The 50,810-nt window shown below is 63.6% G+C and carries 44 protein-coding genes, 1 pseudogene and 1 riboswitch (1 of these 46 running past the window's edge); of the genes and pseudogenes, 23 read left to right on the top strand and 22 right to left on the bottom strand.

Going from position 1 to position 50,810, the window contains the following annotated elements; all coding sequences use genetic code 11:
* A pseudogene (locus AC1D1B_RS27510) lies at positions 1-679 on the top strand (hypothetical protein); the annotation flags it as partial.
* Positions 680-707: 28 nt separating this feature from the next.
* On the opposite strand, the gene AC1D1B_RS27505 reads toward AC1D1B_RS27510, so the two are convergent.
* The 4 genes from AC1D1B_RS27505 to AC1D1B_RS27490 all read right to left on the bottom strand — a co-directional run bounded on the left by AC1D1B_RS27505 (position 708) and on the right by AC1D1B_RS27490 (position 3,810).
* Positions 708-1,007 (bottom strand): CcdB family protein, encoded by a 300-nt coding sequence (locus tag AC1D1B_RS27505; RefSeq protein WP_477336116.1) that lies wholly within the window; start codon positions 1,005-1,007, stop codon positions 708-710.
* A complete protein-coding gene (locus AC1D1B_RS27500) occupies positions 1,007-1,249 on the bottom strand; it encodes a type II toxin-antitoxin system CcdA family antitoxin (protein ID WP_181057822.1) in 243 nt (80 codons plus the stop codon). Before AC1D1B_RS27500 ends, AC1D1B_RS27505 begins: the two co-directional genes overlap by 1 nt.
* A 79-nt stretch (positions 1,250-1,328) precedes the next feature.
* A complete protein-coding gene (locus tag AC1D1B_RS27495; RefSeq protein ID WP_477336114.1) occupies positions 1,329-3,149 on the bottom strand; it encodes an ABC-F family ATP-binding cassette domain-containing protein in 1,821 nt (606 codons plus the stop codon).
* A gap of 1 nt (position 3,150) precedes the next feature.
* A complete protein-coding gene (locus AC1D1B_RS27490; RefSeq protein WP_477336112.1) occupies positions 3,151-3,810 on the bottom strand; it encodes a thiamine diphosphokinase in 660 nt (219 codons plus the stop codon).
* A gap of 208 nt (positions 3,811-4,018) precedes the next feature.
* Positions 4,019-4,133: riboswitch (TPP riboswitch) on the top strand.
* Between the two features lie 48 nt (positions 4,134-4,181).
* Between AC1D1B_RS27490 and thiB the strand changes: the two genes are divergently transcribed.
* From thiB to AC1D1B_RS27470, 4 genes are all read left to right on the top strand, one after another.
* Positions 4,182-5,183 (top strand): thiamine ABC transporter substrate binding subunit, encoded by a 1,002-nt coding sequence (gene thiB, locus AC1D1B_RS27485; RefSeq protein WP_477336110.1) that lies wholly within the window; start codon positions 4,182-4,184, stop codon positions 5,181-5,183.
* 244 nt (positions 5,184-5,427) lie between these two features.
* Positions 5,428-7,026, top strand: a complete 1,599-nt coding sequence (thiP, locus tag AC1D1B_RS27480) for a thiamine/thiamine pyrophosphate ABC transporter permease (protein ID WP_477336108.1) — start codon at positions 5,428-5,430, stop codon at positions 7,024-7,026.
* Between the two features lie 8 nt (positions 7,027-7,034).
* The gene (gene thiQ / locus AC1D1B_RS27475; RefSeq protein WP_477336140.1) at positions 7,035-7,787 is read left to right on the top strand and encodes a thiamine ABC transporter ATP-binding protein; all 753 of its coding nucleotides are present in this window, start codon (positions 7,035-7,037) and stop codon (positions 7,785-7,787) included.
* 334 nt (positions 7,788-8,121) lie between these two features.
* A complete protein-coding gene (locus AC1D1B_RS27470; RefSeq protein ID WP_477336138.1) occupies positions 8,122-9,528 on the top strand; it encodes a M48 family metalloprotease in 1,407 nt (468 codons plus the stop codon).
* Between the two features lie 47 nt (positions 9,529-9,575).
* On the opposite strand, the gene AC1D1B_RS27465 is transcribed toward AC1D1B_RS27470, so the two are convergent.
* On the bottom strand, positions 9,576-11,939 hold the full coding sequence (locus tag AC1D1B_RS27465; protein WP_477336106.1) for a caspase family protein: 2,364 nt from the start codon (positions 11,937-11,939) through the stop codon (positions 9,576-9,578).
* Positions 11,940-12,103: 164 nt separating this feature from the next.
* Positions 12,104-12,967, bottom strand: coding sequence for an RNA polymerase factor sigma-32 (locus AC1D1B_RS27460; RefSeq protein WP_477336105.1), 864 nt, complete (start codon positions 12,965-12,967; stop codon positions 12,104-12,106).
* Positions 12,968-13,368: 401 nt separating this feature from the next.
* Between AC1D1B_RS27460 and AC1D1B_RS27455 the strand changes: the two genes are divergently transcribed.
* The 3 genes from AC1D1B_RS27455 to AC1D1B_RS27445 all read left to right on the top strand — a co-directional run bounded on the left by AC1D1B_RS27455 (position 13,369) and on the right by AC1D1B_RS27445 (position 15,724).
* Complete coding sequence (locus tag AC1D1B_RS27455; protein ID WP_477336103.1) at positions 13,369-14,142, top strand: amino acid ABC transporter substrate-binding protein; 774 nt, start codon at positions 13,369-13,371, stop codon at positions 14,140-14,142.
* A 143-nt stretch (positions 14,143-14,285) separates the two neighbouring features.
* Positions 14,286-14,966 carry an amino acid ABC transporter permease gene (locus AC1D1B_RS27450; RefSeq protein ID WP_023693608.1) on the top strand — a complete coding sequence of 227 codons (681 nt, stop codon included), beginning with the start codon at positions 14,286-14,288 and terminating at the stop codon, positions 14,964-14,966.
* The gene (locus AC1D1B_RS27445; protein WP_477336101.1) at positions 14,963-15,724 is read left to right on the top strand and encodes an amino acid ABC transporter ATP-binding protein; all 762 of its coding nucleotides are present in this window, start codon (positions 14,963-14,965) and stop codon (positions 15,722-15,724) included. Before AC1D1B_RS27450 ends, AC1D1B_RS27445 begins: the two co-directional genes overlap by 4 nt.
* A gap of 85 nt (positions 15,725-15,809) precedes the next feature.
* Here AC1D1B_RS27445 and AC1D1B_RS27440 read toward each other — a convergent pair whose 3' ends face one another.
* The 6 genes from AC1D1B_RS27440 to AC1D1B_RS27415 all read right to left on the bottom strand — a co-directional run bounded on the left by AC1D1B_RS27440 (position 15,810) and on the right by AC1D1B_RS27415 (position 23,825).
* A complete protein-coding gene (locus tag AC1D1B_RS27440; protein ID WP_023673664.1) occupies positions 15,810-16,391 on the bottom strand; it encodes a CarD family transcriptional regulator in 582 nt (193 codons plus the stop codon).
* Between the two features lie 426 nt (positions 16,392-16,817).
* The gene (fdxA, locus tag AC1D1B_RS27435) at positions 16,818-17,156 is read right to left on the bottom strand and encodes a ferredoxin FdxA (RefSeq protein ID WP_027031582.1); all 339 of its coding nucleotides are present in this window, start codon (positions 17,154-17,156) and stop codon (positions 16,818-16,820) included.
* A gap of 149 nt (positions 17,157-17,305) precedes the next feature.
* Positions 17,306-17,692: an RNA-binding S4 domain-containing protein gene (locus AC1D1B_RS27430; protein WP_477336099.1), complete on the bottom strand. Its 387-nt coding sequence runs from the start codon at positions 17,690-17,692 to the stop codon at positions 17,306-17,308.
* Positions 17,693-17,702: 10 nt separating this feature from the next.
* Positions 17,703-21,116, bottom strand: coding sequence for a helicase-related protein (locus tag AC1D1B_RS27425; protein WP_477336097.1), 3,414 nt, complete (start codon positions 21,114-21,116; stop codon positions 17,703-17,705).
* A gap of 710 nt (positions 21,117-21,826) precedes the next feature.
* Positions 21,827-22,552: an acetoacetyl-CoA reductase gene (gene phbB / locus AC1D1B_RS27420; protein WP_477336095.1), complete on the bottom strand. Its 726-nt coding sequence runs from the start codon at positions 22,550-22,552 to the stop codon at positions 21,827-21,829.
* Positions 22,553-22,640: 88 nt separating this feature from the next.
* Entirely contained in the window at positions 22,641-23,825 is a 1,185-nt protein-coding gene (locus AC1D1B_RS27415; protein WP_477336094.1) for an acetyl-CoA C-acetyltransferase, read from the bottom strand.
* Between the two features lie 303 nt (positions 23,826-24,128).
* Between AC1D1B_RS27415 and phaR the strand changes: the two genes are divergently transcribed.
* Complete coding sequence (phaR, locus tag AC1D1B_RS27410; protein WP_477336092.1) at positions 24,129-24,740, top strand: polyhydroxyalkanoate synthesis repressor PhaR; 612 nt, start codon at positions 24,129-24,131, stop codon at positions 24,738-24,740.
* A gap of 48 nt (positions 24,741-24,788) precedes the next feature.
* Here the strand turns inward: phaR and AC1D1B_RS27405 are convergent, their stop codons facing one another.
* On the bottom strand, positions 24,789-25,250 hold the full coding sequence (locus AC1D1B_RS27405) for an N-acetyltransferase family protein (protein ID WP_477336090.1): 462 nt from the start codon (positions 25,248-25,250) through the stop codon (positions 24,789-24,791).
* A gap of 77 nt (positions 25,251-25,327) precedes the next feature.
* Positions 25,328-25,747 carry a rhodanese-like domain-containing protein gene (locus AC1D1B_RS27400; protein WP_477336088.1) on the bottom strand — a complete coding sequence of 140 codons (420 nt, stop codon included), beginning with the start codon at positions 25,745-25,747 and terminating at the stop codon, positions 25,328-25,330.
* 66 nt (positions 25,748-25,813) lie between these two features.
* Here AC1D1B_RS27400 and ftrA point away from each other — a divergent pair, with 66 nt between their 5' ends.
* Entirely contained in the window at positions 25,814-26,824 is a 1,011-nt protein-coding gene (gene ftrA / locus AC1D1B_RS27395; RefSeq protein ID WP_477336136.1) for a transcriptional regulator FtrA, read from the top strand.
* Between the two features lie 29 nt (positions 26,825-26,853).
* Here ftrA and AC1D1B_RS27390 read toward each other — a convergent pair whose 3' ends face one another.
* Positions 26,854-27,993, bottom strand: coding sequence for a citrate/2-methylcitrate synthase (locus AC1D1B_RS27390; RefSeq protein ID WP_477336087.1), 1,140 nt, complete (start codon positions 27,991-27,993; stop codon positions 26,854-26,856).
* A gap of 92 nt (positions 27,994-28,085) precedes the next feature.
* Here AC1D1B_RS27390 and AC1D1B_RS27385 point away from each other — a divergent pair, with 92 nt between their 5' ends.
* Positions 28,086-29,174 (top strand): citrate synthase/methylcitrate synthase, encoded by a 1,089-nt coding sequence (locus AC1D1B_RS27385; protein ID WP_477336085.1) that lies wholly within the window; start codon positions 28,086-28,088, stop codon positions 29,172-29,174.
* 212 nt (positions 29,175-29,386) lie between these two features.
* Positions 29,387-30,517 carry a patatin-like phospholipase family protein gene (locus AC1D1B_RS27380; protein WP_477336083.1) on the top strand — a complete coding sequence of 377 codons (1,131 nt, stop codon included), beginning with the start codon at positions 29,387-29,389 and terminating at the stop codon, positions 30,515-30,517.
* Here AC1D1B_RS27380 and AC1D1B_RS27375 read toward each other — a convergent pair.
* Positions 30,508-31,104: a TetR/AcrR family transcriptional regulator gene (locus tag AC1D1B_RS27375; protein WP_477336081.1), complete on the bottom strand. Its 597-nt coding sequence runs from the start codon at positions 31,102-31,104 to the stop codon at positions 30,508-30,510. The genes AC1D1B_RS27380 and AC1D1B_RS27375 overlap by 10 nt on opposite strands.
* 118 nt (positions 31,105-31,222) lie before the next feature.
* Between AC1D1B_RS27375 and AC1D1B_RS27370 the strand changes: the two genes are divergently transcribed.
* The 7 genes from AC1D1B_RS27370 (at position 31,223) to AC1D1B_RS27340 (ending at position 39,996) form a co-directional block, all read left to right on the top strand.
* Positions 31,223-31,684 carry a (2Fe-2S)-binding protein gene (locus AC1D1B_RS27370; RefSeq protein ID WP_477336079.1) on the top strand — a complete coding sequence of 154 codons (462 nt, stop codon included), beginning with the start codon at positions 31,223-31,225 and terminating at the stop codon, positions 31,682-31,684.
* 2 nt (positions 31,685-31,686) lie between these two features.
* The gene (locus AC1D1B_RS27365) at positions 31,687-33,960 is read left to right on the top strand and encodes a xanthine dehydrogenase family protein molybdopterin-binding subunit (RefSeq protein ID WP_477336077.1); all 2,274 of its coding nucleotides are present in this window, start codon (positions 31,687-31,689) and stop codon (positions 33,958-33,960) included.
* 322 nt (positions 33,961-34,282) lie between these two features.
* Complete coding sequence (locus tag AC1D1B_RS27360; protein WP_477336075.1) at positions 34,283-34,564, top strand: hypothetical protein; 282 nt, start codon at positions 34,283-34,285, stop codon at positions 34,562-34,564.
* Between the two features lie 174 nt (positions 34,565-34,738).
* A complete protein-coding gene (locus tag AC1D1B_RS27355; protein ID WP_477336134.1) occupies positions 34,739-35,938 on the top strand; it encodes an efflux RND transporter periplasmic adaptor subunit in 1,200 nt (399 codons plus the stop codon).
* A gap of 72 nt (positions 35,939-36,010) precedes the next feature.
* Positions 36,011-39,181 carry an efflux RND transporter permease subunit gene (locus tag AC1D1B_RS27350; protein ID WP_477336073.1) on the top strand — a complete coding sequence of 1,057 codons (3,171 nt, stop codon included), beginning with the start codon at positions 36,011-36,013 and terminating at the stop codon, positions 39,179-39,181.
* A gap of 113 nt (positions 39,182-39,294) precedes the next feature.
* Positions 39,295-39,438: a DUF3309 family protein gene (locus AC1D1B_RS27345; protein WP_477336132.1), complete on the top strand. Its 144-nt coding sequence runs from the start codon at positions 39,295-39,297 to the stop codon at positions 39,436-39,438.
* Between the two features lie 129 nt (positions 39,439-39,567).
* A complete protein-coding gene (locus AC1D1B_RS27340; RefSeq protein ID WP_477336071.1) occupies positions 39,568-39,996 on the top strand; it encodes a DOPA 4,5-dioxygenase family protein in 429 nt (142 codons plus the stop codon).
* A 106-nt stretch (positions 39,997-40,102) separates the two neighbouring features.
* Here AC1D1B_RS27340 and AC1D1B_RS27335 read toward each other — a convergent pair whose 3' ends face one another.
* Entirely contained in the window at positions 40,103-41,170 is a 1,068-nt protein-coding gene (locus tag AC1D1B_RS27335) for a cyclic nucleotide-gated potassium channel (protein ID WP_477336130.1), read from the bottom strand.
* 292 nt (positions 41,171-41,462) lie between these two features.
* On the opposite strand from AC1D1B_RS27335, the gene AC1D1B_RS27330 reads away from it, so the two are divergent.
* The 3 genes from AC1D1B_RS27330 to AC1D1B_RS27320 all read left to right on the top strand — a co-directional run bounded on the left by AC1D1B_RS27330 (position 41,463) and on the right by AC1D1B_RS27320 (position 44,945).
* The gene (locus AC1D1B_RS27330) at positions 41,463-42,344 is read left to right on the top strand and encodes a metal-dependent phosphohydrolase (RefSeq protein ID WP_477336069.1); all 882 of its coding nucleotides are present in this window, start codon (positions 41,463-41,465) and stop codon (positions 42,342-42,344) included.
* Positions 42,345-42,454: 110 nt separating this feature from the next.
* On the top strand, positions 42,455-42,763 hold the full coding sequence (locus AC1D1B_RS27325) for an EthD family reductase (RefSeq protein WP_477336067.1): 309 nt from the start codon (positions 42,455-42,457) through the stop codon (positions 42,761-42,763).
* Between the two features lie 409 nt (positions 42,764-43,172).
* Positions 43,173-44,945 carry an adenylate/guanylate cyclase domain-containing protein gene (locus AC1D1B_RS27320; protein WP_477336065.1) on the top strand — a complete coding sequence of 591 codons (1,773 nt, stop codon included), beginning with the start codon at positions 43,173-43,175 and terminating at the stop codon, positions 44,943-44,945.
* A 114-nt stretch (positions 44,946-45,059) separates the two neighbouring features.
* On the opposite strand, the gene AC1D1B_RS27315 is transcribed toward AC1D1B_RS27320, so the two are convergent.
* From AC1D1B_RS27315 to AC1D1B_RS27295, 5 genes are all read right to left on the bottom strand, one after another.
* Positions 45,060-45,305, bottom strand: coding sequence for a MoaD/ThiS family protein (locus AC1D1B_RS27315; RefSeq protein WP_477311131.1), 246 nt, complete (start codon positions 45,303-45,305; stop codon positions 45,060-45,062).
* Complete coding sequence (locus tag AC1D1B_RS27310; protein ID WP_477336063.1) at positions 45,305-47,569, bottom strand: xanthine dehydrogenase family protein molybdopterin-binding subunit; 2,265 nt, start codon at positions 47,567-47,569, stop codon at positions 45,305-45,307. Before AC1D1B_RS27310 ends, AC1D1B_RS27315 begins: the two co-directional genes overlap by 1 nt.
* Before the next feature lie 3 nt (positions 47,570-47,572).
* Positions 47,573-48,049, bottom strand: coding sequence for a (2Fe-2S)-binding protein (locus AC1D1B_RS27305; RefSeq protein ID WP_477336061.1), 477 nt, complete (start codon positions 48,047-48,049; stop codon positions 47,573-47,575).
* Positions 48,049-48,909, bottom strand: a complete 861-nt coding sequence (locus tag AC1D1B_RS27300; RefSeq protein ID WP_477336059.1) for an FAD binding domain-containing protein — start codon at positions 48,907-48,909, stop codon at positions 48,049-48,051. The genes AC1D1B_RS27305 and AC1D1B_RS27300 overlap by 1 nt, the downstream gene beginning before the upstream one ends.
* Before the next feature lie 110 nt (positions 48,910-49,019).
* On the bottom strand, positions 49,020-49,976 hold the full coding sequence (locus AC1D1B_RS27295) for an SDR family oxidoreductase (protein ID WP_477336057.1): 957 nt from the start codon (positions 49,974-49,976) through the stop codon (positions 49,020-49,022).
* A 95-nt stretch (positions 49,977-50,071) separates the two neighbouring features.
* Between AC1D1B_RS27295 and AC1D1B_RS27290 the strand changes: the two genes are divergently transcribed.
* Positions 50,072-50,810: the 5' portion of a LysR family transcriptional regulator gene (locus AC1D1B_RS27290; protein WP_477336055.1), read on the top strand. It continues 170 nt past the right edge of the window; only the first 739 of its 909 coding nucleotides appear in the window; its start codon is at positions 50,072-50,074; its stop codon lies beyond the right edge, outside the window.

Here is a 50,810-nt window from a genome sequence, read left to right as displayed (position 1 = left end):
AGCCGATGGCGCCGCACCGCCGGCCAATGGGGCGGCACCGGCTGATGCCGCGGCCACTCCGCCGGCGCCCGCAACCGGCACGCCGCCCGCGGCACCGACGGCCGCAGCTCCCGAGCCGACCGTTGCAGTCGGCCAGAAGGCAATCTTCTACGAGGAACGCACCTCGACCGCGCAAGGTTCGGCCGAACCCGGCAGCATCGTCTGGTCGCTGGTCCAGGAATCGCCCGGCGGCGACCTGCCGCCGGAACCGGCGATCCGCGCCGAGGCGACAATTCCCGGCAAGGACATCCAGCTGCGCATGACCATCCGCCGCAACACCGACCAGACGCTGCCGGCCAGCCACATCATCGAGATGATCTTCCTGACTCCCGAGGGCTTTGACGGCGGTGGCGTCGACAACATCCTGCGTGTCGCTATGAAGAGCTCGGAACAGGATGCCGGCAGCCCGCTGATCGGCATCCCGGCCAAGATCGCCGACGGCTTCTTCCTGGTCGCGCTCAACGACACCAAGGCAGATGAGGACGCCAACCTCACCTTGCTTCGGGGCCAGGACTGGATCGACGTGCCGGTGGTCTACAAGACCGGACGCCGGGCGCTGCTGACCATGGAAAAGGGCATTCCCGGCGAGAAGGTGTTCGACGAGGCGCTGAAGGCCTGGCAGGCGAAGACAGCGGGCTGAGGCGGGCCGCTGCAGTGGCTACCATCGCTCAGAAGCCTTGAAACAGCATGTCGAGCGCGGCGACGATGTCGTCGTGATGCTTCGTCAGGTTCAGCCGGCTTTCACCCAATTCGCTTGCGGGAACAGTAGCAATCAGGTGTGTGGCCATAACCAGCTTGCGGCCGTTGATCTCGAAGATCGGATGAAGCCTTCGCATCGGCGGCGGCACCGTTGCGACCGGCAGAAGCGGGACGACCACTCGCGTTTTGAAATTGTCGAGTAGGTCGGATTGAACGTCGAGCAAATAGTTGCCTTCGCTGCGGGCAGCAAAGACATCGTAGCGGGCCATCAGAACTGCCGGTACTCTTCCAGCGGGATGCCGGCCTTGTCGATATAGTCGTTCCACGCATCCATAGTGGCGCGGTTCTCAAGCTTCCATAGTCGCGTTTTTTCAGCCGCCACCGCCTCCGCTATACCGGCTTCAGCGGCGCGCGAGACATTCACGTCGAGCCCCTTGGCTTCCCTCATGAGGTTCGAATCGATCGACAGGTTTGCTGGCTGACGGATCGCATTCAAGGCAATCTTACGCATAATAGCCTCCGAGACATGCGCATAATGTATGCGCATTCCGGTACGGAGGCAATAATCGTGCGATGCCGATTGGAGGGGCCTACCCTTCCATCTCCTCGCGCAGCATTTCCAGCTCCAGCCACTCTTCCTCGAGCGCAGCCAGCGTGGCGCGTTCCTTGTCGAGGGCGGCTATAGTCTTCTGGAACGAGGCCGGATCGCGTTCGTAATAAGCCGGATCGGCGATGTTGTTCTCCAGCCGCGAGATCGAGGCCATCACCGCCTCGATCTTCTTGGGCAGCGATTCCAGCGCGAATTTTTGCTTGAACGACAGTTTCTTCGCCGGTCCCTTCGGCGTTGCCGGCTCGCTCTTGCCGGCTGCCGGCGTGTCACCTGCCTCAGTCTTGGCGCGTGCCTTGCGGTCGTCGAGCCTTGTGCCGCCGCGCTGCGCCAGCATGTCGGCATAGCCGCCGGCATATTCGATCCAGCCGCCGCCGCCGCCCGGTGCGATGATGCTGGTCACGGTGCGGTCGAGGAAGTCGCGGTCGTGGCTGACCAGGATGACCGTGCCGGCAAAGCCGGCGACCAGTTCCTGCAACAGTTCCAGCGTCTCCATGTCGAGATCGTTGGTCGGCTCATCAAGCACCAGAAGGTTGGCCGGCCGCGCCAGCACGCGGGCCAAAAGCAGCCGCGCCCGTTCGCCGCCGGACAGCTCGCGCACCGGCGTGCGCGCCTGTTCCGGCTTGAACAGGAAATCCTTCATGTAAGAGACGACATGGCGCTGCTCGCCATTGATGACGAGGTTTTCGCCGCGCCCGTCGGTGAGATATTGCGACAGCGTCTCGGCCGGGTCGACCGACTCGCGCTTCTGGTCGAGCGTGGCGATTTCCAGATTGGTGCCGAGCCGGACCGAGCCGGCATCTGGCTTCAACTCACCGGTCAGCATCTTCAACAGCGTCGTCTTGCCGGCGCCGTTCGGTCCGACCAGGCCGACGCGGTCGCCGCGCTGGATGCGGGTCGAAAAGCCCTTGACCACGGTGAGATCGCCAAAGCTCTTCTCGATGTTCTTGGCCTCGATCACCAGCTTGCCGGATTCGGCGGCGTCGCTGGCCACCATGGTCGCCGAGCCCTCGGCGCCGCGATGGCCGCGAAAACGCTGGCGCATCGTCTGCAATTCGCCAAGCCGGCGCATGTTGCGCTTGCGCCGCGCGGTCACGCCATAGCGCAACCAGTGCTCCTCGCGTACGATCTGGCGGCCGAGCTTGTGCTGCTCGCGCTCTTCCTCTTCCAGCACCAGGTCGCGCCATTCCTCGAAATGGCCAAAGCCCTTGTCGAGGCGGCGGGTCTGGCCACGATCGAGCCAGACGGTGGCGCGCGAGACGCGTTCGAGAAAACGACGATCGTGCGAGATGACGATCAGCGCCGACGAGGTGCGGACAAGCTCCTCTTCCAGCCATTCGATGACCGACAGATCGAGATGGTTGGTCGGCTCATCAAGCAGCAGAATGTCGGGCTCCGGCGCCATCACGCGGGCGAGAGCGGCGCGGCGCGCCTCGCCGCCGGAGAGATCGTTGGGGTTTTCGTTGCCGGTGAGGCCGAGATGCTCCATCAGATAGGTGGCGCGGTAGGGATCGTCGGCCGGCCCAAGCCCCGCCTCGACATAGGCACGGACATTGGCAAAGCCCTCCATGTCGGGCATTTGCGGGAGATAACGCACCGTCGCTGAAGGCTGGCGAAAGACTTCGCCGTCCTGCGGCTCGATCAGCCCGGCGGCGATCTTGAGCAGTGTCGACTTGCCGGAGCCGTTGCGGCCGACCAGCGCTATCTTGTCGCCGGCGGACGCGGTGAGTTCGGCGCCATCGAGCAGCGGTGTGCCGCCAAAGGTCAGTTTTATCCCGTCGAGATTGAGAAGGGGCGGGGCCATGTCAGCTTTCAGGCAAGGGATAGGGATGAGCGAGCAGCAGCGCGCGGCCATGACCGAGCGCGATTTCGAGCCGGCCCCCGGTCTTCTGTGACTTGACCTCGTTGGAGATGGTCAGCGACGAGCCGAAGGCAACCTCGACATGGTCGAGCGGCCATTTGGCGCCGGTCACGGTGAGGCCCGAAAGATCGGAAAAGCCGAGCACCGAAAACAGCGTACCGTCGGCGTAGTCGAAGCCGGCCTTGCCGGGCAAAAGGGGAACGCCCTCCTGCGCGCCGCTGGTCAACAGCACTTTTGTGCCGGCCTCGGCCAGCCGCAGGCTGAGCGCCAGGTGAAGGAAGGCGTGGTCGGCGCGCTTGCCGCCGAAAGCGCCGGCCAGCACCAGGCTGGTGGCGCCCCGCTCCAACGCCGCTGCGATCGCCAGTTCGCCGTCGGTCTTGTCTTTTTCCGGCGGAAATACCTGGCGCGGCACGGCGGCGAGATCGGCGGGCAGGTCCGCCGGCACGGAATCGAAGTCGCCCACCCATAGCTCCGGCATCAGGCCGAGCAGGCGGGCATGGCCGATGCCGGCGTCGGCGGCAATGACGCGCGTGCCCTCGACCTGGCGGTCGAGCCGGGGCGTGCGGATGAGATCGCCGCCAAGCAGGATGGTGAATGTGCTCATATCCGGTGGCCCTTACCAGCCCTGCCGGCGAAACGGAAGGCCGAGCGCCACCGCCGCTAGATCAGGATGACGTTTGGTTGAATCGTCATCCTGATCTGGCTCCTTTTTTTGGAGCATGATCTTTTTCCGAAAACCGGTTCCCACTTTTCGGGATCATGCTCGAGCAAACTTCCGCTTGCGTGGCACCTTGGCCGGGCCTATGTGTCGAAACGCTCTAACGGGGTGCCGGACGCGACTTTCGCGGACCGGCTGAGAGGCAGTCTCGCCAACCCGCTGAACCTGATCCGGTTTGTACCGGCGGAGGGATTAGACGCTTCGGACAGACCGACGCCTCAATTCCTTTCAACACGCATGAGGAGGCGCCGATGTGCATGTTTTTGTCCCGTCTTGTCCCAGCCCTGGGTCTTGCTGTTTCGCTTTTGGCAAGCCCTGCGTCCGCGCAGGACAAACTTACCATCTACACCTACGAGAGCTTCACCGCCGACTGGGGTCCCGGCCCTGCTGTGAAGAAGGAATTCGAAGCCGAATGCGGCTGCAGCGTCGACTTCGTCTCGGTCGCCGATGGTGTCGCGCTGCTCAACCGCGTCAAGCTCGAAGGTGCCTCGACCAAAGCCGATATCGTGCTTGGCCTCGACACCAACCTGACCGCCGAAGCCAAGGCCACCGGGCTGTTTGTCCCGCATGGCGCGGTGGCTGAAAACAGCGTGCCGGGCGGCTGGAGCGACGATACTTTTGTCCCCTATGACTATGGCTACTTCGCCGTCGTTTACGACACCGAGAAGCTGAAGAGCCCGCCCAAGAGCCTGAAGGAATTGGTCGAGGGCGACGCCGCCGACAAGATCGTCATCCAGGATCCGCGGACGTCGACGCCGGGTCTCGGCCTGCTGCTCTGGGTAAAGTCGGTCTATGGTGACAAGGCGCCGGAAGCCTGGGCCAAGTTGAAGCCGAAGGTGCTGACGGTGACGCCGGGCTGGAGCGAGGCCTATGGCTTGTTCACCAAGGGCGAGGCGCCGATGGTGCTGTCCTACACGACCTCGCCGGCCTACCACATGGTCGCCGAAAACACCGAGCGCTACCAGGCGGCGTCTTTCGAGGAGGGCGAATACCTGCAGATCGAGGTCGCCGGCATCACCACGACAGGCGCGAAGAACCCGCTGGCGGCAAAGTTTTTGGCCTTCATGACCGGACCGAAGTTCCAGAATGTCATTCCGGAGACCAACTGGATGTTCCCGGCGGGCAAAACCGACAAGCCGCTCAATCCGGCGTTCGACAAACTGGTCAAGCCGGCCAAGACACTGCTGTTCAGCCCGGAAGAGGTTGCGGCCAATCGCAAGGCCTGGGTGGATGAGTGGCTGACGGTGATGAGCAAGTAGAATTCAGGATGGCGCTTGAACACCCCCCTCTGTCCTGCCGGACATCTCCCCCGCAAGGGGGGAGATCAAGCGCTCGACCGCTTTCGCCAATCCTCCACGCAGCAAGTGCGGGACGCGGAGTGAAGTTGCTAATCTCCCCCCCTGCGGGGGAGATGTCCGGCAGGACAGAGGGGGGTGGGCGGGAACTCGACGCGGATAACGCTTCCGTCCTATTCAAACCATCCCGTGTGTTTGGTTAGGCGGAATGCCAACGCCCAGCGATCCCCGCATCACCGCCGGCATCGTCGCGCTCGCGGCAATCGCGCTGCTCATCGGCGGCGCCTTTGCCGGGCTCATCCGCGAAGGCGCGCACGACCTTTCCGGCGCCGCGTCCGCCTTCGATCTCTATCTTCTGCGCGTCGTCCGCTTCACGCTCTGGCAGGCAGTGCTTTCGACGCTGCTTTCCGTCGTGCCGGCGCTGTTCGTGGCGCGTGCGCTCTCGCGGCACCCGCGCTTCTTGGGCCGCGGCTTTATCCTGCAGCTGTTCACCGTGCCGCTGGCGTTGCCGGCCATTGTCGCGGCGCTGGGCATACTGGCGCTCTATGGCCGGGCGGGCTATTTCGCAGGGATCGCTGGCCAAAGCTGGCCTGATATCTACGGGCTTTCGGGCATCCTCGTCGCCCACGTCTTCTTCAACCTGCCGCTGGCGACGCGGCTGTTCCTCGAAGCGCTGGGGACGGTGCCCGCCGATCAATGGCGGCTGGTAAGCCAGCTCGGCATAGGGGCGAGACCGGCTTTCCGGCTGATCGAATGGCCGGTGCTGCGTGCAGCCCTGCCGGGCGTTGCCGGACTTGTCTTCATGCTTTGCATCACCTCCTTCACCATCGTGCTCATCTTGGGCGGCGGGCCGGCGGCGACGACGCTGGAGGTCGCCATCTACCAGGCGCTGCGCTTCGACTTCGATCCGGCACGGGCTGTCACACTCACGGTGCTGCAGATCGCGCTGACCTTCGCCGTGGTGCTGGCGCTGACGCGGCTGGGCGCCAACGTGACCGGCGACGCCAATCTGCCGGTGGCGCCACGCCGATATCTCTCGGCCGGCCCGATCGAAACGGCGCTCAACACAGCATTGATCGTGCTTGCTCTGCTGTTCGTCGCCGGGCCGATGGCGGCCACCGTCGCCTCCGGCCTTGGCGCCGATCTCAGCCGGCTGGCCGGCGAAAGTGCGGTGCGCCAGGCGACGCTGACCAGCGCCGGTCTTGGCCTGCTGGCGGCGCTGCTTTCGGTGGCGCTGTCGCTGTCGCTGATCATGGCGCGCCGGGCGCTGGCCCTGCGCCACCGTGGCGGTCGCTCGCTGCTCGAACGTGCCACCGACACCGGCGCCGGTTTTGTCCTCGTCGTGCCGCCCATCGTCATCGGCGCCGGCTGGTTCCTCTTGCTGCGCACGGTCAGCGATGTCTTTGCCATCGCGCCGGTCATGGTCGTCACGGTCAATGCGGTGATGGCGATGCCCTTTGCCATCCGCGCCATGCGCCCGGCCTATGATGCAGCGAGCGAACGCCACGAAAAGCTGTGCGCACAGCTCGGCATTTCCGGCTGGAGCCGGCTACGCCTGGTCGATTGGCCGTCGCTACGGCGGCCGCTGGCCACCGGCTTTGCCTTCGCCATGGCGCTGTCGCTCGGCGATCTTGGCGTCATAGCGCTGTTCGGCAGCGATTCGGTGCAGACTTTGCCCTATCTCCTGCTGGCGCGCATGGGCAGCTACCGCACGGTCGACGCCGCCGGACTGGCTTTGCTGCTCGGGGCGGTCTGCCTCGCTCTGGTGGTCGCCGCGGATTGGTTGGGACGAGGAGAAAGATCGTGACTTCCGCCATGGAAAAAGGCGTGGCCGTGCGGCTGGACAAGGTCTCGTTCAGCTATGGCGAGGCGCCGTTCCTGTTCGATGTCGAATTCGCCGCGTCCAAGATCACCGCCATCATGGGGGCAAGCGGTTCGGGAAAGTCGACCTTGCTCAATCTGGTCGCTGGCTTCGAGACGCCGCAATCCGGCCGCGTTCTGATCGGCGGCGCCGATGTCGGCGCTTCCGCGCCGTCGGCGCGACCAGTCTCGATGGTGTTCCAGGAAAACAATCTGTTTGCTCATCTCTCGGTCGAGAAGAATGTCGGCCTCGGCCGCTCGCCCTCGCTTAGCCTGACGCAAACCGACCGCGCCGCGATCGCCGAAGCGTTGAGCCGTGTCGGCCTTGCCGGCAAGGAAAAGCGCCTGCCACGCGAACTCTCCGGCGGCGAAAGGCAGCGCGTGGCGCTCGCCCGCGTTCTGGTGCGCGACCGGCCGGTGCTGCTGCTCGACGAGCCGTTCGCTTCGCTTGGGCCAGCGCTGCGCGACGACATGCTCGACCTGGTGGCCGGCGTCCATGCCGAGCGGGCGATGACGATGCTGTTCGTCACGCATCAGCCGGAAGACGCGCGACGCATCGGCGAGGACATTGTTTTTCTGGACAATGGCAGGGTTGCCGCAACCGGACTTGCCGCGGATTTTTTCGATGGCACTGGCCCTGAAGCGTTTCGGCGCTATATCGGCGCAAGTTCGGGCGGATCACGCGATATTGCCCGGAAGCGGACATAATTTACGACCAAACCGGCTACAGGTGATGTGGCGCTTGCTTGCCATGGTCCAGCTGATGTGGCTAGGTCCGCCCAGTACTGGTCCGGCACGAGCCGTGATTTGCCCCTACAGCGCCGCATCCATCCGGATGTGTAAAACGCTGTAGGTTTTTTGATTTGTGCAGGATTGCCACCGAAAATTCGATTTTTCGCTGGCGCGGACTCCTGGGTCCAGGTCATGCGCCGAGAGCTGAAGGGACGCCGTGCTGTCGACCGGCACTGACACTTTGAGACGCAGACCGCTGGCGCGCTTCCTCGCGCTGGCCGGTCTTGCCGTGGCGCTGGCCAGTTGCCAGATGTTCACGCCGCCCGAGGTGCAGGAATCCGGCTTTCAGCCTTCCGACAAGCCGATCACGGTCGACAATGTCGCCGCCAACAGCAAGCTCGCCGAGCTGGCAAAGGCGCAGCATCCGCGCATCCTCGCCACTTATGGCGGCGAATATTCCGATCCCAAGCTCGAGCGCATGGTGGCCAAGGTCGTCGGCAGCCTGACCGTGGTGTCGGCCAATCCAACCCAGACCTATCGCATCACCATCCTCAATTCGCCCAACGTCAACGCCTTCGCCCTGCCCGGCGGCTATCTCTACGTCACCCGCGGCCTCTTGGCGCTGGCCAATGATTCGGCCGAACTCGCGGCCGTCATCGCGCATGAGATGGGCCACGTCACCGCCAACCATGGCCTGCAGCGCCAGCAGCTCGAGGCCGAGGAAGGCCTGGCGACCAAGGTGGTTTCCGATGTGCTCGGCGACAGTCCGACTGCCAAGGCGGCATTGATCCGTGGCAAGCTGAGGCTGGCGCAGTTTTCGCGCAACCAGGAGCTGGAGGCCGACGCCATCGGCATCAAGTCGATCGGCGAAGCCGGCTACGATCCCTATGCCGCCGGCCGCTTCCTGCAGTCGATGTCGGCCTATACCGATTTCCGCTCGATATCAGGCGCGACCGATGCCAGCCTCGACTTCCTGGCCACGCACCCCAACACGCCGCAGCGTATCGATCTGGCGCAGCGCCATGCCCGCCAGTTCGGCGCGCCGGGCGTCGGCACGCGCGACCGCGATTCCTTCCTGGCTGGCATTGACGGCCTGCTCTACGGCGATACGCCGGAAGAAGGCTATGTGCGCGGCCAGACCTTCCTGCATCCAGGCCTCGGCGTGTCGTTCACCGTGCCGGACGGTTTCATCATCGACAATACGGCCGCGGCGGTGACGGCGACCGGCCCCGGCGACATGGCTGTCCGGTTCGACGGCGTGTCGATCGACAAGGACCGCGCGCTGACAGACTATATCAGAAGCGGCTGGGTGGCCGGTCTCGACGAGACCAGCGTGCGCCAGGAGACGATCAACGGCAACGAGGCGGCGACCGCGCATGCCGGGGCCGACGGCTGGCAGTTCGACATTGCGGTGATCCGCGCCGGTGGCCAAGTCTACCGGCTTTTGACGGCGGCCCCGTCGGCCAGCACGACGCTCGATCCGGTGGCGCGCTCGGTCAGCGGCTCGTTCCGCATCCTGAGCCCTGCCGAAAAGGCGGCGCTGAAGCCGCTGCACATCCGCGTCGTCACCGTTCAGGCCGGCCAGACCATGGGCTCGCTTTCTGCCCAGATGGTCGGCGTCGACCGCAAGCTCGATCTGTTCCGCGTGCTCAACGCGATGTCGCCGGGCGCCTCGGTTTCGGCCGGCGACAAGGTCAAGATCGTCACGGACAAGTAGCGCAGTCCGGTTCGATAGGGTCTGCCCGGCTGCGGTCACTGGTACCCTCAGAAGTTGCTGTTAGTGTCGGTATCGGTGCCACTGTCGCCATCGGTGCCTTCGCTGGTGCTGCTGTCGGTGCCCTCACCACCACCAAAATCTCCAGAACGGGGCTCACCGTTGTTGCCGCTCCAGGCGGCCCGGCCGGTTTGCTTCTGCACGGGTTTGTCCGGAATTGCTGCGGCTGTCCGCTTGCCTGGTTTCGGGGTCTTCGGTCTTGGCGCGGGTATGTGAACTACCTTTATTTTCGTGATGATTTTCGGGGGCTGGACCTTGCACACCGGAACCGCCAAGGCGACCTGCTTCGGGGTGCTGAGAACACCCAGGGAATACATCTGTTGCCGCTCGATCCCGGCTCTGAAGAAGGCGAGCGCGCGGTCCGGATCAGCTGGAACACCATTGCGACCTTCCATGAAGATCGATGCGAGATCGTTCATGGCATCGATATGCCCCATCGCCGCCGATTTGAGCAGCAAGTCTAATCCCTTGGCGGTATCGCGCTGGACGCCACGCCCATTGAACAGGGTGCGTCCCCACGCGGTCATGGCGTAGGGATCACCCTTGTCGGATGCTTCTGAATAGAAGCGGTTGGCCTGGTCAGGATCCGCGGCCGTCCCTATTCCAGACGAGACGATGGAACCGAGCGCAAAGGCCGCGCGGACATATCCCTTGTAGGCGGCCTGCTGGATTGCCTGCCTGGCCTCATCGACCTTGCCCGAGGCCAGCAATGCCCGTCCGAGTTCGTAACGGAAGCGGGCAATCTCTGGATAGGTCTTCACCGAGGCCTGGCAGAGCTCAACCGCGTCGCCGCCAATCTCGTTCACCAGCCGGCCCGGGACAACGCCTTGCAGGTCGAGAGGTTCGCCCGCCGCCCGATCGCAGGGATCGACGCTTGGCGACAGCTTCAGCGTAGCCTGCCTCGATGCGTCGTCGGCACGGATCTGAAAGCCGATCTCGACGGGCGTCGCGGAGCCGAGCTGCGCCTCGTAGCGCAATTTGTCGACATCGTCGGCCATCAGGCTCGATTGAGGCGACAGGATGCGGTCCGGCAGGGAAAGCATCCCCGTTGCCGGATAGCTTGCGAGCTTCAAGCTGATCGACGGGTCCTTAGCTGGGAAATCCAGCTTGAGCGGAACCGGGCCGACGCCGACGGGAATTTCGATGTCGCGGTTTTCGATCGCCTCGGCGGCGTCGGCGATACGAATGCCGCGCTCAACCACCGCCTGCTTCTGCTCGGCCGCGAGCGAGGCCATGAGCTGCTTGCCCTCGGCGCCCGCGCCGTTTCTGATCCGCAACAGCAAAACGCCCTGGGATTCGCCACCCCACTCGTTGTGCGTGGTGTAGGCCAGCGTATCCACCTGTTCCTGCCCACCCGCCAATTCGGGGGCGTCCATGCGCAGACGGGGCAGGTCCGCACCCTCGATCCTTTCGCCCATGGCCAAGGGCTTGCCGTCAAGCGTCAGCCGCCCGAGTGCCGGCAGGCTTTCGATGCTGACGCTGACTGCGCCGCCGTCGACGTCAACTGGCGTCGGTAGATCCAGCGCGACTGGCCCGATGCCGGACGGCACGATTTTCTCCAACACCGGCGGCAGCGCCGGGCGGTTGGCGCGGGGCATCAGAAAGACATCATCGAGAAGCGAGGAATTTTCCCATGGAACCTGCTTGCCATCGGTTGCCTTGACCACATCGCGGCGCACGGCGGACATGACGGCCCTTATCTCCTGGTTCGGCGCCAACGCACGACGGGAGAAGGCGGAGGAAAATGGGCTGAGATTGCCGCTCCCGTCATAGGCAACGGCTCCCGGCTCGGTGGCAAAGGCGATCAGCGCGTTCTCAGAACCCTTCACCTGCGCCAATCCGCTACCGCTGGCGACGATCAGCTGGTCGCGAAGCCAATAGTTCTTCCGCGGAAAAGGATTGTTGCGGCAGGCGTCGAGGATGATCACCTGGATTTTCGATTTCGAGCGCAACTGCTGCAACATGTCATCGAGCTTGATTGCCTGAACTTCCACGTCGGCCGCATCCTTAAGCGTGGCGTCGACCGGGATGAGAAAGTTCTCGCCGCCGATCTGGAAGCCGTGGCCTGAATAATAGACCACTGCGAGATCAGCACCGTCAGCCGCCGCGAGATAGGTGCGGAAACGCTCCTCGAACTGAAGCCTGGTCAAATCCTTGGCGACGAAAACGTCGAAGCCGGCCGTCCGGAACGTGCTTTCAACGTCTCCGGCATCCTTGTCCGGGTTCTTGAGCGCCGGAAGTTCCCGGTATTCGGAATTGCCGATCACAAGAGCAACCCGTCGATCGGCGCTAGCCTCGAAAGTCGTCAGGGTCACAAGGATCAAAGCTGCAAGAAACACGCAGAATCGCGACATGGCAAAATCCTCATCCGCTATGATCTGAAACCCCCAAAGACACCCCTCAGCTAAGGAGGTCTGTTAAAGAATTCACAATCTGGGCATGAGGGAGAAGGAAATCAGACGTGCTGATCTTATTTTTTGGTTGGCAATTAAATTAATACTGCTGACAACAAGATATTTCAGGCTGCCTGCGTCTCGAATTCAGGGTTCTGTTTGACCAGCGCCACCTTCAGCTTTTCCATGGCTCGCGCCTCGATCTGGCGGACGCGCTCCTTGGAAATGCCGAGCGTCTCGCCAAGCGCCTCAAGCGTGGCACCTTCGTCGCTCAGCCGGCGTTCCTCGATGATCCTGAGTTCGCGCGCATTGAGCGCTCTGAGCGCTGCCTTCAGCCACACCAGGCGCCGTTCGACATCGATGGTGTCGCTGGCGACTTCGTCCGGCAGCGGATCGTCCGAGACCAGGAAGTCCATGCGCTCGGTGGTGCCGGTATCGTCGGCGAGTGGCGCGTTGAGCGAGGAGTCGGGCGCCGAAAGCCTGGAATCCATCATCGCCACATCGGCCTCGGAGACGCCGAGCGCTACCGACACTTCGCGATAGAGCGTGGCGTTGGAGATCGGCTCGGCGCCATTGGCCAGCCGGGCGCGCAAGCGCCGCAGGTTGAAGAACAGCGCCTTTTGCGCCGAAGAGGTGCCGCCGCGCACGATCGACCAGTTGCGCAAGATGTAATCCTGCATCGAGGCGCGGATCCACCATGTCGCATAGGTCGAGAAGCGCACCTCGCGCTCCGGCTCGAAGCGCGCCGCCGCTTCGAGCAGCCCGACATGGCCCTCCTGGACCAGATCGCCGAGCGGCAGGCCGTAATGGCGGAATTTCGAAGCCATGGAGATGACCAGCCGCATATGCGCGACTGTGATCTGGTGCAGCGCCTGCTGGTCCTGGTCTTCCTTCCAGCGCAAGGCGAGAACATGTTCCTCGTCGCGCTCGAGGTAGGGGGCCCTCATCGCCGCGCGGACCATGGTCCGTCCTGCCGTGTCTTCGATCATGCCGCGCTCCTGCTCCCGGACATTTTCGGACGGCCTGGCGGCCGCTATCTCCTTGTCTTGAAGCAATTCCGGACGGAAAACCGTTTCACACTTTTCCTGGAATTGCTCCGGTCTGGCGCAGCTAGGGTTCTTGAAATGGAAACGCCGCGCCCTACAACACGGCATGAACGTGCCACACCGGGGATTGGTTCCGCCGCCGATGTTGCTTGTGTTGTGCTGTGCGACAGCCTGTGCCAACTCCGCAAAAGCGGGGCGAATGGCACCGATCAGTGCAGCTTTGAGTATCTGATTTCTGGATCGCCATTTTTTTGAAATCTGGTTCCTTATTTTGCGGCTCTCTATCTGTCAGTTTCCGGCTCTCACAAGCGCCGGACACCGGCCAAGGACGGGATCACAGAAAAATGAAATGGCTCAATTCGCTCATCGTCGCCGGAACGCTGCAGGTTCTGGCTGTCACATCAGGCCATGCCGGCGCCAATCTCGACCAGATCAAGCAGGCCGGCACCATCAAGGTCGGCACGGAAGGCACCTACGCGCCCTTCACCTACCATAATGATGCCGGCGCGCTGGTCGGCTTCGACGTCGAGATCGCCAAGGCGATCGGCGACAAGCTCGGCGTGAAGGTCGAGTTCCTCGAAGGCAAATGGGACGGACTGATCGCCGGTCTCGACGCCAACCGCTACGACGCCGTCATCAACGAGGTCGGCATCACCGACGCGCGCAAGGCGAAGTACGACTTCTCCGACCCTTACATCGCCTCCAAGGCGGTGCTTATCGTGCGCGGCGACAACACCGACATCAAGACCTTCGCCGACCTCAAGGGCAAGAAGTCGGCGCAGTCGCTGACCTCGAATTTCGGTAAGCTCGCCGAGACAAACGGTGCCGAACTCGTCGGCACCGACGGCTTCGACCAGTCGATCCAGCTTTTGCTCACCGGCCGCGCCGACGCCACCATCAATGACAGCCTGTCCTTCCTCGACTTCAAGAAGCACAAGCCGGACGCCAATGTGAAGATCGCCGCGCAGGAAGAAAACGCCGACTATTCCGGTGTCATCGTGCGCAAGGGCGATCCAGAGCTGGTGGCGGCCATCAACAAGGCGCTGGCCGACATCAAGGCCGACGGCACCTACAAGAAGATCGCCGACACCTATTTCGGCCAGGACGTTTCGCAGTAACGAAGGTCTCCCGGCGGTCGCCGGCGGCAATGACACAACAGCGGCGGGCCGTCTTTGACGGTTCGCCGTTTTTCGCATGATATGAGAAGCACATAATCGCGCTGCCGGTCATCGCCGGCAGTCTGTGAGGGGAGGAGCCGTTCGTGCCGCACTGGCTGCATCTGATGCTGGACTCGTTGCCGACGCTGTTATGGGCGGCGCTGATCTTCACCGTGCCGCTGACCCTACTGTCGTTCGCGCTCGGCCTGTTCGTCGGGCTGGTTGTCGCCCTGGTGCGGCTGTTCGGGCCGAAGCCGCTGGTCGCCGTGGTTCGCTTTTATGTCTGGATTTTTCGCGGCACGCCGCTGCTGGTGCAGCTGTTCCTGATCTTCTACGGCTTGCCCTCCGTTGGTATATTGCTCGACGCCTTTCCGGCGGCGCTGATCGGCTTCACCCTCAACATCGGCGCCTACAGTTCGGAAATCATCCGCGCAGTGATCGGCTCGGTGCCGAAGGGACAGTGGGAGGCGGCCTATTCGATAGGCATGACCTGGAGCCAGGCGATGCGGCGCACCATCCTGCCGCAAGCCGGCCGCGTCGCGGTGCCGCCGCTGTCCAACACCTTTATCTCGCTGGTCAAGGATACGTCGCTGGCCGCGGCCATCACCGTGCCGGAGATGTTCCAGGCAGCGCAGCGCATCGTCGCCACCACCTATGAACCGCTGATCCTCTATGTCGAGGCGGCGATCCTTTATCTGGCGATGAGCTCGGTGCTTTCGGCCCTGCAGACGCGGCTGGAGGAGCGGCTCAACCGCTATGGCGGCTTCCTGGAGGCGCGCTCATGATCGGCCTCACCGACATCGAAAAGCGCTTCGGCGACAATCTGGTGCTGAAGGGCGTGACGGTCACCATCGCCGAAGGCAGCGTCACCGCGCTGGTAGGGCCGTCCGGCGGCGGAAAAAGCACGCTGCTGCGCTGTATCAACCTCCTGGAGATTCCGACCTCCGGCACGGTGCGCATCGGCGATGAGACGCTGGAATTCCGACCGGGTATCAAGATCCCCAGCCGGGACATTCAACGGTTGCGGCTGCAGACCGGCATGGTGTTCCAGAATTTCCAGCTGTTCCCGCATCGCACCGCGATCGAGAACGTTATGGAAGGCCTGGTGACGGTGCTGAAATGGCCGACGGCGAAGGCGCGCGAACGGGCGTTGGCGCTGCTCGAAAAGGTCGGGATGGCGCACAAGGCCGATGCCTGGCCGGCGACGCTGTCGGGCGGCCAGCAGCAACGTGTGGCGATTGCGCGCGCGCTGGCGCCGTCGCCCAAGGTGCTGCTGTGCGACGAGCCGACCTCGGCGCTGGATCCCGAACTGGCGCAGGAAGTGGTCGACGTGCTGGGAAAGCTGGCCAGCGAGGGCACGACCATGGTGATGGCGACGCACGACCTGCGCCTCGCCTCAAAGATCGCTCAAGAAGTGGTATTCCTCGATGCCGGCGTGGTCGTCGAGAAGGGGCCGTCCGCCGTGGTGTTCTCCAACCCGGAGCGCGAACGGACGAAGCGCTTTATCGCGACACTGAAGCAGGAGGCCGAGAAGGAAGCTTAGGCAGACGTCACCGGCAGCATCTCAGACCAAAAACAAAAAACCCGGCGCAAGGCCGGGTTTTTCATGAATTCAAATTCGAAAGCGATCAGGCAGCTTCTTCCTGCTCAGCTTCCTCATTGTCAGCCTTGGCGCCGCGCTTAGGACCCTTGTTGAGGTTGACCTCGATCAGGCGCACGGCTTCGGTTTCGGACATGCGGTTGACGGCCGCGATCTCGCGGGCCATGCGGTCGAGTGCCGCCTCATAGAGCTGACGCTCGGAATAGGACTGCTCCGGCTGGTTGTCGGCGCGGTAGAGGTCGCGCACGACTTCCGAAATCGAGATCAGGTCGCCCGAATTGATCTTGGCATCATATTCCTGGGCGCGGCGCGACCACATGGTGCGCTTGACGCGGGCGCGGCCCTGCACGACCTTCAGCGCGCGCTCGACATAATCCTCTTCCGACAGCTTGCGCATGCCGATGGAGGTCGCCTTGGCGACCGGGACCTTCAGCCGCATCTTGTCCTTCTGGAAGTCGATGACGAACAGTTCCAGCTTGTGGCCCGCAACTTCCTGCTCGTCGATCGAGACGATCTGGCCGACGCCGTGCGCCGGATAGACGATGTACTCGCCGGTCTTGAAACCGTGACGTGCCGAGGTGGACTTCTTCTGCGGGGTGATCGTTGCCATTACGCCCTGAACTCCTTGTTGTGGTACCGGCGGCCTGCCGGTCCGAACGCTTGCGACCGGGGCCACCGATCGTTAGCCGCACAACAGATGAACCCATCGGAAAAAGCCGGGACCGGCAAACCGCATACATAGCGACTGCCTGGCCCAGATCGCTCTGGTCCGATTGGGGATTTCACCTTTCAGTGATTTGGGGCGCTTGCGCCATAAATCGACGTTGTGTCACCGGCATGTTTCGATTGATGTAGCACAAAAAGTCGGAAGAATCAAGGTTTTGCTGCAAACGCGAAGGTCGAGCGACATCGCCGCCTGTCAAGGCGGTTGATGCATGATGCGCGTTACGCAGCGTTATGACGGTCAAATCGACCGCACTTTTTTGATTTGCGCATGATCCTTTCCGAAATCGACTCCGATTTCGGCGTCATGCGTTCAGTCGCCTTCACCCGGCTCGGCGGAGAAGTATTTCTCGAACTTGCCGGCCTCGCCGTCGAAGGTCTTGGCGTCTGCCGGAGGCTCCTTCTTGGCGGTGATGTTGGGCCATTTCTCGGCGTATTCGGTGTTGACCTGCAGCCATTTGTCGAGACCCGGCTCGGTGTCGGGCTTGATGGCGTCGGCCGGGCATTCCGGTTCGCAGACGCCGCAGTCGATGCACTCGTCTGGATGAATGACGAGCATGTTTTCGCCTTCATAGAAACAGTCGACCGGACAGACCTCGATGCAGTCCATGTACTTGCATTTGATGCAGTTGTCGGTCACGACATAGGTCATTGGTCGGCTCCGGGACGTCCCGTCCTCGCTAGGCTTTTTTGGTGAGGTAACGCCTTTGCCTGCCGCTTGCAAGGGCGGCTGTTCCCGGCGGGACCGGCGCGTCCGGAATGGAATTCCAGATCGCCGGCATGGCGGAGGGCGCCAACGCTTCAGTCTTCGCCGAACAGCCGGTCGGTTTGCCTGCGCTCTTTCTTGGTCGGTCGGCCGCTGCCGGCGTCGCGCAATGCGGGAATGGCATCGGCAACAGCCTCACCTTTCGGCGCCGGCGGCGGCGACAGATCCTCATAGAGCGTGCGCGCTTCCTCGGCGGGGCCGCGTCGCACACCGGTGCCGAGCACCTTCCAGACGGAGATGCGGCGCTCGAGAGTGATGGTCAAAACGTCGCCGGGTTTGACCAGATCCGATGCCTGCGCTGCTTTGTCGCTGTTAACGCGGACGCGTCCGGCGACCACCAGCTTGGCCGCCAGCGAGCGCGATTTTACCGCGCGCGAGAAGAACAACCACTTGTCGATGCGCTGACGACCCTCAGCAACCATCGCAGCGAGCCTACTTCTTGAGCTGGTCGCGCAGGGCGGCGAGCTTGGCGAAGGGCGAGTCCGGATCGAAGCGCACCGGGCGTTCCTCGCGCGGCTTGGCCTGGAAGGCCGGCTTGCCGCCTTGCGGGCCGCCTTTGCCTTCAGGCCTGCCGCCTTTCCAGTCGGGGCGGCCTTCGCGGGGACGCTCGCCTTGCGGCTTGCCGTCGCGGCGCTGTTCGCCCTCGGCCTGCGGCTTGGGCTTGAACTTCGAGCGGTCGAAGCGCGGCTTGGCAGCACCGTCACGCTGGTCGCGCCGGCCCTGATAGGCCGGCCGCTCGCCCGGTGCCGGCTGTCCGGCGGCGGCATCGGCAGGCGCATCGGTGCGGGCCGCCTGGCCGTTGCGTGGGCGATTGTCCCGGCGGTTTTCGTGACGATGGCGCGGGCGCTGCTCGAAACGTCCTTGCCGCCACAACAAGATCGGCTTTGGTTCTTCAGCCTCTGGCGCGGCTTCGCCGGCAGCAGCTTCCGCCACTGCGGCCGTTTCGGCTGGAGCCTCTTCGCCTGCAACCGAGGTTTCGGCGACCGGTTCTGGCGATTCGGCCTCGACGACCTCGGCTCCCGCCTCCGCTGGTGCGGCCGCAACCTCGGTAACTTCAGGTTCCGGTTCTGACTCAGCTGCGGGTTCCGCAAGCGTTTCAGCCGCGGCTTCTACCACCAGCGGTGTCTCTTCCGTAATTTCGGCAGGCGCCTCCGGCTGGGTGTCCGCAACAGCCTCCGCTGCGACTTCGGCGACGGGCTCCTCAGCCGTAGCCGCGGTGGCGGCAGCCGCATCCGACTCAGCGGCCGACGCTTCAGCGACGGCTTCACTTGCAGCGGCTTCCGCCGCCTGGGCCTGCTCGGCCTTTGCAGCCGCTTCCGCCAGCTTGGCGGCAGCCGCTTCCCGCGCGGCGTTGTCCTGCGCTTCCAGCCGCGCCTTCACCTCTGCGGGCGGCTTCGGCTCGGCGCGGTAGCCGAGACCTTTCAGGATCTCCTCCATGTCGTCGGCGGTGGCGCCGAGGATCGACATCATGGGCGGCGTCACCATGAAGGACTGGCCGTCATAGGCGCCATCGGGGCGTTGTCCGAGACCTGGCTTCCAGTTGGTGGCCGGGCGGATCAGGTCGGCCAGCCGTTCCAGAATGTCGATGCGCACGGCGCGGCGGCCGAGATTGCGGTAGCCGGCGAGCTTGTAAAAAGTCTTGTCGAAAGCCGGATCGATGACCACCGAAGTGCGGCCGGACGCCAGCGCGTGCACCACGTCGCCGAAGCCCGGCTTGTCCTTGCCGTCATTCTTCAGCGCCCACAAAAGCGTGATCAGTCCAGCGGGCGCTGGCTTGATCAGTGCCGGCACGAAGACATGGTAGGCGCCGAAGCGCACGCCGAGCCGGCGTAGCGCAGCGCGGCCCTCCTGGTCGAGCGACTTCATCTCCTCGGCGATGTCGCGGCGGTTGATGAGGCCGAAATGCTCGACGAGCTGGAAGGCGATGCCACGGCCGATGCCGGTGATCTGCTCGGCGTTCTTCAAGTCGACCAGCGGCTTCAGCAGCGACTCGATCTGGAAATTGACGAAGCGTTCGGCGCGCGCGGCGACCTTGTCGCGGGCTGGGCCGGTCAGTTGCTCGTCGGCCAAAAGCACGAGGCGCGGCTTCAGCGCGTCCTCACCCGCAACCAGCGTGCCGATCGGTGCGCCGATCCAGCGCAGCGTGCCGTCTGAGCCGAGCGCCAGGTCGCCATTGGCGCAGGCGCCGAAGCGTTCGGCGCGTGCCTCGAACTCGGCGGCCAGCGCTTTTTGCGCCGCCGTGCGCACGGCCTTGGCGTCTTCGCCGCCGGCGCTCTGGTCGGCGGTGAAGCGGAACCCCTGCAACTCGCCGACATGATGGCCTTCGACAAGGACGGTTCCGGTAGGACTGATTTCGGCTTCAGGCATTGTATTTTCTCTAAGGCGCCGCATGAGGACGGAAGTCCTGCGGTCTACAAACCGTTTCGTCAACCGCTCATGCAGCGCATCCGACAATCTGTCTTCGATTTCACGCGTCTTTTCCTGCCAGTGTGCCTGATCGGCCAGCCAGCCCGGCCGGTTGGACACGAATGTCCAGGTGCGGATCTGGGCAATCCGGTGCGACAGCGTGTCGATGTCACCCTCGGTCGTGTCGGCGCGGCGCACCTGCTCGGCCATGTAATTCTCGTCGACATGGCCGTGTTTGGCGAGGTCCGTATAGATCGAGGCGATCAGGTCGGAGTGCTGGGCCGGTGCGATCTTTCTGTAGTCGGGGAGAGCACAGGCTTCCCACAGTAGCGCCACGCGCTTGGCATTGGTGGCGAGGGCGCGGATGTCCTCGTCGCGGGAGAGATGTTCGAGCGCCTGCGCATCTACCGCCGGCAGCGCCCGCGTCAGGCCTTCGACCGGCGCGTTGGTCTCGATCGAGCGCTTCAGGGCATCGAGGCTGGCGAAATCGAAATGCGCGGTGCGCCACTGCAGCACCTTCACCGGATCGAATTCATGCCCTTCGATGCGCTTGACCAGTTCCTCGTCCAGCGGATCGACCTGGCCGGTGACGCCGAAGGTGCCGTCGCGCAGATGCCGGCCGGCGCGGCCAGCGATCTGGCCGAGCTCGGCCGCCGTCAGATTTCGGTACTGGTAGCCGTCGAATTTGCGGTTCTGGGCGAAGGCGACATGGTCGAGATCGAGGTTGAGACCCATGCCGATGGCGTCGGTGGCAACGAGATAGTCGACGTCGCCCGCCTGGAACATTGCCACCTGGGCGTTGCGGGTGCGTGGCGACAGCGCGCCGAGTACGACCGCAGCACCGCCCTGCTGGCGGCGGATCAGCTCGCCGATGGCATAGACCTCGTCGGCGGAGAAGGCGACGATGGCGGTGCGACGCGGCAAACGGGTCAGCTTCTTCGAGCCGGCATAGGCCAGATGCGACAGCCGTGGCCGCGTCACCACCGAGACGCCCTTCAGCAGGCGCTGCAAAATGCCATGCATGGTGGCGGCGCCAAGCAGCAGTGTTTCCTGGCGGCCACGCAGATGCAGGATGCGGTCGGTGAAGATGTGGCCGCGCTCGAGGTCGCCGGCGAGCTGCACCTCGTCAATGGCGACGAAGGCGGCGTCGGTCTCGCGCGGCATGGCTTCGACAGTGCAGACCGAATATTTCGCGCCAGGCGGCTGGATTTTCTCCTCGCCGGTGATGAGCGCCACTCTGTGGGCGCCGACCTTTTCGCAGACGCGGGCGTAGACTTCGCGGGCCAGCAGGCGGAGCGGCAGGCCGATGATGCCGCTCTCATGCGCCACCATGCGCTCGATGGCGAGATGGGTCTTGCCGGTGTTGGTCGGACCCAGCACGGCGGTCACGTCGCGGCCCGACAGGATCAGCGGCTCGGTGTGTTTCGGCTGGATGTTCATCGGCCCGGAAATGAGGCTTTCTGCATCGTGTTGTCGGGAGCGCGCCTCGCATGGCGCGTATGACAGGCGACACATAGGGATTTCGGGCGCGAAGCGAAAGCGGAATGTTCCGGCCGTCAGTCCCGCCGTCCTCCTTCGAGGTCCGGATTCGCTCCCGATTAACAGTTGGAACGAGTCTGGAACGAATCGGCGACGAATCAGTGACTCCTGCGGATTCCGCTTTTGTTCACGGCTACATGTGGATTTTGCGACCGGGAGTCTCACCACATGCTGAATCCGTTGAACTGGCCCGATTCATGCAAGACGAGCTTTCGCGTTAACCTTAGCCGGCGAAGCCTCATCGCGCTCCAACAGGCCTCGGCCAAGATTATGAAATTATTGACTTTTCTTAACCGATCTTAACCATTTGGCTGAGTTTTCCGGCCTTCGCCATTAACATTTCGGTCAAAGCAGGAACGAATCGGGGACGAATGAGCGATGTTGAGATTTTCACGTTCTGTTCACCCCAACATGTTGTGTTATCCACAGCTTGCCCGCCGAGAATTCACAGCTTGTGAAGCGGGTTTTGCACAGGCCAGGCGAGAGGCGTTAATCTTTGCGTGCCGGAACGGGGCAGCGTCTCATGCGTAGGCTCTGGGAGCATAGCCGGTCGGCGATAAAAAACGGGCCGTGAACCGGCCCGTTTTCTTCCTTAGGCGAAACATTGGTCCTCAGGCGAAGTATTGGCCGCCATTGGCGGTGATGGTCGAGCCGGTGATGAAGCCGGCGTCTTCGGAGGCGAGGAAGACGACGCAGCGCGCGATCTCTTCCGGTTCGCCGAGCCGGCCGACCGGGATCTGCGGAATGATGCGCTCATTGAGCACCTTCTCGTCGATCGCCTTGACCATCTCGGTGGCGATGTAGCCGGGGCAGATGACGTTGACGGTGATGCCCGCGCGAGCCCCTTCCTGGGCCAATGCCTTGGAGAAGCCGATGTCACCGGCCTTGGCGGCGGAATAGTTGACCTGGCCGGCCTGGCCCTTCTGGCCGTTGATCGAGGAGATGGTGATGACGCGGCCGAATTTGCGGTCGCGCATGCCGCCCCACAGCGGATGCGTCATGTTGAAGACGCCGGAGAGGTTGGTGTCGATGACCTCTTTCCACTGCTCACGCGTCAGCTTGTGGAACATGGCGTCGCGGGTGATGCCGGCATTGTTGACCAGCACCGAGACCGGGCCAAGATCGGCCTCGACCTGTTTGATCCCGGCCGCGCAGGCGTCGTAGTCGGCGACCGACCACTTGTAGGTCTTGATGCCGGTTTCCGCGCTGAATTTCCCAGCCGCTTCGTCATTGCCGGCATAGTTGGCGGCAACCGTGTAACCCGCATTCTTCAGGCCGACCGATATGGCGGCGCCGATGCCCCGCGATCCACCGGTGACGAGCGCTACTTTGGTCATGTGTCCTCCCTGGCATTAAAGTTGTCGCATGAACGAGTGGGTAATTCCTCTTTCCCCACTCGTTTTTCGTCAGTGCCTTGTTTCGTTCTTACAGCGCTTCCACGCACAGAGCGACGCCCATGCCGCCGCCGATGCACAGCGTGGCGAGGCCTTTCTTGGCGCCGCGGCGGCGCATTTCGAAAACCAGCGTGTTGAAGACGCGCGCGCCCGAAGCGCCGATCGGATGGCCGATGGCGATCGCGCCGCCATTGACGTTGACGATCGACGTATCCCAGCCCATGCCCTTGTTGACGGCGCAGGCCTGCGCGGCGAAGGCTTCATTGGCCTCGACGAGGTCGAGGTCCTTGACCGACCAGCCGGCCTTCTCCAGCGCCCGCTTCGAGGCGGGAATAGGTCCGGTTCCCATGATCGCCGGATCGACGCCGGCGGTGGCCCACGATGCGATGCGCACCAGCGGCGTGATGCCGCGCCGCGTGGCTTCAGCCTCGGTCATCAGCAGCGCGCCGGCGGCGCCGTCATTGATGCCGGAAGCGTTGGCGGCGGTCACCGTGCCGTCCTTGTCGAAGGCCGGCTTCAGCTTGGTCATGCCGTCGATGGTGGCGCCGTGGCGGATGTATTCATCCTGGTCGACAATGGTGTCGCCTTTCCTGCCCTTGATGGTGACGGCGACGATCTCGTCCTTGAACTTGCCGCCCTTCTGCGCGGCCTCGGCCTTGTTCTGCGAGGCCAGTGCAAACTGGTCCTGGTCGTCGCGGGTGATCTGGAACTGGCGGGCGACGTTCTCGGCGGTGTTGCCCATGTGGTAGCCGTTGAAGGCGTCCCACAGGCCGTCCTTGATCATGGTGTCGATCATCTTGTAGTCGCCCATCTTGACGCCGGCACGCAGGTGCTCAGCGTGCGGCGACAGCGACATCGATTCCTGGCCGCCGGCGATGATCACCTTGGCGTCGCCGGTGGCGATCTGCTGCATACCGAGCGCGATGGCGCGCAGGCCCGAGCCGCAAACCTGGTTGAGGCCCCAGGCGGTCGTCTCCTTGGGCAGGCCGGCATTGATCGACGCCTGGCGGGCGGGGTTCTGACCCTGTGCCGCGGTCAGCACCTGGCCGAGAATGACCTCGTCGACTTCGCCCGGCTCGACACCGGCACGCGACAAAAGCTCCTTGATGACGACGGCGCCAAGCTCATGCGCCGGGGTGGCGGCGAAGGCGCCGTTGAAGGAGCCGACAGCGGTGCGTGCGGCGCTGGCGACGACGATTGAATTGGAAGCGGACATTTTTCTCTCCAGACTTCGAGGTGTCGTGTTCTTGGGTGCTTGTTGGGACTTTTCTTGCCCGTTCCACACCCCAAGTCAAACCGGAAATGGGCATGCCGGCCATGCGCCGCAAGCAGGGCACGAGCGGCCGGCGCGATCGCCTGGCCATTGCTGCGCAGCATATTTAGCCCGCCATGCAGCAATAAATGATGCCGCACTGCACAAAGCGCTTGGAATTATGGAGCTTTTGCGCATATCCTTAAAAATGGCGCAATCGTTACCGGCGGCTTACTCAGGCGCGCCGGTGTCCCCGGGAGGATGCTGATGGCCGCGAAAGACGACCCAATCATTATCAAGAAATATGCCAACCGCCGTCTCTACAACACCGGCACCAGCACCTATGTGACGCTCGAGGATCTGGCCGAGATGGTCAAGAAGGGCGAGGAGTTCACGGTCCAGGACGCCAAGACCGGCGACGACATCACCCACCCGGTGCTGACGCAGATCATCTTCGAGCTGGAGAACAAGGACGGGCAGAACATGCTGCCGATCCCGTTCCTGCGCCAGCTGATCGCTTTCTACGGCGACCAGATGCAAATGATCGTGCCGAGCTTCCTTGAACAGTCGATGATCGCCTTCTCCAAGGAACAGGAGCGCTTTCGCGAGCAGATGAAGGGTGCGATCGGCAAGTCGCCGCTGGATGTGATGAAGATCGCCACGCCGATCAAGGCGCTGGAAGAGCAGACGCGCCGCAACATGGAAATGTTCCAGAACGCCATGCGCCTGTTCACGCCGTTCCCAGCCGCCGCGAATGGCGCTGCCGCGGCTGCGCCCGAGCCGACCCGCAAGGAAGCGCCAGAAAAGAGCGGCGACGACCTTCAGGAGTTGAAGGAACAGATCGCCGCCATGCAGCGCAAGCTCGACACCATGTCGTAGAGGCGACCAGGGAATGGCCTGACCGGCTCTACCGGTTGGGCCTTGCCGTCACGGGTCGATTTTCAGCTGCCACGGTTCCCAGATCTCGTCGGGTTGCCCGCCGAGCGAGCGGTAGAAGGCCTTCGCCGGCAGGTTGGATTTCAGCACCGTCCATTTGATGGCGGATGCGCCAATGCCGGCGGCGTATTCGTGAAGCCGTTCAACAAGCGCATGGCCGACCGCCGTGCCGCGCGCGGCCTCGGCGACATAGAGTTCCTTCAGCCAGACAACCGGCTTCAGGTCGTAGGTCCAGGGGATGAGGTAGTGGACGGCGATGCCGACGATCACATCCTCGCGCTCCGCCACCAACACGCCAAACCGGGGCGACGGCCCGAGCCCATGTTCGATGAGGTCCGCCTCGGTGACGCGGAACTTGTCGTCATAGCCCTCGAAGGCGGCCAGCGCCCGCATAAGCGCGAGCACCGCGCCAACATCTTGCTGCTCGAACGGACGGACCGTAATCGCCACCATCTGCATGCTTTCCCCTGTCTTCAATGTCGACCATATCGCGTGAACGCTGCCGCGCCAGGCTGGTCCTAGGCCAGCTATCATGCGTGCAAATTGCCCGGTTCGTTGCCCGAGGCGAAAGGGAGTTCCTCGTCCTGCCAGCCGGTTATGCCGCCGATCATGATCTTCACGGGACGGCCGAGGCTGGCCAGCTTGAAGGCCGCCTGATCCGCGCCATTGCAATGCGGTCCCGCGCAATAGACGACGAAAAGCGTCTGTTCAGGCCACTCTGCCATTCGCTCGGCCGATATCTCGCGGTGCGGCAGGTGCAGCGCGCCCGGTACATGGCGGCGTTCATAGGCTTCTGGCGAACCGACCACATGCAAAAGGACAAAATCCTGATCGCCGCTGCGCAGCGCCGCGGCGACGTCTGAACAGTCGGTCTCGACGGAAAGCCGGCGCAGGAAGTGGTCGCGTGCGATTTCCGGCGATGCCGCCGGAATGTCTGTCACGTAGCTCATTCGCGTATCTCCATTGGTGATGCGCTGGAGATAAAGCAGGAAGCAGGGCGATTGCAGCTGGCAGCTTTGCCATATATCGTCAAGATCATGCCAAATTCATCCTCCCTTGCTGTCAATCCGCTTGTCGTTGCCGTTGCCTATGATGGGCTGTGCACATTCGAGTTCGGCGTGGCGGTTGAGATCTTCGCCTTGCCCAGGCCGGAAATGGGCAAGGATTGGTACCGTTTTGCTGTTGCCGGGATCGACGCGGGTGAAATGCGCGCGCTGGGTGGCGTGCGCATCGTCGCCGATGGCGGAGCCGAGCTGATCGGCCAGGCCGGCACGGTGATCGTGCCTGGATGGCGCGGATCGGAGGCTCCGGTGCCGCCGTCGCTGATCGAGGCGCTTCAAAAGGCACATGAGAGGGGTGCCCGTATTCTGTCGATCTGCTCGGGCGTGTTCGTGCTTGCCGCCGCCGGCCTGCTGGCAGGCAAAAGGGCAACCACGCATTGGCGCTACAGCGAGAAGCTGACGGAATTGTACCCCGACATCACCGTGGTTCCCGACGTGTTGTACATCGATGAGGGAAACGTCCTGACATCGGCCGGCAGTGCCGCGGGCATCGACCTTTGCCTGCATCTGGTGCGGCGCGACTTCGGCACCAAGGCCGCAAACATGGTGGCGCGCCGTCTGGTCGTGCCGCCGCATCGCGACGGCGGTCAGGCGCAGTATGTCGAGAGTTCCGTTCCCGAGCCGCACGAGCGCAGCCGGCTTGGACCGTTGATCGACAGAATGCGCGCCAATATTTCGGCCGACTATCCCGTCGCAACTTTGGCCGAGCTTGCCGGGATGAGCGAGCGGACATTTCTGCGCCGGTTCGCGGCCGCAACCGGCGTCACGCCGGCGCGCTGGCTGCTGTCGGAGCGGCTTTCGCGGGCGCGCACGCTGCTGGAGGATACCGCCATGCCGATCGAGCGGATTGCCGAGACCGCCGGCTTTGGCGCGGCCGGCACGTTGCGGCATCACTTTCGTCAGCAGTTTTCCACGACGCCAGTCGCCTACCGTGCGCGGTTCGGGACCAATGCCAGGTCGGCCTGACGCAGATCAAACCACGAGGCAATGCGCAGTCAGGTCAGTGACCCGACATAGCGGCCACGCGGCCTGATGATGCTGCCGCTCATGATCTGTTCGACCATATGCGCGGCCCAGCCGACGCTGCGCCCAAGCGCGAACAGCTGGAACGGTGCATCGCGCGGCAGGCCAAGACCGCGCGTCAGCGCAGCCAGGGCAAAGTCGATGTTGGGGTGCGCTCCGGTTGCGGCCATAGCGGCCTTTTCCAACTGTTGCAGCGTCTGGTCGACAGGGATGGCTGCCAAAAGCGCGGTGGCACGGGGATCGCCGTCGGGATAGAGCGGATGGCCGAATGCCGGCAATGGCCGGTCGTGGCCGAGCCAGCGCCGGATCGCCGCCTCGGCGCCATGCCGAGCCGCATCCTCCGCCAGTTGCATCACCGCTTCGCCGGCGCCGCCATGGCGCGGGCCGGTCAGTGTCGCCAGGCCAGCCAGCAGGCATGCGGCGGGCGAGGCCCCGGTCGAGGCCGCGACGCGAGCAGTGAAGGTCGATGCGTTGAGTTCATGATCAGCGAGCAGGACAAGGGCGCAGCGGATCGCTTCCGCGCCGGCACCATCCACCGACCAGCCCTGCGCCAGGCGTTGGTGAACAGGCGACGTGCCGGACCCGGCACCCAGCGCCTGCGCCAGCGCCCCGATTGTTTGCGCGGCCTCAGTGCACAGCGAGGCGGCGCTGCGGCCGAGCGAAGGCCGTCCCTGGCCGGCGAGTACGGCAAGCTGCGCGAAGGCCGAGCCGCGGCCGAATGGAAGGGGTGGCTCCGATGACGGTACCTTGAACGCCACTGGTTCGGCCGAAGCCCAGAGCACGGCAGCGGTTTCCTCCAACGTGGCCGATTTGGCGAGCGTTACGGCGTCCTGACCGCGGTAGATGAGGCGACTGTGCACAACGGTCGAAATCGCGGTCGCGATCGACGGTTCGCCCCAGGCAATCGCACTTTCGGCGATGGCCGAGGGGCTGCGGCCGCGCGCGCGGCGGGTTGCCAGTGCCGCGATGTCGTCGGCGCGGTATTGGCTGCGGCGCGGGTCGGTCTCATCCGGCCGCATGCCGATGCGGCCGCGGCTGACATAGGCGTAGAGCGTTTGCGGCCGGACCTTGAGTCTTTCCAGCGCCTCTTCCCGCGACAGCCATTCGGACATTTCGAGCCTGATATTGATTATATTGATCAAGATTGATGGAGCTGTGGATCAATCCTTATCTATTGCGCAGAAAAGCTGCAAGGAGATGAGACATGGCAAACGGGCTCGATGATGTGGTGGCGGCGGAGACGGTGCTCTCCGATGTCGATGGCCTTGGCGGCCGCCTGACAATCCGCGGTCATTCGCTGCTGGAACTGGCAGGCCGATGGAGTTTCCCGCAAGTGGTTCGCCTGCTGCTGGACGGCTTCTTCGACGACTTTCCCGACGATGTCGAACTCGCGGCGCGACTGGGCAAGGCTCGTGTCGAGGTGTTTGAGCGGCTCCAGCCTTCGCTGACTTTGCTGGCTCCCCTCGAAATCTACAGCGCGATGCGCGCCGGCATGGCTCTGCTGCCTGACGGCGAGACTTTCACTGATGCATTGCGGCTGATCGCGGCGCCCGCCGTGCTGACGCCGGCTCTGCTGCGCCTTGCACGCGGCGAGCAGCCGATCGCGCCCGACGCCAAGGCTGATCATGCCACCGACATGTTGCGGATGCTCAAGGGGTCGGTCCCGTCGCCGGCATTGGCGAAGGCGCTCGACACCTATCTGGTAACTGTCTGCGACCACGGCCTCAACGCCTCGACCTTCGCCACACGCGTCGTCGCTTCGACGCTGGCGGGGCTGACATCATCGGTGCTGGCCGGGCTCGGCGCGCTCAAGGGGCCGCTGCATGGCGGCGCGCCCGGGCCAGTGATCGAGATGCTGGACGCAATCCAGGCGCATGGCGACGCGGCCGGCTGGCTGAGTGCCGAAATCCAGCATGGCGAGCGCATCATGGGCTTCGGCCATCGCATCTACCGCGTGCGCGATCCGCGCGCCGATGTACTGAAGGCGGTGGTGCGGCAGCTGGGCAGCGAGGGCGAAACCGGCCGCCGGCTGGCCTTCGCCGAAAAGGTCGAACAGACCGCGCTCGAGGTGCTGCGGATCGCCAAGCCGCAGCGCTCGTTGCAGACCAATGTCGAATTCTACACCGCGCTGGTGCTGGAAGCGGCGGGCTTTCCGCCAAAGGCGTTCAGCAATGTCTTTGCCGCCGGGCGCGTCGCCGGCTGGATCGCGCATGCGCGCGAGCAGCAGACGACGGGACGGCTGATCCGGCCGCAGTCGCGCTATGTCGGCCCGGTGCCGGATCTCGTCGCCTGAGGCTCCCAAGCCGTTTCAAGAGAATATGGCCTCTCCGCCTGGGGAGGCCTTTTTCTTCATGACCGAAATTTCATGTGATCACGCGACCGTGTTCGTGTTCTTGCCTTGGTCAGGACTTATATGCTGCACTGCAACATAAGTCCGCTGCAACCGAACCCGCCCGATTCCCGGGCGGTAGGAGGCAGCAGCGCCCAAACCAATACAGGAACGCCATGACGAAAAACGGCAAGGCGGAGGAAACCAAGAAGATCAACATCGCGCTGCAGGGCGGCGGCTCGCACGGAGCTTTCTCCTGGGGCGTGCTCGACCGGCTGCTGGAGGATGGCAGGCTGGAGATCGCAGCTGTGTCCGGCACCAGCGCCGGCGCGATGAATGCGGTGGCGCTGGCCGATGGCTTTGTGCGCGGCGGCGTTGAAGGCGCACGCAAGAAGCTGGACGATTTCTGGCGCGCGGTGGCGGCGAAAGGCCGCTTCAGCCCGGTGCAGCGTATGCCGTGGGATGTCGCCTGGGGCAATTGGTCGATCGAAAACACGCCCGGTTACTTCTTCTTCGACACCATGTCGCGGGTGTTTTCTCCCTATGTCGCCAATCCGCTCGGGCTGAACCCTTTGCGCGATGTGGTCGAGCAGGAGATCGATTTCGCCAATGTGCACGCCTGCAAGTCGATGGAGCTGTTCATCTCGGCCACCAATGTCGAGACCGGACAGCTGCGCGTCTTCTCCGACGGCGAGATCGACCTCGACACGGTGATGGCCTCGGCCTGCCTGCCGCAACTGTTCCGCGCCGTCGAGATCAAGGGCGTGCCCTATTGGGATGGCGGCTATGGCGGCAATCCGGCGCTTTATCCGTTCTTCAAGACGGCGGCGACCGACGACGTGCTGCTGGTGCAGATCAATCCGGTGGTGCGCGAAGGCACGCCGAGAAGCGCCAACGAGATCCAGAACCGCATCGACGAGATCACCTTCAATGCCGGGCTGCTGAACGAATTCCGCTCGATCGCCTTCGTCAAGGAGCTGATCGCCGCCGGCCGCTTGCCGCGTGGCGAATACCGCGACATTCGCATGCACCGCATCGATGCCGACGAGGCGTTCAAGGATCTGTCTGCGTCGTCGAAGGTCAATGCGGAATGGGCGTTCCTGACCTATCTCAGAGATCTCGGCCGCACGGCCGCCAGCGACTGGCTGGAGGAGAATTACGATGCCGTCGGCAAACGCCCGACGCTCGACCTCTCCGGCGAGCTCGACGACGGCTTCAAGCCGGTGCGCGGTCCGGCGCCGGGACGGCGGGTCAAGGAATTTCTCGCCGCCCGCAAGAAGCCGGAGGCGGAGCGGCGTCACGCCTGAAGGGCGAGGTCGATCACCTTGACCAGCGCGGCCGCGGCCTGGTGCTGGTCGTCCGCATCGCTGATGCGCGCCTTCATGCCTTCCAGCCCGTCAAGCAGCATGTCGGCGAGCAGGCGCGCCGACAGGCCCTTGGCCGCCAGGTCGGCGCCGTTACGCCCGGCCTCTTTCTCGATCGCCGCAGCGATATGTCCGCCAAGGCCGTCGCGCCAGCAGACGACGAGATCGGCAAGGCTCGACTTCATGTCGAGCAGTTCGGCGCCGTGCGGCGATGAGATGACGCCTCGCATCATCGAGATCAGCGCCTCGTCGATGGCCCGGGTCATGCGCTCCGTGAAGGCGCCATCGCCGGCCAGCGCCACCTTTGCCGCCTCGACCGAGCGCGACAAAATCATCATCGCAATGGCGCGAAAAATGTCGGTCTTGTTCTTGAACAGCAGATAGAGCGCCGGCCGCGACATGTCGGCGGCGCGCGCAATATCGTCCATCGTGGTGCGCGAAAAACCATAGGCCAGAAACACCTTCATCGCGCCGTCCAGAATGCGGATGCGCCTCGGGTCTGTGGTTGTGATGTCTTCGATCTGATTCACGGCTGCGACACTATCTGCGGAACCTCTATTGACAAAATTACGAAATTTGTCAACTTGTATGAAGCGGGATGGCGTACCATTCCGCTTCAGGCTGTGGATGACAACGAAGGGTATCCCCATGCGCCTCACCGTCGACGGTCAGTCGTTCGACATCGATTCCGATCCCGAAATGCCGCTGCTATGGGCGCTGCGCGATCTCATTGGCAAGACCGGGCCTAAATTCGGTTGCGGCATCGCCGCCTGCGGCGCGTGCACGGTGCATGTCGATGGCCAGGCGGTCCGCTCCTGCTCGTTGCCGGTCGGCCAGGCCACGGGCGCCATTACCACGATCGAGGGCATCGGTGCGCCCGGCAAACTGCATCCGGTGCAGCAGGCCTGGCTGGAAGAGCAGGTCGCGCAATGCGGCTACTGCCAGGCCGGCCAGATCATGAGCGCGGTGGCGTTGCTCGACGAGGTCGCGGATCCGACGGATGCCGACATCGACAACGCCATGGGCGGCAATCTTTGCCGCTGCGGCACCTACCCGAAGATCCGCGCGGCTATCAAAAAAGCTGCGGCACTCAAGACGGCGGGGCTCTGAACATGGCCAGTGTCGGAAAGATCGCCCGCCGCACGTTTCTCATCGGCGCGGCGGCTATCGCTGGCGGCGTCGCCGTCGGTTATTATTACTACCGCAAGCCTTTCGCGAATCCGCTGGAAGGCGATCTCGCCGCCGGCGAAGCGACCTTCAACCCCTATGTGAAGATCGGCGCCGACAACACCATCACCATCGTCGCGCCGCGGGCCGAGATGGGGCAAGGCATCTCGACGACGCTCGCCGTCATGGTTGCCGAAGAACTCGATGTCGGCCTCGACCAGGTCAAGGTCGAGCACGGTCCAGCGTCCTATGCCTATTACAATGCGGCGATCCTGGAGGAAGGCGGTCCCTTCGCCTTCTTCGATGAAAGCAGGACCGCTGAGGCCGTGCGCGCCGGCCTGGGCGTGGTCGGCAAATTCCTCGCTTTGCAAGGCACCGGCGGTTCGGCTTCGACGCGGGACGGTTTCAACAAGATGCGGCAGGCTGGCGCTGCCGCGCGGCAGATGCTGATTGCGGCGGCGGCGCAGAAGCTTGGCATAGACGCTGCCGATCTTGAAACCGCCAACGGTTCGATCCTGCACAAGGCCTCAGGCAAGTCGCTGACCTATGGCGAAGTGGCCGCAAACGCTGCCGCGATGGCGCCGCCGGCGGAAGTCCGGCTCAAGGACAAAGCCGATTGGAAACTGCTGGGCAAACCGCAAAAGCGCATCGACATGCTTGCCAAGGTCACCGGCGCGCCGATCTTCGGCATCGACGTCAGGTTGCCGGACATGCTCTACGGCACGGTGAAGATGAGCCCACGCTTCTGGTCCAGGCCGGTCGGCGCGGACCTTGCCAAGGCGGAAAAGATGCCCGGCGTGATCAAGATCGTGCCGCTCGAAACGAACTATGGCCACGGCTTCGGCATCATCGCCGAAAACACCTGGGCGGCGTTCAAGGCGGCGGAAGCGATCGAGACCCAATGGGCCGAGCCGGAATATCCGCCGGACAGCGCAGCGATTGCCGGGGTGCTGAAGCAGGCGCTTGGCGCCGAGGGGTCGGCGATGCGCGACAATGGTGATGTCGCCAAGGCCTTTGCCGACGCACCGCGTGAAAAAATCATCGAAGCCGACTATGCCGTTCCCTATCTGGCGCATGCGACGATGGAGCCGATGAATGCGACGGCGCGGCTGAAGGACGGCGTGCTCGACATCTGGTGCGGCAACCAGGCGCCAACCCTGGTGCGCCAGCTCTGTGCCAACGTCCTCGGCATCGAACAGGACAGAGTGACGGTTCACACCACCTTCATGGGCGGCGGTTTCGGCCGCCGTGTCGAGATGGACTATGCGCTGTGCGCGGCGCTGATGGCGAAAGCGGCCGAGGGACGGCCGGTCAAGGTGACGTGGACGCGCGAAGAGGACATGCGTCATGACGCCTATCGACCGGCGGCTGTCGGCAAATTCCGGGCGCGGCTCGGCGACGACGGCCTGCCGGTCGCCGTCGACATGACGATCGCCTCGCCATCGGTGATCGCCGGCACCTTGCGCCGGCTGTTTCCCTCGATATCGCCGCTCGGGCCAGACAAGACCATCGTCGACGGCGCCTACGACCAGCCCTACACGATCCCGAATTACCGGGTGAGCGCCATTGCCGCCCCCGTCACCATCCCGGTCGGCTCATGGCGCTCGGTTGGCAGTTCGATCAACGGCTTCTTCCACGAGGGATTTCTGGACGAAATCGCGGTGGCCGGAAAGACCGACCCGGTCGAGTTGCGCAAGACACTGATGGCCGCCTATCCGGCGGCGGTTGCGGTGGTGGAGAAGGTCGCCGCGATGGCGAAGTGGGGTGAGGCGCTGCCGCCCGGCAAGGCCAAAGGCATGGCTTTTTCGCTGTCGTTCGGCAGCTGGGTCGGCGAGATCGTCCAGGTTGCCGACACGCCCGCCGGCATCCGCATCGAGAAGGTTTGGATTGCCGCCGATGTCGGCACCGCGCTCGACCCGGGCATCATCGAGGCGCAGCTGATCTCCGCGGCCATTTACGGCCTGTCGGCGGCGATGGGCCAAGAAATCACCTTCGCCGACGGCATGGTCGAACAGTCGAATTTTCACGACTTCGATGCCATGCGCATCTTTCAGTGCCCGGCCTTCGAAGTCGCCATATTGGAGAATTTCCACAAGATGGGCGGCGTCGGCGAGATCGGCACGCCGCCGGCCGCTCCCGCACTTGCCAACGCCATCTTCGCACTCACCGGCAAGCGTATCCGAACGCTGCCGCTGTCGAAGGCGGTCGCCTTCGCATGACAAAGTTCCTCATCATGCTGACGTCTCTTGCCATCATGTTTTCGGCAGCGTCCTTCGCAACCGCACAAGAAGGACAGGCACCGGCGCCGGTGGCAGTCGACGCCGCAAGCGGCCTGCCCGAATGGGATAAAATCTACGCCGTGTTCTCGCACTCGCGCTGCGCTGACTGTCATGTCGCCGACGACCGGCCGCGCTGGTCCGGCGCTCACTATGGCGGGACGCGCGTCCATGCCTTCAACGTCCAGCGCGGCGCCGACGGCTCCGGTTTCGGCAATCCGGCCTGCGTTGCACGACGTGTCATTTCACGAGCAATTCCAGTGCATTGCACGGGCCGCCCGGGGCCGAGAACTGGCATCTGGCGCCGGCCGAGATGGTCTGGTTTGGCAAATCCTCGGCGGAAATCTGCGCCCAGATCAAGGATCGCAGTCGCAATGGCGACCGCAGCCTGGAGGATGTCGCGCTGCATGTGCGCGACGACAAACTGGTCGCCTGGGGCTGGGCGCCAGGTGCCGATCGTGAGCCGGCGCCCGGCTCGGCCGAAGCGACCTATCAAGCAATCGAGAACTGGATGGCGGCAGGCGCGCCGTGTCCCGTGACGCAATGATGGCGCAACTTTTGTGGCTATATTGCGCTGCAACTTTGATGTAGAACCACGCTTCGCCGTTCACGGCAAATTGAACACGGCCTAGCGCGCACCCATATCGGCGACGCGCCCGAGTTGAAAGACGCGGAAGCTCCTACAGACGGTTTGGCCGAACCCCGCAGTGGAAAAACAATGATGCCGAAAATCAGGTTTCACAAGCTTGCCGCTATTGTTGTGCTCATCGGTTTCGCCGCCTGGATGGGAACAGGTGCGTTCTCGTCTGTTGGCAGCGCCGCTGTCGAAGGCGCGGCCAAGACCAACGATCAGGCCAAGACGGGCGATCAGGCCAAGACGGGCGATCAGGCCAAGGCGCCGGAAGCAGCCAAGCCCGCCGCTGAGGCAGAGCCGAAGGCGCCGCTGCGCACCGTTGCGGTGATCACGCCGCCGCGCAAGACCTATGCCCGCGCCATCCGCATTTCCGGGCTGACCGAGGCCGACAAACGGGCGGTGCTGGGGACGCGCGTCGCCGGTGTCATCGACAAGCTGCCGGTCAAGCAGGGCGATCACGTCAAGACCGGCGATCTGGTACTGATGCTGGCGGCGGAAGAAAAGATCTCGATGGTCGACAACGCCAAGCAGCTTGTCGTGCAGCGCCAGGCTGAACTCGATGCGTCGCTGCGGCTGATGAAATCAGGCAATTTGCCGAAGCTGCAGCTCGACACAGCGCGCTCGAACCTGACCTCCGCGCAGTCACTGCTGGAAACGGCACAGGCCTTGCTCGAGCGCAATGAGGTGAGGGCGCCTTTCGACGGCGTCATCGACCGGGTGCCGGTGGAACTTGGCAGTTCCATCATGGAGGGCGGCGAGGTGGCAACCATCCTCAAGCTTGACCCAGTGATTGCGCGCGGCGAAGTCAGTGAACGCGACCTTGGCTATCTCAAGCTCGGCGACAAGGCCACTGTCCGGCTGGTCAGTGGCCAGACCGTTGAAGGCACCGTGCGCTACATCAGCCGCGACGCGTCGTCGGCAACCCGGACCTTCCGCGTCGAAATTGCCGTCCCAAATGCCGACGGCTCGGTGCCGGCCGGCATGACAGCCGAGATTTCGCTCAGCGCACAGCCGACCGACGCCGTCATGTTGCCGCGCTCGGTGGTGACGCTGGGCGACAAGGGCGACCTCGGCATCCGCGCCGTCGACAAGGACAACAAGGTGGTGTTCTTCCCGATCGACCTGGTCGACGATTCACCGAGGGGCCTGGTGCTTGGCGGCATTCCCGCCGATGCCCGCGTCATCGTCGCCGGCCAGGAACTGGTCAAGGAAGGCGACGTCGTCAAGCCGGTCGAGGCCGATCAGGCGACTATCCAGAAACTGTTGGGCGAAGCGACAACGCAGTAGCACCGGGATGGCCCTGGGCGGGGACAGCCGGCCGCAATGCGGCTCCTGAAATCTTGAGAACAGGCGTTAGCCATGGATATCGTCAAACTCGCGATCAACAATGCCCGGCTGACCATTTCGGTCCTGGTGTTCCTGCTGCTGGCGGGCTGGGTCGCCTATGAATCGACACCGAAGGAAGCGGAACCCGACGTTCCGATTCCGATGATGTATGTCAGCCTGATCTATCAGGGCATTTCGCCTGAGGATTCCGAGCGCCTTCTGCTGCGGCCGATGGAAAGCAAGCTGAAGAGCCTGAAGGGCCTCAAGGAAATGCGCTCGGCCGCCTTCCAGGGCGGCGGCTATGTGCTGGTCGAGTTCCAGCCGCAGACCAATCTGGCGACCGCGCTGCAGGACACACGCTCCAAGGTGCAGGACGGCAAGGCTGACCTGCCGCAGGCGGCCGAAGAGCCCGTCGTCACCGAGGTCAACATTTCCGAATTCCCGGTGCTGGTGGTGACGCTGTCGGGCGAATTGCCCGAGCGCGTGCTGACGGCTGCCGCGCGCGAATTGCGCGACCGCATCGAAGAGGTGCCCGGCGTTCTCGAAGGCTCGCTGCAGGGCTCGCGCGACGACCTCGTCGAAGTCGTCATCGACCCGATGAAACTGTCGTCCTACGGCCTGCAGCTCGACCAGCTGATCGGCGCGGTCGGCGCTTCCAACAGCCTGGTCGCCGCCGGCAACATCGAGGGCTCGGAAGGCAAATACGCGGTCAAGGTGCCGTCGCTGATCGAGACGCCCGAGGACGTCGCGTCCTTGCCGGTAGTCGCAGGGCCTAACGCCGTCGTCCAGGCCAAGGACATCGCCACGGTGCGCTCGACCTTCGCCGATGCCACGACGATAACTCGCCTCAACGGCAAGCCGGCCATCGCCATCGAAGTCAAGAAGCGCATCGGCGCCAATCTGATCGACACGCTGGCCAAGGTGCGGGAAGTGTCCGACGCCTACGTCAAGAGCATGCCGGAAGGCATGAACATCACCTACACGCAGGACAAGTCGGTCTTCGTCAACCAGCTGCTGGGCGACTTGCAGAACCACGTGATGATCGCCGTCATCCTGGTGTTCATCGTCATCCTCTATGCGTTGTCGGGCCGTGCTTCGCTGCTGATCGGACTTGCTATTCCGTCATCCTTCCTGATCGGCATCCTGCTCTTGGCGATGATGGGCTACACGATCAACATGATCGTGCTGTTCAGCCTCATCCTGGCGGTCGGCATGCTGGTCGACGACGCCATCATCGTCACCGAATTCGCCGAACGGCGCATGGGCGAAGGCATGCCGAAGGCGGAAGCCTTCACGCTTGCCGCCAAGCGCATGGCCGGTCCGGTCATCGCCGCGACGATGACGCGCATCGCCGCCTTCTCGCCGCTGCTGTTCTGGCCCGGCATCATCGGCGACTTCATGAAATACATGCCGATCACGCTGATCGTCACGCTGTCGGCCTCGATGCTTTATGCGCTGGTGTTCGCGCCGACGCTGGGTGCGCTCTTCGCCAAGGCGCCGGAGCATCACGAGGAAAACAATCGCGACGGCTGGTACATGGCGCTGGTCAAGCAGGCGGTGCGCTTCCCCATCACCGTGCTGGTGCTGACCGCAGTCTTGCTGACCGGCGTCGGCTTCGCCTATTCGAAGTATGGCGCCGGCGTCGAGTTCTTCCCCAGCGTCGAACCCGACTACGGCCTGCTCTATGTGCACGCCCGTGGCAATCTCTCGCTGGCGGAAATGGATACGGCAACCAAGATTGCCGAAAACCGGCTGCTCGGCTGGCCCGGCGTGAAATCGGTCTACACCCGCGTCGGCAAGACGCAAGGCGGCGGCCAGGATGTGCCGGAAGATGTCGTCGGCGTCATCCAGTATGAGTTCATCGACTGGCGCGAGCGCAAATCGGCGAACCAGATCCTGGACGAATTGCGCGCCGTCATGGCCGGCATTCCCGGCGTCGATGTCGAGGTTCGTGTGCCGGAAGCCGGTCCTCCCACAGGCAAGGCGATCCAGCTCCGGCTTTCGGCCATCGATCCCAAGGGGCTCGACGACCAGGCCCGCGCCGTTGCGGCGCGCATCGCCAAGGTGCCCGGCGTTATCGACATTTCCGACGGTCTGCCGCCGCCCGGCGTCGACTGGGCGCTCGAGGTCGACCGCGCCAAGGCGGCGCAGTACGGCATCAGCCCGACTTCGGTTGGCACGGTGGTGCAATTGGTGACCAACGGGCTGAAGCTGTCGGAATACCGGCCGGCCGGCGCCGACGACGCCGTCGACATCAGGCTGCGCCTGCCAGAGGACAGGCGCACGCTGTCGACGCTCGACGAACTCCGGGTGCAGACCTCGCAGGGCTCGGTGCCGATCTCGAATTTCGTCGTGCGCAAGCCCGAGCCGACCGTCGGCATCCTCAACCGTATCGACGGCGCCCGCACCGTGGTCGTGCAGGCCAACGTTGCGGCCGGCACGCAGGTTGCGGCGGTGCAGGCGGAGGTGACCAAGGCGGTCACAGACATGAAGCTAGACAGCGGCATACGCTGGAAGCTCGCCGGCTCCAACGAGGACAGCGCCGAAGCCAGCGCCTTCCTCGGCAAGGCCTTCGGTGCCGCGATCTTCCTGATCTTCCTGGTGCTGTTGATGCAGTTCAACAAGTTCACCAGCGTGCTTCTGGTGCTGTCCTGCGTGGTCATGGCGACGATCGGCGTGTTCCTTGGCCTGCTCCTGACAGGCGAGGCGTTCGGCATCGTCATGTCAGGCATCGGCGTCATTGCGCTGGCCGGCGTGGTGGTGAACAACAACATCGTTTTGATCGACACCTATGACCGGCTGCGCGAAGAGGGCTGGGACAAGATGGAGGCGGTGCTGCAGACCTGCCGCGAGCGCGCCCGCCCGGTGGTGCTGACGGCGGTGTCGGCCATCCTCGGCGTGCTGCCGATCGCTTTCGGCCTAGGGTTGGAAATCTTCCATCACGAGACGACGATCAATGCGCCGTCGACGCAATGGTGGATTTCGCTGTCCTCGGCGATCGTCTTCGGCCTGTCCTTCGCCACCTTGCTGACGCTGGTGGTGACGCCGTCCATGCTGATGATCTTCACGCGCAGCAAGAACAGCCGCTTCTACGCGTTCTTCCGCAGGATATCCGGCCGCGACAAGAAGCCCGATGCGCCCGAGGGGCCTCGACCGGGGCCGCTCGACGAACCGGCAATCGCCTTCCCGAAAGCCGCCGAGTAGCTGCATTCGACCAGTCAGACAGAAAGGCCGTCCGGAACAACCGGGCGGCCTTTTGTATTGTCCCCTCGTATCTGAAGAGCAAGGCGAGGGATTCTTCATGACGGTCAAGCACCATCCTTATCACTGTTTTGATCCTGATCCTGATCGGCGCCGTGCCGGCATGGCCGCACTCGCGCTCCTGGGGCTATGGCCCCTCAGGGATCGCCGGCGTCGTCCTGGTGGTGCTGCTGATCCTGCTGCTGATAGGCAGGATTTGATCACGTGTAGCGGTCGGAGCTGGGGCCGACGCTGCCATATGCGATTGCCCTGCAATGGCGCGTAGATGACGGGCACCTGCCTCGCGTATACGCTGCCCGCACGACAACTATCGAGGGGGGACTATCGAGGTGAATACAGACACCGCCGGCCAAAGCGCACCAAGGCCGCTCGCCGAGATCGCCAGCTATCACGCCCATATCTACTATGACGGGCAGACCGAGCGGCAGCATGCCGAATGGCTGCGCCTGCGCATCGGCGAACGTTTCCGCGTGAGGCTGGGCAATTGGCACGACAAACAAGTCGGCCCGCACGAGCAGCCCATGTACCAGATCTCCTTCGCCACCGAGATTTTCGCATCGCTGGTTCCATGGCTGATGCTGAACCACGGCGGCCTGAGCATCCTCATCCACCCCAACACCACCAATCCCAAGCGCGACCATCTGATCGACCCGATCTGGATCGGCCGGCCGCTGGGGGTCCATGGCGAGGTTTTGGGTGAGGAGGATGAGGCGGAAGAGGCGCTGGAGGTGAATACCGAGCCGACGCTGGGGGCCTAGGGGTACGAGTTGAAGGCGGATGGCGGGTGGTCGACATTCCGACGTTAGAGGCTGGCTGTCACTGACGCCGTACCCTTGTTGGCGGCGCTCGCTTCTCCGGGTACGGTCAAGCCATCGGCGCCGCGCCGCTCCGTTCGAGCGCGGTCTTGCGGATGATTTCCGCGATCTCCGGGCTGCTGCTGCACAGCATCTGGAAATCCACCACGTGCAGCGACAGCAGTGAGACCGCCGTTGCGGCGCTGACGGTCGCCATACGCGGTGCGCCGCTGATCAGCGCCATCTCGCCGAAGAAGGCGCCGGGGCCAAGCTCCACCGGGTTCGGCGTCGCGACGCTGACCTGCCCCTCCACGACGAAGAACATCCGATCCCCGGTCTCGCCACTGCGGCAGATCACGGCGCCCGCCGGCAAGTTGCGAGGTCGCAACGCGCGCACGATCTCGACGAGCGCGGCCGGGCCAAGCTTCTGAAACAACGGCACGCCGGCGACCAATTGCCAATTGCGGACGAAATCCTCGCGACGGATTTCTTGATAGAAGCCGGAGGCAAGAATGCCGGCCCAGAGCGCGAAGATGCCGATGCCACACATCATGACCGCCCCGGCGAGGACGCGGCCGGCGAAGCTTTGCGGAATGGCGTCGCCATAGCCGGTGGTGGACAGCGTGACCACCGCCCACCACATTGCCTGGGGGACGCTGCCGAACTTTTCCGGTTGGATGTCGCGCTCGATGACATAGGCCGCGAGCGCGACACCGAACAGAACGACGCCGAAGAGCGTGGTGACGCCGATCAGGTTGCGCGCTTCGTTGGCCAGCACCCTGCCCAGCACCGGGAAGAAGGTCGAGTCGCGCAGCGGTTTCAGCAGCCAGACAGCACAGTAGAGGCTCCAGTCGGGCGTGCCGGCGAGCAGAAATGCGGCGAGTGGAACCAAAACCGCAAGCACATCGATTGCGATTGCCGGCGTCCTGTCCCGAAGGTCTCCCGCCCAGTGCTTGAGCAGCGTCTCGACCATCTGCAGAAGATAGGCGCCCCAAATGACCGCGAGCACGGCAGTCAGTGCCAGTCTGCTTCCTCCGGACATGTTCGGCATCGTGAGCGCGGCCACCGCCAGAAGCCCAGGCGCAGCCAGCACCGCGTTGAGCGGCGCGTAAATTCTCAGGAAAGGCAGTACCGACATTCTATGCCCACGAGCAGCGACTCCCTCCAAACTAGGCTGCCTTCGAGGCAAGCGTAAAGGTGCTTACTGTCGCCGCGATGTGCAATTGCAACAGGTTCCGCGAAAGTCAGCTTCGGACGAACGTCGCTTCACTTGGGTCCGATCCACGCAAAGCCGTCCTGCTTTCGGCAGGGATATACCGACTTGGCCAACGCCCGGATTTCGGTCGCAAGATAAAATCCACGCCGGAACCGTGCTAGGATGGCCGCCGCACGCGACTTGTCGTGCTTCAAATTGGCCAGGAACGATTGTCATGCTCAATCCGATTTCCATCATGGCCGACCGGCTCGGCGACCATCTGTCGGAACTCTATCTCCAGTATTTCTCGCATCGCAATCCGGAGTATGCGAGCTACATAGGCGGGGCGGCCCGCCTTGTCCTGGAGCGCATCGGCAATTCGAACGCGCTTTATCACAACATCGAGCATACGCTGATGGTCACGCTCTGTGGCCAGCAGATCATCCGCGGCCGGCTGCTTTCGGAATCCCTGACCCCCGATGACTGGCTGCATTACACCTGCGCGCTGCTTGTCCACGACATTGGCATGGTGCACGGCGTGTGCCAGGGCGACACCGACGAAAGCTTCGTCATCAACGAGGCCGGCGACCGCCATACGCCACCGCGCGGCGCCTCCGACGCGGTGCTTGCGCCCTATCATATCGAGCGCGCCAAGATCTATGCGCGCCAACGTTTTGGTTCCTCGAAGTTCGTCGACGAGAAGCGCATTATCGCGGCGATCGAGATGACGCGCTTTCCGGTACCGGACGATCCGGCCTACCAGGCCACCGACACCGAGCCGGCGCTGGTCAGGGCCGCGGATCTGATCGGCCAGCTCGCCGATCCGTTCTACCACCGCAAGCTGCCGGCGCTGTTTGCCGAGTTCTCCGAGACCGGGATGGTGGAAAAGCTCGGCTGCAAGACCGCCGCCGATCTCGGCGCCATCTTCACCGATTTCTTCACGCTGAAGGTCGAGCCCTATATCGGCGACGCGATTCGCTATCTGGAGCTGACGACCGAAGGCAAGCAGTGGGTCGCCAACCTCCACAGCAACCTCTTCCAGTCCGGGCATCGCCCGGCCAGGATCGGGCCGTTCCCCGGCGTGTCGCAGCCGGCGAGCCTTGCGGTGGTGACTTAAGAGCCGGGGATTGTTTTCTTTCGCCGGTGCCAGAGCCACCATTTGCCCGCTTCTTGGCTGAAGGGTACACTTTTGCGCAAATAGGGTGTCGTTTCAAAAAAGGGGGACGTATGGCCAGACTTGTCGCACTCTACAAGACGCCGAAAGACCTGGCCGCATTCGACCGATACTATTTTTCGACTCACATTCCGCTGGCCAAAACGATTCCCGGCTTGACGAAATACGAGGTCAGCGATGGCGGGGTCCATTCCCCGGATGGACCCTCAGCCTATCATCTGGTGGCTATCCTCCACTTCGATTCCGTTGCGGACATTCAAGCCGCGTTTGCTTCTCCCGAGGGGCAGGCCACGGCGGCCGATCTTGGCAATTTCGCAGATGGCGGCGTGGAGCTTTTGCTGTTCGAGACCAGGGAAGTCTGAGCCTCGCCCAACCCTTGGCGGAAGAAGCGCTGGAGGTGAATACGGAGCCGATGCTGGGGGCTTAGGGGGCGAGCTGCGTTTCGGCTATGTGGGGGCTCGGCCTCGGAAAATCGCATTCGGCTGTAGTTTAGCTCAAGCGAGCATGACCGGCCGCTTTGCGCCTCATTTCGGGCTAACAGGCAAAGTTCGTCGTTGCCCTAAAGCGGACACCATCAAGCTGAGGGTCGTGATTGCGACTCTCCCTGATCCGGGAAACATTCCTTTGTCCAACCCGTGGTTGGCACGAGGGAACGGCTCAGCCCATACCAAGACGCAATAATTTAGGTTACCTTTCTGGGACTGAGCTGTCGCGACCTATGGTCGGGTCGCATCACGTGGGAGACCTTCCTCCAATCTCAAAGCCGCATGCATGCGTCGATCGCTATTTCAGAAGTATTTCTTAGTCTTGTTCGCGGCGGCCATTTTTCCGATGGCCGCCGGTGGCATCAGCAACACTTGGTTCAGCTATGTCGACCAGCATGCGATCCTCAGTGCCCTGCTGCAGTCCAAGGCAACATCGGCGGCCGACAAAATTGAGAGCTTTCTTGACAGCATCCAGCTTGCGCTCGGCTCGACGATCCCCCCGGAAGGGTCGAATATGGCCAGCGTGAAACAGCTCCGGCTTCTTGCCCTACGAGCGATGCACCAGGCCCCGGGAATCCTCAGCATCAGTATTGTCGACGGTACTGGCGCGGAGCGGCTGCACATCTCTCGCACTGGCAAAAACAGGACAGAAAGCGGGGCGGATCGTTCAGGCGATCCCGCTGTCGTGGGCGTCAGGACGGCGAAGGTCTGGTACGGCCCAGTCATTTATCGCCCGGGTTCCGAACCCTCCATAACCATGGCGATGGCCAGTTACGACAATTTAGTCGTCGCCAACTCGGTCATCGCCGAAATCAGTCTGAAGCCTATCTGGCTCATCGTTTCCGAAATCCGCGTGGGCCGCAGCGGCCACGGATTTGTCATCGACCAGGCCGGCCGCCTGATCGCTCACCCCGCGATCAGCAAAGTGATGCAGGGCGCCGACGAGAAAGCAGCGTTGGCCCTGCGCAAATTGCAGGATGCGATCGCTGCCGCAGGCGGCACTGCGATTGCAAGCCGCAACGCCGAGAATGAACGCGTTGTGACTGCTGGCGCGCCGGTTACCGCGGCCGGCTGGACGGTAATTGTCGAGCAGTCGCAGGCTGAGGCTTTTGCACCTCTATACGCTTCATTGTGGCGGACCGGCGGGTTGTTGTTCCTCGCCACAGTCCTTGCGGCGGTGCTCGCATATTGGCTTGCCAGACGGATGAGCGGGCCTATCCTCCTGTTGGAGGAGGGCGCTCTCAAGATCGGTGCTGGACAGTTCGATCACCGGATCAACATCTCCACTGGAGACGAACTTGAGCGGTTGGCTGCTCGATTCAACCAAATGGCGCAGGAACTTGCCACATCGCGGGACCGCGCGGAGCGACTGACGCGGTTGAAGCGCTTCCTTGCACCACAGGTTGCGGAACTCGTAGAGAAGGCCGGTGACGAGCGAATGCTCGCTGGACAGCGCGCAGAAATAGTCGCTGTTTTTAGCGACTTACGTGGCTTTACTGCATTTTCAGCGCACGCTGAGCCTGAGAACCTCATGCAGGTCCTGCGTGAGTACTATGAGGCGCTCGGCGCGATCATCACCAAGTATGAAGCAACGCTGACCAGTTTTTCGGCGGATGGATTGATGATTCTCGTCAACGCCCCGGTTCCACGTGAAGGGCCGGCGCTTCATGCCGTAAAAATGGCTATCGACATGCAGGATTCCACACAAGAGCTCATATCTGGGTGGCGGCAACGTGGTTATAAGATTGGCTTCGGCATGGGGCTCGCTATGGGGTGGGCAACGGTGGGTCGAATTGGCTATGAGGCCCGCGCTGACTACACCGCAATTGGCAATGTCGTGAACTTGGCATCGAGGCTGTGTTCGTCCGCTGAAGATGGACAAATCCTTATAGATGATTCCGTGGCACGCCATTTGCCTGGCAACACGCCGATCGTTGACCTCGGTACTCGCCAGTTCAAAGGCCTCGAAGGGCACGTTCGCGTCTACAATGTTGAGACGCAAAGGATTGAGCGGCCGAATTTAGGTTCTGCTGAGAATGACGCAGGGGAAAAGGGCTAGGCTCCTCTGCATCGACGTCCGCAATCGTTCTTCCCTGCACCACAAGCGGACCTACTGCTTCCGGCCCATCCACGACGTTCGAGACCTTGATGCTAGGCAATGGCGGCACCCCACCTACCCGCCAGCTAGCCTCGGCAGCAGAAAAATCTCTGCCCCCTTTGGCAATTCCTTCGACCAGGTATCGCGATAGATCGTGCCGTCGATGGCGACGGCGATGCCCTTCTCAATCCAGGGCTCGATGCCGGGATACTGTTCAGCCAGCTTCCTGAACAGCTCCCTTATGTCCTTGGCCTCGATCTCAACCTTGCTCTGGCCGCCGGCGAGCTGGCCGAGCGCACCCCAGAGCGTTACTTCGACCATCAGCCTCCCCGTTCCGCCTCGATCGCCGCCAGGATGCGTGGCGGCGACATCGGGATGTGGGTCATGCGCACGCCGGCGGCGTTCGAGACGGCATTGGCGATCGCCGCCAGCGGCGGCACGATCGAGGTTTCGCCGACGCCGCGCACACCATAGGGGTGGTTGGGGTTGGGTATTTCGAGGATCTGCGTGTCGATCATCGGCAGGTCCGAGCAGACCGGGATGCGATAGTCGAGGAAGCCGGCATTCTGAAGACGCCCGTCCTTGCCGTAGATATACTCCTCGTTGAGCGCCCAGCCGATGCCTTGCGCCGCACCGCCCTGGTACTGGCCCTCGACATAGGTCGGGTGCACCGCCTTGCCGGCATCCTGGATCACCGTGTAGCGCACGACGCGCGCGGCGCCGGTCTCGGGATCGACCTCGATGTCGCAGATATGAGTGGCGAAGGAGACGCCGGCGCCGTCGGCGACGAGTTCGCTGTGGCCGGCGATCGGCCCGCCTGTCTTGCCGGAAGCAGCCGCGATTTCCTTCAGCGACAGTGCCGCAAGGTTGCCGTACTTCTCGCCTTTGGCGATAGCATGGCCGTTTTCCCAGACCACGTCGTCGACGGGGATGTCCCACGTCTGCGCGGCGCGGTCGCGCAGGATTTTTATCGCGTTGCGCGCGGCCGAGATGGTCGCCATCGAGGACGAGAAGGTGCCGCGGCTGCCGTCGGTCATGTCGTTGTAACCGAGGCTGGAGGTGTCGGCGACCACCGCTTTGAGCTGGGCATAGTCGATGCCCAGCTCTTCCGCCGCAACCAGAGACAGCGAGGCACGTGAACCACCTACGTCCACCGTGCCGACGGCCAGCGAGACCGAGCCGTCCATGCCTATGTTCAGGTCCACGCAGGTCTGGCCACCGAAGTTGAACCAGAAGCCACAGGCCATGCCGCGGCCCTGGTTTTTGCCCAGCGGCGCCTTCATATGCGGATGGGTCTTCGCCGCCTCCAGCGTCGGGCCGATGCCGATCGGGCCGTAGACCGGGCCGTAGGAAGACCTTGTACCTTCCTGGGCAGCGTTTTTGATCCGGAACTCGACCGGATCCATGCCGATTTCCTTGGCCAGCTCGTCGACGGCGCTTTCTACCGCGAACGCCGCCATTGGTGCGGAGGGCGCGCGGTAGGCCGCGGTCTTCGGCCGGTTGACCAGCACTTCGTAGCCCACAGTCTTGACGTTATCGAGCTTGTAGCAGGCAAACGCCGTCATGGCGCCGATCTCGGCCCAGGTGCCGGCATAGGGGCCGCTGGAATAGCGCAGCGTCGCCTCGGCGGCGGTGATGGTGCCGTCCTTGCGGGCGCCGATCTTCACGTCGATCGAGGTAGCACTTGTCGGACCCGAGGCGCGGAAAACCTCGTCGCGCGTCATGACGAGCTTCACCGGCCGGCCGGCCTTGCGCGACAGGGCCAGCGCCACCGGCTCGGCCCAGACATGGGTCTTGCCGCCGAAGCCGCCGCCGATCTCCGACGAGGTGACGCGCAGCTTCGAGGCTTCCAGCCCAAGCAGTTGCGCGCAGTGCTGGCGGTAGACGAAATGCCCTTGCGTGCAGACCCACAGGTCGGCGGTGCCGTCGGAGCTGACGCTCGCCACGCAGGCATGCGGCTCGATATAGCCCTGATGCGTCTGCTCGGTCTTGAAGGAGCGCTCGACGATGAAATCGGCGTGGCCGAAACCCTGATGGACATCGCCATGGCCGAACTGGCTGCGCTTGGTGACGTTGGAAGGCTTTACCGGCTTTTCCTCGAGGCCCTCGGTGAAGATGGTGTCGTTGATCAAGGGGGCGGTGTGCTTCATCGCCTCGTCGACATCGGTGACATGCGGCAGAAGCTCGTAGTCGACCTCGATCAGCTTCAGGGCCTGCCTGGCCGTGCGCGCATCGACGGCCGCCACCGCGGCCACGGCGTGGCCGTCATAGAGCGCCTTGGTGCGCGCCATGCAGTTGTCGAGGACGTCGTACATGCCGGCATCGCCATCGGTGAGGTCCGGCAGGTCGGCGGCAGTGATCACGGCTTTCACGCCGGGGAGCTTCTCCGCCTTCGAGGTGTCGATCCTCTTGATCTTGGCATGGGCGTGCGGGCTTCTCAGAACACGCCCGACCAGCTGTCCCGCCATGTTGAAGTCGGCGCCGTAGCGCGCGCGTCCCGTCACCTTGTCGACGCCGTCGGGGCGAATGGGGCGCGTACCGACGGATGAAAATTTGCGGCCTGAAAAACGCGGATCGAAATTCATGGCTTACGCTCCCTTCATCACATTGGCGGCGTCCTGGACGGCGCGCACGATCTTGTCGTAACCGGTGCAGCGGCAGAGGTTGCCGGCGAGACCGAAGCGGATTTCCTCTTCGGTCGGATCGGGGTTCTTGGCCAGAAGGTCCTTCGCCGCGATCAGGAAGCCCGGCGTGCAGATGCCGCATTGCAGGGCTGCATGTTCGAGGAACTTCTGCTGCAGCGGGTGCAATTGATCGCCATGCGCCATACCCTCGACGGTTTCGATATGCCGCCCTTCCGCTTCCGCGCCAAGCACCAGGCACGAGCAGACCAGCCGGTTGTCGAGGATGATGCTGCAGGCGCCGCAGTCGCCGGTGCCGCAGCCTTCCTTGGCGCCGGTCAGTCCGAGCCGGTCGCGCAGAACGTCGAGCAACGTCTCGTCAGGCTGGCAAAGGTACTCGACGTGATCGCCGTTGATTGTCGTTGATACTGCTACACCGGCCATCATTTGCCTCCTGCACGTGCATAGGCGGTCGTCGCGGCTCTCCTGGCCAGCACGCCCGCAACTTTTCGTCTGAACTCGATGGTGCCCCGCTTGTCGTCAATAGGGCGGCAGGCCCCAGCGCAGACCTTGGCAAGCCGCTCAAGCGCTGCTTCATCCAGCTTCCTGCCGATAAGGGCCTCGGCTGCTTCTTCCACGAGAAGCACGGTCGGTGCTGCCGCACCCAGCGCGACGCGGGCGGCTGTGATGACGCCATGCTCGTCGAGTGTCAGGTTCACGCCGGCGCTGACCACGGCGATGTCCATTTCGGTGCGCGGAATGAAACGCAGATAGGCATCGCCCGAACGCGGCGCGCGCTTGTCGAGCAGGATGGCCTCGATGATCTCGCCCTTGGCGAGCGAGGTCTTGCCAGGCCCGATCGGCACGGCCTCCACGGCAATGGTGCGCCTGCCCGAAGGACCGGCAACCACGGCCTTGGCGCCGGCGGCCACCAAAGCCGGGACGCTGTCGGCGGCCGGCGAGGCGTTGCACAGATTGCCTGTTATGGTGCAGCGGCCCTGGACCTGCTTCGAGCCGATCAGCTTCGCTGCCTCGACGACGCCGGGCCATGCCTTCTTCAGAACCGAGCTCTCGCCCAGGACGGCGCATGGGACGGTGGCCCCAATGCTGAAGCCGTCGGCCGTCTCCCTGATCTCGCTCAAGCCCTCGATCGCCTTGATGTCGACGATCAGGTCGGGCTCGACAAAACCGCCTTTCATCCGAACGAGGAGGTCACTGCCCCCGGCAAGAATGGCTGATGTGCCGGAAGCGCCGGCCAGCAGGCCAACGGCATCTTCGATTGAAAGCGGACGTATGTAACGCATCGTCTCCCCTTGGTGATGGTGATCTCGCCGACCGTTATAAACAATCACCTTATAAAGACCATCCGGTTGCTTGTTTCCAGCGATTGGGCCAGGGGCGGATGGAGTTTGCCTTAGGCCGCGACTTTTGCACGGCCGAGGCTGATGCCGATGTCCTTCAGCGCCTCGGCTACGGCCTCGTCCAGCGGGGTGTGCGGGACTTCGCCGATGATGCCTTCCAGCCGGTCGGACACGAGCCGGTGCGGTTCGAAGCGCAGATAGGACATCGAGACGATCTCGCGCCACATCGCCACGAACGGGCTACCGGCGCGCAGCACCCACCAAGGCATGAACGTCAGTTTCAGCGGACGTCCCAGCGCCTTTTCGGCGGCGGCCTTGATGTCCATGTCGGTGACGGCGTGGCCGGGGAAGTTGAGCGCTTCGTAGAAGCCGAGCTTGTCGAGATTGCGCGCCAGGCCGACGAAGCCGACGGCGAAGTCCGGCAGGTAGGCCCATTCATGCGCGAGGTTGGCCGGGCCGGGCGCGGTATAGACGCCCTTGTTCATCTTGGCAGCGACGACAAGGTCGAACCACGACCCGCTCCCGGTGCCGCCGAAGAAATCGCCGGCCCGCAGGATGATGGTGCGGACGCGGCCGGCGTCGGCCTCGCGGCGAAACATCGCTTCCATGGCGCAGCGGATGCGGCCCTTCTCGGTCGTCGGGCGGAACGGCGTGTCCTCGGTGACGACCTGAGGCATCGGCGAGCCGTAATTATAGACGGTGCCGGGGAAGAGATGCAGCGCGTCATTGGCATAGCAGGCGGCCATGACGTTTTCCGCCATCGGCAGGCATTTGCCCCAGTCGGTGTAGATCGGGTTGAGGCCGTTGAAAATGATGTCGACGCCTTGCGTGGCGCGGATCAGCGCCTCGCGGTCGAGCGCATCGCCGGCGACGGCGGTGGCGCCCTTGAGTTCGGCCGGCACCTTGCCGCTGCGGGTGACGGCGCGGACGTCGAAGCCGGCGTCGATGAAGGCCTTGCCAACCACGCGGCCGAGCCGGCCATTGGCGCCCAGAATTGCGATCTTGGTCATTTTTCTTCTCCGTGTTTGTGTTTGCAGCCCGAATATGATGCCTCCACATGCGAATGAAAATTGACTGTGACTGGCGTTCTGATATTCATAAATGAATGACTGAGATCGACTGGAACCTGATCAAGAGCTTCGTCACCGTGGCGGAGACCGGCAGTCTGTCGGCTGCGGCGCGAAAGCTGTTGGCCAGCCAGCCGACACTTGGCCGTCATATCGGCGAGCTCGAACAGGCGCTCGGCGTCACGCTGTTCCGGCGTGGGCGGCGCGGCTATGCGCTGACGGAAGCCGGCGCCACGCTGTTCGAGCGCGGCAAGGCGGTGAGCGAGCAGGCGAGCGCCTTTTCGCTGCTGGCGCTGGGTTCGGTCGAGGCCATCGAAGGCACGGTGCGCATAGCCGCCAGCGAGGTGGTGGCGGCGTATGTGCTGCCGAAGATGACGGCGCGGCTTGGCGTCGAGGAACCCGGCATCGAGGTCGAGATCGTCGCCTCGAACCAGGTTGAGAACCTGCTACGCCGCGATGCCGATATCGCCATCCGCATGGTCAAGCCGGCGCAGAACGAACTGATGGCGCGCAAGGTCTGCGATATTGCGCTCTGCTGCTGCGCGGCCAAATCCTATCTCGACAGGCACGGTCGTCCGCTCAAGCCCGCCGACCTGGTCGATCTCCCGTTGATCGGCTTCGACCGCAGCGACGAGATGATCCGCGGCTTTACCCAGTTCGGCATCCCCGTCACCCGCGGCAGCTTCCGCTTCAGGACCGACAACCAGATCGTTCTGTGGGAGGCGCTGCGGGCGGGAAACGGCATCGGTCTTGGACAGGAGCCGTTGGCCGACAGCG

It is taken from the genome of Mesorhizobium sp. P2_C5_2 (assembly GCF_056404535.1).
Note: the sequence above shows the minus strand (reverse complement) of the source record. Positions and strands in the feature narration are given on the sequence as shown.

Excerpts from the sequence above, each read along its gene's own strand:
- AC1D1B_RS27310 (WP_477336063.1), bottom strand. The coding sequence starts at position 47,569 with ATGAATTTCGATCCGCGTTTTTCAGGCCGCAAATTTTCATCCGTCGGT.
- AC1D1B_RS27495 (WP_477336114.1), bottom strand. The coding sequence starts at position 3,149 with ATGGCCCCGCCCCTTCTCAATCTCGACGGGATAAAACTGACCTTTGGC.
- AC1D1B_RS27365 (WP_477336077.1), top strand. The coding sequence starts at position 31,687 with ATGGCCAGTGTCGGAAAGATCGCCCGCCGCACGTTTCTCATCGGCGCG.
- AC1D1B_RS27465 (WP_477336106.1), bottom strand. The coding sequence starts at position 11,939 with ATGTCGCGATTCTGCGTGTTTCTTGCAGCTTTGATCCTTGTGACCCTG.
- AC1D1B_RS27315 (WP_477311131.1), bottom strand. The coding sequence starts at position 45,305 with ATGGTCGAAGTAACGCTCTGGGGTGCGCTCGGCCAGCTCGCCGGCGGC.
- AC1D1B_RS27455 (WP_477336103.1), top strand. The coding sequence starts at position 13,369 with ATGAAATGGCTCAATTCGCTCATCGTCGCCGGAACGCTGCAGGTTCTG.
- AC1D1B_RS27330 (WP_477336069.1), top strand. The coding sequence starts at position 41,463 with ATGCTCAATCCGATTTCCATCATGGCCGACCGGCTCGGCGACCATCTG.
- AC1D1B_RS27425 (WP_477336097.1), bottom strand. The coding sequence starts at position 21,116 with ATGAACATCCAGCCGAAACACACCGAGCCGCTGATCCTGTCGGGCCGC.
- AC1D1B_RS27500 (WP_181057822.1), bottom strand. The coding sequence starts at position 1,249 with ATGCGTAAGATTGCCTTGAATGCGATCCGTCAGCCAGCAAACCTGTCG.
- AC1D1B_RS27370 (WP_477336079.1), top strand. The coding sequence starts at position 31,223 with ATGCGCCTCACCGTCGACGGTCAGTCGTTCGACATCGATTCCGATCCC.
- phbB (WP_477336095.1), bottom strand. The coding sequence starts at position 22,552 with ATGACCAAAGTAGCGCTCGTCACCGGTGGATCGCGGGGCATCGGCGCC.
- AC1D1B_RS27305 (WP_477336061.1), bottom strand. The coding sequence starts at position 48,049 with ATGGCCGGTGTAGCAGTATCAACGACAATCAACGGCGATCACGTCGAG.
- AC1D1B_RS27385 (WP_477336085.1), top strand. The coding sequence starts at position 28,086 with ATGGCAAACGGGCTCGATGATGTGGTGGCGGCGGAGACGGTGCTCTCC.
- AC1D1B_RS27470 (WP_477336138.1), top strand. The coding sequence starts at position 8,122 with ATGTTCACGCCGCCCGAGGTGCAGGAATCCGGCTTTCAGCCTTCCGAC.
- thiP (WP_477336108.1), top strand. The coding sequence starts at position 5,428 with ATGCCAACGCCCAGCGATCCCCGCATCACCGCCGGCATCGTCGCGCTC.
- AC1D1B_RS27505 (WP_477336116.1), bottom strand. The coding sequence starts at position 1,007 with ATGGCCCGCTACGATGTCTTTGCTGCCCGCAGCGAAGGCAACTATTTG.
- AC1D1B_RS27440 (WP_023673664.1), bottom strand. The coding sequence starts at position 16,391 with ATGGCAACGATCACCCCGCAGAAGAAGTCCACCTCGGCACGTCACGGT.
- AC1D1B_RS27355 (WP_477336134.1), top strand. The coding sequence starts at position 34,739 with ATGCCGAAAATCAGGTTTCACAAGCTTGCCGCTATTGTTGTGCTCATC.
- AC1D1B_RS27390 (WP_477336087.1), bottom strand. The coding sequence starts at position 27,993 with ATGTCCGAATGGCTGTCGCGGGAAGAGGCGCTGGAAAGACTCAAGGTC.
- fdxA (WP_027031582.1), bottom strand. The coding sequence starts at position 17,156 with ATGACCTATGTCGTGACCGACAACTGCATCAAATGCAAGTACATGGAC.
- AC1D1B_RS27380 (WP_477336083.1), top strand. The coding sequence starts at position 29,387 with ATGACGAAAAACGGCAAGGCGGAGGAAACCAAGAAGATCAACATCGCG.
- AC1D1B_RS27320 (WP_477336065.1), top strand. The coding sequence starts at position 43,173 with ATGCGTCGATCGCTATTTCAGAAGTATTTCTTAGTCTTGTTCGCGGCG.
- AC1D1B_RS27415 (WP_477336094.1), bottom strand. The coding sequence starts at position 23,825 with ATGTCCGCTTCCAATTCAATCGTCGTCGCCAGCGCCGCACGCACCGCT.
- thiQ (WP_477336140.1), top strand. The coding sequence starts at position 7,035 with ATGGAAAAAGGCGTGGCCGTGCGGCTGGACAAGGTCTCGTTCAGCTAT.
- AC1D1B_RS27490 (WP_477336112.1), bottom strand. The coding sequence starts at position 3,810 with ATGAGCACATTCACCATCCTGCTTGGCGGCGATCTCATCCGCACGCCC.
- AC1D1B_RS27335 (WP_477336130.1), bottom strand. The coding sequence starts at position 41,170 with ATGTCGGTACTGCCTTTCCTGAGAATTTACGCGCCGCTCAACGCGGTG.
- AC1D1B_RS27295 (WP_477336057.1), bottom strand. The coding sequence starts at position 49,976 with ATGACCAAGATCGCAATTCTGGGCGCCAATGGCCGGCTCGGCCGCGTG.
- AC1D1B_RS27350 (WP_477336073.1), top strand. The coding sequence starts at position 36,011 with ATGGATATCGTCAAACTCGCGATCAACAATGCCCGGCTGACCATTTCG.
- AC1D1B_RS27460 (WP_477336105.1), bottom strand. The coding sequence starts at position 12,967 with ATGATCGAAGACACGGCAGGACGGACCATGGTCCGCGCGGCGATGAGG.
- AC1D1B_RS27445 (WP_477336101.1), top strand. The coding sequence starts at position 14,963 with ATGATCGGCCTCACCGACATCGAAAAGCGCTTCGGCGACAATCTGGTG.
- AC1D1B_RS27405 (WP_477336090.1), bottom strand. The coding sequence starts at position 25,250 with ATGGTGGCGATTACGGTCCGTCCGTTCGAGCAGCAAGATGTTGGCGCG.
- AC1D1B_RS27400 (WP_477336088.1), bottom strand. The coding sequence starts at position 25,747 with ATGAGCTACGTGACAGACATTCCGGCGGCATCGCCGGAAATCGCACGC.
- AC1D1B_RS27430 (WP_477336099.1), bottom strand. The coding sequence starts at position 17,692 with ATGGTTGCTGAGGGTCGTCAGCGCATCGACAAGTGGTTGTTCTTCTCG.
- thiB (WP_477336110.1), top strand. The coding sequence starts at position 4,182 with ATGTTTTTGTCCCGTCTTGTCCCAGCCCTGGGTCTTGCTGTTTCGCTT.
- AC1D1B_RS27300 (WP_477336059.1), bottom strand. The coding sequence starts at position 48,909 with ATGCGTTACATACGTCCGCTTTCAATCGAAGATGCCGTTGGCCTGCTG.
- phaR (WP_477336092.1), top strand. The coding sequence starts at position 24,129 with ATGGCCGCGAAAGACGACCCAATCATTATCAAGAAATATGCCAACCGC.
- AC1D1B_RS27325 (WP_477336067.1), top strand. The coding sequence starts at position 42,455 with ATGGCCAGACTTGTCGCACTCTACAAGACGCCGAAAGACCTGGCCGCA.